Origin of the sequence: Microcystis sp. 49638_E5 (assembly GCF_021300285.1) — a bacterium.
GTDB lineage: Bacteria > Cyanobacteriota > Cyanobacteriia > Cyanobacteriales > Microcystaceae > Microcystis > Microcystis aeruginosa_C.
The window spans coordinates 1-57,671 of record NZ_JAJTDH010000029.1; the positions used below are offsets into that span (position 1 = coordinate 1).

The 57,671-nt window shown below is 43.2% G+C and carries 49 protein-coding genes, 2 tRNA genes and 1 CRISPR repeat array (1 of these 52 running past the window's edge); of the genes, 16 read left to right on the plus strand and 35 right to left on the minus strand.

Going from position 1 to position 57,671, the window contains the following annotated elements:
- Positions 1-108: 108 nt before the first annotated feature.
- The 3 genes from LW728_RS09970 to LW728_RS09980 form a co-directional block, all read right to left on the minus strand.
- Positions 109-483 (minus strand): hypothetical protein, encoded by a 375-nt coding sequence (locus tag LW728_RS09970; RefSeq protein ID WP_110578215.1) that lies wholly within the window; start codon positions 481-483, stop codon positions 109-111.
- Between the two features lie 42 nt (positions 484-525).
- A complete protein-coding gene (locus tag LW728_RS09975; protein WP_004268196.1) occupies positions 526-1,413 on the minus strand; it encodes an alpha/beta fold hydrolase in 888 nt (295 codons plus the stop codon).
- Between the two features lie 79 nt (positions 1,414-1,492).
- Positions 1,493-2,200, minus strand: coding sequence for an SIMPL domain-containing protein (locus tag LW728_RS09980; protein WP_004268195.1), 708 nt, complete (start codon positions 2,198-2,200; stop codon positions 1,493-1,495).
- A gap of 439 nt (positions 2,201-2,639) precedes the next feature.
- Here LW728_RS09980 and LW728_RS09985 point away from each other — a divergent pair, with 439 nt between their 5' ends.
- The gene (locus LW728_RS09985) at positions 2,640-3,587 is read left to right on the plus strand and encodes an RpnC/YadD family protein (protein WP_004268193.1); all 948 of its coding nucleotides are present in this window, start codon (positions 2,640-2,642) and stop codon (positions 3,585-3,587) included.
- Positions 3,588-3,803: 216 nt separating this feature from the next.
- On the opposite strand, the gene LW728_RS09990 is transcribed toward LW728_RS09985, so the two are convergent.
- The gene (locus LW728_RS09990) at positions 3,804-4,451 is read right to left on the minus strand and encodes a PEP-CTERM sorting domain-containing protein (RefSeq protein ID WP_045356323.1); all 648 of its coding nucleotides are present in this window, start codon (positions 4,449-4,451) and stop codon (positions 3,804-3,806) included.
- 250 nt (positions 4,452-4,701) lie between these two features.
- Here LW728_RS09990 and LW728_RS09995 point away from each other — a divergent pair, with 250 nt between their 5' ends.
- Entirely contained in the window at positions 4,702-5,304 is a 603-nt protein-coding gene (locus tag LW728_RS09995; protein ID WP_287766534.1) for a Uma2 family endonuclease, read from the plus strand.
- 122 nt (positions 5,305-5,426) lie between these two features.
- Here LW728_RS09995 and murA read toward each other — a convergent pair whose 3' ends face one another.
- On the minus strand, positions 5,427-6,740 hold the full coding sequence (murA, locus tag LW728_RS10000) for a UDP-N-acetylglucosamine 1-carboxyvinyltransferase (protein ID WP_287766536.1): 1,314 nt from the start codon (positions 6,738-6,740) through the stop codon (positions 5,427-5,429).
- A gap of 191 nt (positions 6,741-6,931) precedes the next feature.
- On the opposite strand from murA, the gene LW728_RS10005 reads away from it, so the two are divergent.
- Positions 6,932-7,015 (plus strand) — tRNA-Leu (locus tag LW728_RS10005).
- Positions 7,016-7,077: 62 nt separating this feature from the next.
- On the plus strand, positions 7,078-7,869 hold the full coding sequence (locus LW728_RS10010) for a TrmH family RNA methyltransferase (RefSeq protein ID WP_287766538.1): 792 nt from the start codon (positions 7,078-7,080) through the stop codon (positions 7,867-7,869).
- 75 nt (positions 7,870-7,944) lie between these two features.
- Here LW728_RS10010 and LW728_RS10015 read toward each other — a convergent pair whose 3' ends face one another.
- From LW728_RS10015 to LW728_RS10025, 3 genes are all read right to left on the minus strand, one after another.
- A complete protein-coding gene (locus tag LW728_RS10015; RefSeq protein ID WP_287766540.1) occupies positions 7,945-8,715 on the minus strand; it encodes a hypothetical protein in 771 nt (256 codons plus the stop codon).
- A 153-nt stretch (positions 8,716-8,868) separates the two neighbouring features.
- A complete protein-coding gene (locus tag LW728_RS10020) occupies positions 8,869-9,054 on the minus strand; it encodes a hypothetical protein (protein ID WP_002737595.1) in 186 nt (61 codons plus the stop codon).
- Positions 9,055-9,343: 289 nt separating this feature from the next.
- On the minus strand, positions 9,344-10,036 hold the full coding sequence (locus tag LW728_RS10025; protein WP_287766542.1) for a Crp/Fnr family transcriptional regulator: 693 nt from the start codon (positions 10,034-10,036) through the stop codon (positions 9,344-9,346).
- Positions 10,037-10,510: 474 nt separating this feature from the next.
- Between LW728_RS10025 and LW728_RS10030 the strand changes: the two genes are divergently transcribed.
- Together LW728_RS10030 and LW728_RS10035 are read left to right on the plus strand one after the other, a co-directional pair.
- On the plus strand, positions 10,511-10,699 hold the full coding sequence (locus LW728_RS10030; RefSeq protein ID WP_002737442.1) for a hypothetical protein: 189 nt from the start codon (positions 10,511-10,513) through the stop codon (positions 10,697-10,699).
- The gene (locus LW728_RS10035; RefSeq protein WP_002737690.1) at positions 10,684-10,980 is read left to right on the plus strand and encodes a type II toxin-antitoxin system RelE/ParE family toxin; all 297 of its coding nucleotides are present in this window, start codon (positions 10,684-10,686) and stop codon (positions 10,978-10,980) included. Before LW728_RS10030 ends, LW728_RS10035 begins: the two co-directional genes overlap by 16 nt.
- 154 nt (positions 10,981-11,134) lie before the next feature.
- On the opposite strand, the gene LW728_RS10040 is transcribed toward LW728_RS10035, so the two are convergent.
- Complete coding sequence (locus LW728_RS10040; protein WP_287766544.1) at positions 11,135-12,571, minus strand: GTP-binding protein; 1,437 nt, start codon at positions 12,569-12,571, stop codon at positions 11,135-11,137.
- Between the two features lie 162 nt (positions 12,572-12,733).
- Here LW728_RS10040 and LW728_RS10045 point away from each other — a divergent pair, with 162 nt between their 5' ends.
- The gene (locus LW728_RS10045) at positions 12,734-13,642 is read left to right on the plus strand and encodes a transglutaminase family protein (RefSeq protein WP_287766546.1); all 909 of its coding nucleotides are present in this window, start codon (positions 12,734-12,736) and stop codon (positions 13,640-13,642) included.
- Between the two features lie 244 nt (positions 13,643-13,886).
- Here LW728_RS10045 and LW728_RS10050 read toward each other — a convergent pair whose 3' ends face one another.
- The 11 genes from LW728_RS10050 to LW728_RS10100 form a co-directional block, all read right to left on the minus strand.
- Positions 13,887-15,515, minus strand: coding sequence for an RAMP superfamily protein (locus tag LW728_RS10050; RefSeq protein ID WP_287766548.1), 1,629 nt, complete (start codon positions 15,513-15,515; stop codon positions 13,887-13,889).
- Positions 15,516-15,520: 5 nt separating this feature from the next.
- Positions 15,521-15,928: a hypothetical protein gene (locus LW728_RS10055; RefSeq protein ID WP_287665550.1), complete on the minus strand. Its 408-nt coding sequence runs from the start codon at positions 15,926-15,928 to the stop codon at positions 15,521-15,523.
- 19 nt (positions 15,929-15,947) lie between these two features.
- Complete coding sequence (locus LW728_RS10060) at positions 15,948-16,775, minus strand: RAMP superfamily CRISPR-associated protein (RefSeq protein ID WP_069474141.1); 828 nt, start codon at positions 16,773-16,775, stop codon at positions 15,948-15,950.
- Positions 16,776-16,917: 142 nt separating this feature from the next.
- On the minus strand, positions 16,918-17,136 hold the full coding sequence (locus LW728_RS10065; RefSeq protein ID WP_287766550.1) for an AbrB/MazE/SpoVT family DNA-binding domain-containing protein: 219 nt from the start codon (positions 17,134-17,136) through the stop codon (positions 16,918-16,920).
- A gap of 188 nt (positions 17,137-17,324) precedes the next feature.
- Positions 17,325-18,308: a type III-B CRISPR module-associated Cmr3 family protein gene (locus LW728_RS10070; RefSeq protein WP_004268164.1), complete on the minus strand. Its 984-nt coding sequence runs from the start codon at positions 18,306-18,308 to the stop codon at positions 17,325-17,327.
- A gap of 10 nt (positions 18,309-18,318) precedes the next feature.
- Entirely contained in the window at positions 18,319-19,743 is a 1,425-nt protein-coding gene (locus tag LW728_RS10075) for a Cas10/Cmr2 second palm domain-containing protein (protein ID WP_287766553.1), read from the minus strand.
- Positions 19,744-19,750: 7 nt separating this feature from the next.
- Positions 19,751-20,782, minus strand: a complete 1,032-nt coding sequence (locus tag LW728_RS10080) for an SAVED domain-containing protein (RefSeq protein WP_287766555.1) — start codon at positions 20,780-20,782, stop codon at positions 19,751-19,753.
- 15 nt (positions 20,783-20,797) lie between these two features.
- Positions 20,798-21,400, minus strand: a complete 603-nt coding sequence (locus LW728_RS10085; protein WP_287766557.1) for a Uma2 family endonuclease — start codon at positions 21,398-21,400, stop codon at positions 20,798-20,800.
- Positions 21,401-22,049: 649 nt separating this feature from the next.
- Positions 22,050-23,407: direct repeats of the CRISPR family, unit length 36 nt; unit sequence CCTTACCTATTAGGTCAAATAGGATTAGTTGGAAAC.
- 186 nt (positions 23,408-23,593) lie between these two features.
- Positions 23,594-24,184, minus strand: a complete 591-nt coding sequence (gene hpsU / locus LW728_RS10090) for a hormogonium polysaccharide biosynthesis acetyltransferase HpsU (RefSeq protein ID WP_046661380.1) — start codon at positions 24,182-24,184, stop codon at positions 23,594-23,596.
- A 5-nt stretch (positions 24,185-24,189) separates the two neighbouring features.
- Positions 24,190-25,140: a glycosyltransferase family 2 protein gene (locus tag LW728_RS10095; protein WP_004268158.1), complete on the minus strand. Its 951-nt coding sequence runs from the start codon at positions 25,138-25,140 to the stop codon at positions 24,190-24,192.
- Between the two features lie 150 nt (positions 25,141-25,290).
- Positions 25,291-25,956, minus strand: coding sequence for an urease accessory protein UreF (locus LW728_RS10100; protein WP_287665531.1), 666 nt, complete (start codon positions 25,954-25,956; stop codon positions 25,291-25,293).
- Positions 25,957-26,090: 134 nt separating this feature from the next.
- Between LW728_RS10100 and LW728_RS10105 the strand changes: the two genes are divergently transcribed.
- Entirely contained in the window at positions 26,091-26,702 is a 612-nt protein-coding gene (locus tag LW728_RS10105; RefSeq protein ID WP_287766559.1) for a DUF8692 domain-containing protein, read from the plus strand.
- Position 26,703: 1 nt separating this feature from the next.
- On the opposite strand, the gene LW728_RS10110 is transcribed toward LW728_RS10105, so the two are convergent.
- Complete coding sequence (locus LW728_RS10110; RefSeq protein WP_190537793.1) at positions 26,704-27,207, minus strand: MogA/MoaB family molybdenum cofactor biosynthesis protein; 504 nt, start codon at positions 27,205-27,207, stop codon at positions 26,704-26,706.
- Between the two features lie 662 nt (positions 27,208-27,869).
- Here LW728_RS10110 and LW728_RS10115 point away from each other — a divergent pair.
- Positions 27,870-28,733 carry a helix-turn-helix domain-containing protein gene (locus LW728_RS10115; RefSeq protein ID WP_287766561.1) on the plus strand — a complete coding sequence of 288 codons (864 nt, stop codon included), beginning with the start codon at positions 27,870-27,872 and terminating at the stop codon, positions 28,731-28,733.
- Positions 28,734-29,110: 377 nt separating this feature from the next.
- Here the strand turns inward: LW728_RS10115 and LW728_RS10120 are convergent, their stop codons facing one another.
- The 7 genes from LW728_RS10120 to LW728_RS10150 form a co-directional block, all read right to left on the minus strand.
- A complete protein-coding gene (locus LW728_RS10120) occupies positions 29,111-29,623 on the minus strand; it encodes a hypothetical protein (RefSeq protein ID WP_002798477.1) in 513 nt (170 codons plus the stop codon).
- A gap of 88 nt (positions 29,624-29,711) precedes the next feature.
- On the minus strand, positions 29,712-30,929 hold the full coding sequence (locus LW728_RS10125; protein ID WP_004268133.1) for an ATP phosphoribosyltransferase regulatory subunit: 1,218 nt from the start codon (positions 30,927-30,929) through the stop codon (positions 29,712-29,714).
- A gap of 37 nt (positions 30,930-30,966) precedes the next feature.
- Positions 30,967-31,908 (minus strand): J domain-containing protein, encoded by a 942-nt coding sequence (locus LW728_RS10130; protein ID WP_287766563.1) that lies wholly within the window; start codon positions 31,906-31,908, stop codon positions 30,967-30,969.
- Between the two features lie 43 nt (positions 31,909-31,951).
- Entirely contained in the window at positions 31,952-32,782 is an 831-nt protein-coding gene (locus LW728_RS10135; protein ID WP_287766565.1) for an inositol monophosphatase family protein, read from the minus strand.
- A gap of 14 nt (positions 32,783-32,796) precedes the next feature.
- Positions 32,797-33,165 carry a 2Fe-2S iron-sulfur cluster-binding protein gene (locus tag LW728_RS10140; protein ID WP_004268126.1) on the minus strand — a complete coding sequence of 123 codons (369 nt, stop codon included), beginning with the start codon at positions 33,163-33,165 and terminating at the stop codon, positions 32,797-32,799.
- 164 nt (positions 33,166-33,329) lie between these two features.
- Entirely contained in the window at positions 33,330-35,579 is a 2,250-nt protein-coding gene (locus tag LW728_RS10145) for a hypothetical protein (RefSeq protein WP_287766567.1), read from the minus strand.
- The gene (locus tag LW728_RS10150; RefSeq protein WP_004268123.1) at positions 35,576-36,517 is read right to left on the minus strand and encodes a homogentisate phytyltransferase; all 942 of its coding nucleotides are present in this window, start codon (positions 36,515-36,517) and stop codon (positions 35,576-35,578) included. The genes LW728_RS10145 and LW728_RS10150 overlap by 4 nt, the downstream gene beginning before the upstream one ends.
- A 246-nt stretch (positions 36,518-36,763) precedes the next feature.
- On the opposite strand from LW728_RS10150, the gene LW728_RS10155 reads away from it, so the two are divergent.
- Positions 36,764-36,850, plus strand: a tRNA-Ser gene (locus LW728_RS10155).
- A gap of 145 nt (positions 36,851-36,995) precedes the next feature.
- On the opposite strand, the gene LW728_RS10160 is transcribed toward LW728_RS10155, so the two are convergent.
- Entirely contained in the window at positions 36,996-37,658 is a 663-nt protein-coding gene (locus tag LW728_RS10160; RefSeq protein WP_287766570.1) for a class I SAM-dependent methyltransferase, read from the minus strand.
- 106 nt (positions 37,659-37,764) lie between these two features.
- Between LW728_RS10160 and LW728_RS10165 the strand changes: the two genes are divergently transcribed.
- Positions 37,765-40,878, plus strand: a complete 3,114-nt coding sequence (locus tag LW728_RS10165) for a hybrid sensor histidine kinase/response regulator (RefSeq protein WP_287665580.1) — start codon at positions 37,765-37,767, stop codon at positions 40,876-40,878.
- Between the two features lie 303 nt (positions 40,879-41,181).
- On the opposite strand, the gene LW728_RS10170 is transcribed toward LW728_RS10165, so the two are convergent.
- Together LW728_RS10170 and LW728_RS10175 are read right to left on the minus strand one after the other, a co-directional pair.
- Complete coding sequence (locus tag LW728_RS10170) at positions 41,182-41,931, minus strand: class I SAM-dependent methyltransferase (protein WP_287766609.1); 750 nt, start codon at positions 41,929-41,931, stop codon at positions 41,182-41,184.
- Positions 41,932-42,011: 80 nt separating this feature from the next.
- On the minus strand, positions 42,012-42,500 hold the full coding sequence (locus LW728_RS10175) for a hypothetical protein (protein ID WP_193958978.1): 489 nt from the start codon (positions 42,498-42,500) through the stop codon (positions 42,012-42,014).
- 191 nt (positions 42,501-42,691) lie between these two features.
- Between LW728_RS10175 and uvrB the strand changes: the two genes are divergently transcribed.
- Entirely contained in the window at positions 42,692-44,695 is a 2,004-nt protein-coding gene (gene uvrB / locus LW728_RS10180; RefSeq protein WP_287766572.1) for an excinuclease ABC subunit UvrB, read from the plus strand.
- Between the two features lie 4 nt (positions 44,696-44,699).
- Positions 44,700-45,743 (plus strand): flagellar assembly protein H, encoded by a 1,044-nt coding sequence (locus LW728_RS10185; protein WP_287766574.1) that lies wholly within the window; start codon positions 44,700-44,702, stop codon positions 45,741-45,743.
- 228 nt (positions 45,744-45,971) lie between these two features.
- Here the strand turns inward: LW728_RS10185 and LW728_RS10190 are convergent, their stop codons facing one another.
- From LW728_RS10190 to LW728_RS10200, 3 genes are all read right to left on the minus strand, one after another.
- Entirely contained in the window at positions 45,972-48,857 is a 2,886-nt protein-coding gene (locus tag LW728_RS10190) for a UPF0182 family protein (protein WP_287766576.1), read from the minus strand.
- Between the two features lie 265 nt (positions 48,858-49,122).
- The gene (locus tag LW728_RS10195; protein ID WP_287766578.1) at positions 49,123-50,349 is read right to left on the minus strand and encodes a glycoside hydrolase family 10-like protein; all 1,227 of its coding nucleotides are present in this window, start codon (positions 50,347-50,349) and stop codon (positions 49,123-49,125) included.
- Between the two features lie 119 nt (positions 50,350-50,468).
- Positions 50,469-51,596, minus strand: coding sequence for an ABC transporter permease (locus tag LW728_RS10200; protein ID WP_287766579.1), 1,128 nt, complete (start codon positions 51,594-51,596; stop codon positions 50,469-50,471).
- A gap of 84 nt (positions 51,597-51,680) precedes the next feature.
- Between LW728_RS10200 and LW728_RS10205 the strand changes: the two genes are divergently transcribed.
- Positions 51,681-52,610 carry a 2OG-Fe(II) oxygenase gene (locus LW728_RS10205; RefSeq protein WP_287766581.1) on the plus strand — a complete coding sequence of 310 codons (930 nt, stop codon included), beginning with the start codon at positions 51,681-51,683 and terminating at the stop codon, positions 52,608-52,610.
- Between the two features lie 72 nt (positions 52,611-52,682).
- On the opposite strand, the gene LW728_RS10210 is transcribed toward LW728_RS10205, so the two are convergent.
- Complete coding sequence (locus LW728_RS10210; RefSeq protein ID WP_287668891.1) at positions 52,683-54,881, minus strand: phosphoketolase family protein; 2,199 nt, start codon at positions 54,879-54,881, stop codon at positions 52,683-52,685.
- A 130-nt stretch (positions 54,882-55,011) separates the two neighbouring features.
- Between LW728_RS10210 and LW728_RS10215 the strand changes: the two genes are divergently transcribed.
- Both LW728_RS10215 and LW728_RS10220 read left to right on the plus strand, forming a co-directional pair.
- The gene (locus LW728_RS10215; RefSeq protein WP_287766582.1) at positions 55,012-56,511 is read left to right on the plus strand and encodes an SLBB domain-containing protein; all 1,500 of its coding nucleotides are present in this window, start codon (positions 55,012-55,014) and stop codon (positions 56,509-56,511) included.
- A gap of 358 nt (positions 56,512-56,869) precedes the next feature.
- Positions 56,870-57,671, plus strand: the 5' portion of a protein-coding gene (locus LW728_RS10220; RefSeq protein ID WP_004268101.1) for an aldo/keto reductase. Its footprint extends 158 nt past the window's final position; only the first 802 of its 960 coding nucleotides appear in the window; the start codon lies at positions 56,870-56,872; its stop codon lies beyond the right edge, outside the window.

Genomic DNA, 57,671 nt, shown 5'->3' on the forward strand with positions numbered 1-57,671 from the left:
TGTGTAAGACAGTACATGGTTTTTTAACTGTGGTATGCGACGGTGGTGGAAGCAGAAACTTAAATCGTGAGGTTTAGGAATCGCCGCACTTTTAGGGCGGCGAGGATGTCAACTGTTAAGACCGCAGTTTCCCCGCGACCAACCCCATTCTTCCACTCCCACGGAAATTTGCGAACCGGGACGGACATCTCCTTTGGATAAGTCTATCAGAGTGACACTGACTGCGGCGAATAAACTGCCCCGATAAATCGGCTGTCCTTTGTTGTTGGTATTTTTAAAGCTAAGGCTAGAAACTTGGGGAGGTTGACCGGAGCGCGTCCAGCGAATGCGCTCAAAACGTCCATTGATAAATTCTGCTGAATAGGACCAACCGTTATTCATGCGGCCTCGACAAAAAAGCTGTTGTGTGGCTACGGTAGGGGGAATATTGACAGATAAACTCAGAAGGCTGAAGGTAGCGAGAGCGATCGGCAAAAATTTCATAAAAGTTGGCACTATAGGGTCAAATAATCCTATTATAAGTTTTTAGTTCGCAAATTTAACTATCGCGGCCGCGGTAAGTTCCGGTTTTTCGAGATGGGGAACATGACCACAGCGAGGAATCCAAACCAGTTGATTATTGGGTAAGGCCTGCTGAAATATCTTCGCGTCTTTTGTGCCTAAAATTTGATCGTTTTCTCCCCAAATAATCAGCGTTTCTCGGTTTATTTGGCTTAATTTCGGCAAAAATGCCCCATAACCGCCACTTTTGGTAAAGGAGATTAAAGCCTCACTCCAGTGGGGACAATTCAGGTGCAGATTGGCACAGGTGCAAGCATCAACAGTGGCCAAAGTTGCATCAAAATAGGCAGTACGACTGATATTTTGACGCACGCGGGGATTGGCTAAAAAATTAGTTGCCCACTTATCGAGGGGAGAAAACATCAATTTACCCAAAACTGGGGGGTTAGCTAGTCCTGCGCTGTCAATCAGGACTAATTTTGCCACTATTTCCGGGTAGGAGAGGGCAAAATCTAGGGCCACTGCACCCCCCATGGAAGCACCGACTAAAATTATCGGTTCTGCGATCGCAGTTTGCCAGAAATGGTAAAGATGGCTTTTAATAGTTTTCGGAGATACTTGTAAATCTGGGTATCGCTCAGTAAAACCGAAGCCGAGTAGATCTATCGCCCAAGTTTCCCTATTTTGGGCGAGTAAGGGTAGTAAACGCCTAAATTCCAGCAGGGAACTATCAAAACCGTGCAGGAGAAGAAAAGGCGGTTGACCTTGCCCTTGTTGACTATAGGTAGTTAGAATCGATCGAGGATAGATGGGGCTATCGATGGCAATTTGTTGGATATTTTGGAGGAGAGCAAGGGAGGTATCTTCACTCAATCCCTCCCTAACAGTGGGTAAAAAGTTGGGATAATTCACGGATGAGGGCGAAAGTTTGATGAGGCAACAGGCAAGAGGCAGTTAGATATGTGTAGTTAGTTGTCTCTAGCTACAGATGTTAATAGCTAATTTCGAGGGTGACAGCAGCGCGCAGGGTTTGTTCCCCTCCGATAACCGGGCTACTGGCAGCATCGGCACTCCGAAAAACCGCTTCTGAGCGGGCTATTGGCACGGGATTACTGGTATTACCCACTTGGATAGAAACCGTTTCTTTCGGCACTAAACCGAGGGCTTGTAACACGATTGTAGCCTGTTCTCTAGCTTGTTCCGTGGCTTTGATGAGAGCGGTTCTTTGGGCAGCTGCGATCGCTGATTCTCCAGCAGTAAAACTGACCCCATCGATGCGTGTTGCCCCGACTTTGACCGCTTCATCGATTAAAATCCCCGCTTGGGCTATATCAACCTGAAAACTAATCAAATTAGCCCCGATATAACCGATTAAACGTCTTTGGTTGTTGCTGAAGTCGTAATTGGGCTGTAAACTAATGCCAGTGGTTTCCAATTTTTCCACTTGACGGGAACGGAGAAATTTAACCACCGCATCGCTACGATTGGCGGTTTCCCGCTGCACCTTACCCGCTTCTTTGCCTTGAATTTCTACGCCTAAGCGCACTATTGCTTGAGAAGTGGCGATATTTTCTATTCCTTCTCCCGTTACGGTAATTGTCCTCAATTCTCTTTCGTTTGCGTAACTAGGCATAACTAATCCGGTGTTGATGAGGATAAGGGACAGCAAAAAAGCCAAGCAAAATTTTCTGTAATTCATGAAAAATCCGTAGCGATCGATACTATATTTCGATTCTAGCCTTTATTTTGGGCAATTGAGTGGAAGATTATCCCTTTTCTGTCACTTTCGCAATATTGGTGACTAAGCTCTGGGAACTTGAGAAGGGGCATTTAAGCAATGAGTGTGAAGAACCACAGAGACACAAAGAACACAAAGACCGATCGCTATTATATAAGTAGGTAGGCGTTAAAAGTTATCAGACACCCCCCTTATCAAGGGGGGATTAAGAGGGGATCGGCACCCCCCTTATCAAGGGGGGCAGGGGGGATCGAACCTAAAATCCATTTTTAATTTAATTATAACCAGCTACTTAAGTTAAACTTATCACACAGAACCTAGAAGAGCCGATAAATTCTCAAAACTTGCTATGATCTAACAAGATTGTTAATGCACTTTCTCGGATTAATTATCCCCTGCAATGACTCGCCAAATTCACGACCAATTTGCCAAGGAATATTTAGAAGAACTCTTAGCGTCTCTAGGGACGATTAAAAAGAGCAAGAAAGTCAAGAGTGAAGTTCAAGAAATCGATGTCTGGTTTGAACCAGCCAGTTCAGCATCAAGGACTGAATTACCCTTGGGCATACTCGCTAAAATGGCGGCGACTTGCTGCTTATTTGAACCCTTCCGTAATCCTCCCTCCGAGGTAGAGATTCGCAGCTGCATCTCAAAGTTATATGCGGTTCATGGCGAGGTCTTGAGGAAGGCGAAACGGACAAACAAAACTCTAACTGAAGCTGAACTACCAGTTCTCTGGATTTTAACGCCTACTTTTTCGGCGAGAATGATTGAAGAAGTCGTGGGAATCCCCCCTTCATTCCTACCGGAAGAGGGGATGAAAGAGGAGTGGGGAAAAGGAGTTTATTTTTCCCCTAGCCTGTTCAAAACAGGAATCGTCGCCATCCATCAATTACCAGTCAATGAGGAGACTTTATGGTTGAGGGTACTAGGGAAAGGAGGGACGCAAAAACGGGCAGTAGAAGAATTAGTGCAATTACCTGAAGGTAATCCTTTCCAAGAGAATTTACTGGAAATTCTGGCCAACTGGCGCAAGAGTTTGGAATTAAGAGATAATTTAAGTGCCGAAGAACAGGAGGACATTATGAACCTATCACCAGCTTATTTACAACAACGAGAAGAGTGGAAACAAGAAGGAATACAAGAAGGGATACAACGAGGCAGTTTAGAAGGACAACTATCCCTGATAACCAGTCTTCTGGAAGGACGTTTTGGCAGCCTAGATGCAGAATTATCTGGTCTGGTGGAACAGATTGCCCAACTTCCTATCTCGGAACGCACCGGGTTACTTCTTTCTCTGGCTAATTTATCTCGCTCAGAACTGTTAGAAAGATTCAGGGAAAATTAAACTTTCACTCCCCCTAAGCTAGGAAAAACTATTCCCAAGCATTAATGGTAGTATATCTGCTGAATTATGGGCAAATCTCGCTCGCAGAACACATGAGTAGAAAACGGGTTTCTCGGAGAAACCCGTTTTCTGTGCGTTACTCAACGGATTTAGTATGACAACTGATAAAAACCCCTCTAATTAATGAAAGGGAATTGTCGGATTTTATTGATGGTATTAGGAGACTTTTGTGGTTTCTTTTTCTGAGGATTTGGAGGATTTCAATTGGCGCTTGAGGGTTGAAGCTGCGCCGAGAGTGCCGAGGACGAGGAGACTGAGGGTTGAGGTGGGTTCAGGCACTAGCATAGTACCGGTGTTGGTATTGGTAAAAGAGAAGCTCAGGTCATTGTAATTAAATGGACCATTAAACAGATCTTCAAAGCTGACTAAAGTTTTGTTTGGCATCCAGTTTTCTTGCACTCTGGCATGAGTCTTGTTGTCTGGATTTCGGCTAGCGGGTCCGGTAAAAAAGTTATTCCCTGTATTTTGGACAAACAGTCGGAATATCAATTCAGCACCGATAGAAAAAGAACCTAATGATACCGTACTACCCACTGTCGAAGAGAGATTATTGAAGATAAAAAGATCGTTAGAAAAATCTCCATCGTCACCAGGGTTGCCTAATCCATCAAGCATTAAGTACAAACTGTTGCTGAACGAGGCAGAATTGCCCTCATAAGTCGCTATTACTGGAGAAGTATTACTTACCAACACTTTTATCCCTTCAGTGCCTGGGGATGCTATGGGAAAGGAATATGCCGCCATCGGAGCGGAGACAACCGCCCCAAAAACTGCTCCTAGTGAGAAATACCAAACGTGATTCATTATCTTTCTCCTGTGTTAACTTTACAGTGTTAATTTCACGTCCGTATGATACACATTACCCCCCCCCACAAATGTATTCTAAGCTACATTTTTATAAATATTTACATTACTCTCCGTCAGGCTTCTTTGGCAAGGTTAAGAGCGATCGCATTCTATCTTTTGGTAGTTAATAATGCCGTTGACAAGAGCTAAGTTAAGATTGAAGGGCATTCAGTTGTTAATTCGTGTAATTCTTGAGTAGGGCGAAAATATGACGACACTACTTGTACAAGCGACCTCGGCTCCTTTGATGATTGATCTTCCTTGGATTATGCCGATGACGGAGGAGCAATTTTATGAATTTTGTTTAGCCAATCGAGATTTACGCATTGAACGCAGTGCTAGTGGAGAAGTGATCGTTATGCCTGCTGCTTTTTCAGATACGGGTAATCGCAATTTTAATATAGCTCTGCAACTGGGGAACTGGTCAGAACTAGATGGAACGGGGCTTGGGTTTGATTCTAGTGCGGGTTTTACGCTGCCCAATGGTGCGACTCGTTCACCGGATGCTGCTTGGATTAAATTAGAACGCTGGAATGCTTTAACAGAAAAACAAAAAGCCTCTTTTGCCCCCATCTGTCCCGATTTTGTCATTGAATTACGTTCTGCTAGTGATACAGTATCCAGTTTGCAGAAAAAGATGGAGGAATATATTGCCAATGGTACTTTATTGGGTTGGTTAATCGATCGCCAAAATCGCCAAGTCTATATTTATCGCCCCCATCGAGAACCGGAGATTTTAAATGCTCCTGAAACCATTAGTGGTGATCCAGAATTGCCGGGGTTTGTATTAGTAATGGCTAAGATTTGGTAAATGCGATCGCTGATGAAAGGTTCCGTCAATATAGAACAGCCAAGCACGATTAACGCTGTCCTATATTGTTTCTCAAGAGAATCCACTCAACATCGATAGAACAGCGATAACTAATCATCCTGTTAAGATTGGGTCAGGGTAGCTAATTCTGAGGCCAAAGGATCAACCCGGCGTAAATTTGCCCCTAATGCTCCTAATTTACCCTCTAAATTATCGTAACCTCGATCGAGGTGATGGAGTCCCTGCACAATAGTAGTCCCCCGGGCTGCCAATCCTGCCACCACCAAAGCTGCCGAAGCGCGTAGATCCGTGGCCATCACCGGCGCCCCGGAGAGGAAAGGCACACCGCGCACTAAAGCCACATTTCCTTTGACCTTTATATCTGCTCCCAGACGCTTTAATTCGGCCACATGACGCAGACGATTTTCAAAAACCGTCTCATTAACCACACTACTGCCCTCGGCTAAAGTTAACAGAGCCATAAATTGGGCCTGCATATCTGTGGGAAAACCGGGATAGGGCAGGGTTTCGATATCGGTGGCTTTTAAGTCTTTAGGGATAATCCGGAGACGATTAGGACCATCTTCCACCACTTCTGGACCGATTTCGTGCAGTTTGGCAATTACCGAAGCTAAATGGCTGGGAATTACGGGATAAAGACTAATTTCTGAGCGGGTAATCGCCCCGGCTATCAGTAAAGTCCCGGCTTCAATGCGATCGGGAATGATACTGTAATCGGTACTGTGCAGACGGGAAACTCCCTCGATGACAATTGTATTGGTTCCGGCACCGCGAATTTTTGCCCCCATGGAAACACAAAAATTGGCTAAATCAATCACCTCTGGCTCCTGGGCTGCATTGCCGAGAATGGTTTCCCCGTCCGCTAAAGTCGCCGCCATCATTAGGGTTTCCGTCGCTCCCACACTGGGATAATCCAGATAAATATTCGCCCCTTTCAGACGACCATTACCCTTAACGCGGGCGTGTACCATGCCACCATCGATTAATACATCTGCACCCATTGACTGTAGGCCCCTAACGTGCAGATCCACCGGTCTGGCCCCAATGGCGCAGCCGCCGGGGAGGGGAACTTTTGCTTCTCCTAAACGGGCTAAAATCGGTCCAATGGCAAAAAAACTGGCCCGCAACTGGGAGACGAGATCGTAGGGTGCTTGAGCTTGTTTGAGGTCTCTGCCATCAATCTCTAGTCTATCTCCGGTGCGACGGACCTGCACGCCCAAAGCCGAGAGAATTTGACTCATCCGCTCGATATCGGCTAGGGCTGGTACATTACTAATCTGGCACTCGTCGGAGCAGAGTAAAGCTCCCGCCATAATCACGAGAGCGGCATTTTTGGCACCACTGATCTTGACTTCACCCCGGAGAGAGTGACGACCTTGAATTTCTAAATAGGGATGCTCGGTATCGATGGTCATAGGATGATTCATTTATCTTAGTTGGGAGTCTTGGCTAAGGAAAGCTTCGGTAAAATGAGACTGCATCTTATCAGATTTTTGAGGAAATTATTGGTGATTCTACCCCGAAAAGCGATTTTTGTCTTAATTATCTGAACTATCTTGACTTATGGATTGTCCGATAGTATAGTAGGAGATTGTGAAAGAAAAATGCGGAACTGGCGGAATTGGTAGACGCGCTAGATTCAGGTTCTAGTGTCTGCAAAGACTTTCGGGTTCAAGTCCCGAGTTCCGCATTATCTCCCTCAAAACGTAGTTATTTAGGGCAGCCCTAGCGGGGTGAAAAATCCGATTGGCTATGATTAGCAGTGTTCAAAACCCTTTAATCAAGCAAATTCGCAAGCTACACCGCACTAGAGAGCGACAGGAGCAGAATTTGTCCTTAATTGAGGGAACCCACTTACTAGAGACGGCTTTAGCCGTGAATTGTTCCCTAGAGACGGTTTGTTATACTGAAAAGTGGCAGCAAAGACAGGGAGAATTAGCAGAGAAGCTTCAAAATCAAGCGAAACGAGTCGAGATAGTTTCCCCGGAAGTCCTCGCTTCCCTAGCGACAACGGTTAATCCCGATGGTGTGATTGCCACTATTGCCCGTGATCACCTTCATCCAGTCCCCCAAAATCCGCTACAATTGGGCTTAGTTTTGGAAAGATTGCAGGATCCGGGTAATCTCGGCACTATTATCCGCACTGCCGTGGCTACAGAGGTACAGGGTATCTGGTTAAGTCTCGATAGCGTCGAAATCGATAACCCCAAAGTGATCCGCAGTTCCGCCGGGGAATGGTTTCGATCGCCCCTGGTGGTAGAATCGGATTTATCGGCTTTAGTGAAAAAATATCAAGCACAGGGGGTAAAAGCGATCGCGACTTTACCCACAGCCACCAAAAGCCACTGGGAGATTGATTTTACCCGTCCGACTTTAATATTATTAGGCAATGAAGGGGCTGGTTTATCACCCCAATTAGCGACTTTAGCCGATGAAACGGTGAAAATTCCCCTCTTTGGTGGTGTGGAATCTTTAAATGTTGCGATCGCTACTGCTGTCATCCTCTACGAAGCTAGAAGACAATTAAGCTGCCCGCGCATTTGAATTGCTTGTTGAGATGAGGCACTCATGCAAGGGGCAAGAGGCAACAGTAAAGAGATTGGGGGAGATTTAGCCAATCTAAGAAAGTGATAGCAAAGTAGCGATTGCGGGGAGCAGTTTTGCACATGACTCGGCCAGTTTGGCAGCATCGGGCAAACCGGCAATCGTTCCTTTGAGAATTTTCAAAGCAGTTTTTGCCGCTTTTTGGAGTGCATTATCTTCAGGTTTCTGTCCTGCTTCTGCCAAGGTTTTGACCTGTTCCATCGCCTCCGCTTTATCTTCCGGCGTTAGGTGGGATTCATTTTTGATCGCAGATTGAAGCTGTTCGAGCAGTGTGGCCAGTTGAGTTGCTTCAGGGGTATTCGTCGATTGCAGTTGACCGATGCTGTTCGTGACCACACCGCTAATTTGTCCGAGTGCAACCCCGGTCATGGTTTGGTTTTCGCCTGCGGCGGCAATTCCGCTCACGTTTCCCTGTACGCCGCTGATGTTGACGTTTCCTTTATTTTCTGTCATAGTTTCTCCAAAGTTGTAATAGTTTTCCGCGTAAAGCTTTGGGCTGGTGTCGGGTTCAGCAAAGTTAGAATCAACCGCTTCATAAGCTTTTCCTGTTAGAGTGCCCTTGTATTGATTCTGGCTTTTTTGTTGCCATTTAATATAACCATATTCTTCTAATATATCGAACGTTGCGAATGTGAAAGGAGGCCAGCTATCAGAACCCTTGTAATCAACCCAACCATAATCTGTAAGATTCCTAATGTACCAAATACTGTCCTCTTTAAGATTACCAGCCCGTACTTCTTTAACTATCCATTGCAAAAGGTTTTTTTGTTTTTCTGTTAAGGTCATATTTATACCTCGAAAAGTAAAGAACAGTACTATTATACTATTTACTTTTGATTTTCGTAACGGGAATTTGCTAAAACCGACCTTTATATAAATCCCTCGGATAGGTGAAACTGTTTCTATGAATAGTGAAATTTGAGACAGTCAACCAATTTTTTACACTTCCGTTTTTTTGGCAGATTTTGGCGGAATTTGGGCGGCTGTTAAGGTGACGATTTGGCCATCTTTGAAAATGCTGATAGACTCTCCTAAGAGGCGGTGTCTCTCAATTGCTTCTGCGATTGCGACTCTAACACCTGTATCGATTCGTTCCGATAATTTATCAGGAATTGGCTCAGTCATAAGCTATCTCGGTTGTTTGTTGCCAGATAGAGGGGTCATAGATTTCTGGGGTTGCTGATTGGCGATGGGAATCTTCTTGTGTGGGGTTTTTAAAACCTAGAGCCAAACTAACTTTTGGATAGGATGCACAGTTTGGTGACTTTCTCTCACTTATGATGAGCAGCAGAAGTTATTCAAAGAGGGCGAATGCAATTCGCCCCTACAATAAACAATATTATTGCGCCAATGGTAGGGGCGCATCGCGTGCGCCCAAAATGTCCTAGATAGATATTTCTCCAAAGCAGAAAAATTAATTCTGACTCAAAAATAAACTGGGCAATCCGATAAGATTATCCTGCTTAAAAAAGATCGAATTTTGTTGTCGCAATTTACCGATTAATCTTGTTACTGTTACTCTGGTAGTGCCGATGGCGCTGGCAATTTGAGCGTGAGTTAGGGGATAGGGGAGATAATACCCTTCCCCACAGGGTTGACCGTATTCTTCCAATAATAAAACCAAGAACCCCATTAATCGATCGAGGGAGCGTTTTTGACCGAGAATACTCAACCAAAATAACTTACGCTGGTATTGATGGCGAAAAGTTTCCATAACAGCCGATCGCAATTGCGGCCATTTTTCTAGGTCTTCCCAGTATAACCAGACTAACTCGGTTCCGTCTAGATGAGCTTGGGCTTGTAATTGAAAGGGAAATTGAGAAACAATCTCAAAAGGTTGACCTGCACCCACAAAACCGAGAAATACTTCCTCACTATCGGCAATAGGTGGTTGACGGGGGAATTTTTGGTCAATAACGTTAACTTGTGCCTTACCAACAATACGAATCGCCCCAGATTCCACAAAGTATAACAGTCCGGGGCGCGTGGCTACTTTTTCATCTTTGGCAAAGGTATGGTTACGATAATGGGATTTTGCCCAGTTAAAGATTTCTGTTTCTTGACCGATTAAGGGTATAAAATCCGACGAAGGAACCGAAGAAGACATTAAAATTAATAACCCACTGGGGCGTTGAGGGAACTGTAAACTAATGTAACAAAAAATTGCTGCGATTGGGGGGGTCTTGTGGCCGCTAGATGGTTATCGGTCAATAATGCCTAGAAGTCGCGGGGATTGGGCAGATAGGGGAATTATTAAGCATTCTTAACAGAATACCCGCCCCAATGTTACAAAAGCTAGATAATCAGCTTATCTATTCTTAACTTTTTCTCGCTTTTCCGGGGACTATGGCATAAGATAGGATGCGTAACTATTAGTTTTCTATCTATGATATAGCGTTTCTCTTAAAGATGAAGTATAAAGAAATTTGGCATTATCTCTTGGCGACCAGCTACTGTTAACCGTTCTCTGTTCCCTAAAACCAGATACTTCGTACCTCACTATTAAGATAACTGCCCATAGATGATAGTTGATAGATAATTTAAATTTATACTTTTCCTTAAAAACTTCGGTCAAACTTGTATGAATAGCATTAGACAAAAAGTTGAATCCCTCTTGAATCAATTACCAGATGATTGTTCAATTGAAGATATTCAGTATCATTTATACGTTCTGGAGAAGGTGCGTCAAAGTTTGAACGCTGCCTCTCTGGAGAATACAATCCCCCAAGAAGAAGTTGAGGGTCTTTTAAACAAATGGCTGATCGAGTGAATTATCGCCTTGTCTGGTCGCCCAAAGCAATTGAAGACGTGGATGCGATCGCATCTTATATTAGTCGAGATTCCCCGTCCTATGCGGCGGCCGTCGTGCGTCGAATTCTTGATATAAGCTATTCTTTAGAAAATTGTCCCCTAGAAGCGAAAAAATGCGCTGAATTTAGTGATGATACAATCCGAGAAAAGTCTGCCTATGCCTACCGTCTGATCTATCAAATTCAAGGGGCGGTAGTTATTATAGCGGCGATCGTCCATAGTAAGCATTTCTTGGATTGATCGAGTCAGTGATCAGTGATCAACCATTAGGAGTCAGGAGCCAGGAGTCAGGAGTCAGGAGTCAGGAGATTATTTTTATTTATTCTTCCCACTTCCCACTTCCCACTTCCCCACTTCCTAATTCATAATTCATAATTCATAATTCCCACTTCTCCTAACCCCCACCCGCCAATTTTGAGCCTAATTCCCGCTTAATCCGGTTGAGAATCGAGGTTTCATCGAGGGAATCGAGAATACTGGCTACCACTGCCTTCGGGCCATCGGGTCCCCAAGTGGCCCCATTAGCGAGATAGGTTTTCGTCACTTGGCCGATCGCGTAACAGGATACACCGGCAACTCCCGCTTGAGTCAGGGCGATCGAAGTATAGGGAAGGAGAGAAATGCCGCCAGTGGCAGGAATCGAGAGGCCAAGCAGTCCTTTGAGGGAACTTAAGCCCAAAACCGCTAAAAATTCGCTGGCACTAATACCCCCCATATTGAGGGCAATTTTTTGTAAAAGAGCGATCGCCCCCTGACGAGTTAAATCGATGCCGTATAAGCGAGAAAGAGCGAGAATCATGGCCAGATCGATAACTGCTCCCGTAAACAGATCCAACACCGTCACTGGATTAAGAGCGATCGCCGATGCTTTGATCATCACTGCTTTTTGAATCAATTGATTAGCCCCGCGATCGCGGATAGCCATTTTGCGGGCGACAATTTGCTCGTTTACCTCGTCCGCATACAGCATAGAATTGAGTGCTACGAGCGATTTACCCTCTCGCTCTAGAATTTCCAAAATTTTGAGTTTCAGAGCTTCTATCTGGGGTTTTCCCCGAAATCGTTGCGTTTTTAGCCGCCCATCCTGCTCCTTGACGGTATCCGTCAGGAGGGGAGAGGCTGCCACCATAACAATCTCATCGGGGGAGAGTAATTCTTTCACCCGTTCTGAGGCGATTTTCTCATAGATAGCGAGGCGATCGACTTCCGGATACTGATCGATTTTATTAAAGACCAAAATCATCGGTTTTCCCGCTTCGCGTAACTTGGCCAAGGCGGAAAATTCCACTTTGGTCATATCACCGGAGATGATAAAAAGGATTAAATCCACCTGCTGCGCCACCTGACAGGCGAGAATTTCCCTCGTTTGCCCATCTACCTCATCAATACCGGGAGTATCAAGCAATTGCACCTGAGCATTACCCTGGCCGTTCAGGGTCAGACGCGCTAGATTGGGGAAAGTATCATCGCTGCTTAACTGCCAATTTACCCCTTTAATGGTGCGGGTAACTCCGTGTAAAGGACCGGTTGTAAAGATTTCTTGACCGACCAGAGCATTTAAAATCGAGGATTTTCCCCGGCCCACCAGACCAAAAGCGGCAATTTGAATCAGGGAGCGATCAAGTTTTTCCAGCAGGGCCACTAGGTGATCGATCTCCGCTTCTAGACCAATTTTCTCGATCGAGGTAAGATCCAGACGATCGACAAGTTTGCTCAGAGAATTGCGTGCCTGATTGTAGTTGAGTTCTTCTTGAATAGTGCCGACACCTCGAAGTGCTTGTTCTAGGTCTTCGGTATTCCAAGCTCGATCGAGGGACGGGTCAGAGGTCATTTCAGTTATCAGTTATCAGTGATTAAGTAGGTGGGTGTTAAAAATTGTCAGATACCCCCCTTATCAAGGGGGGATTAAGGGGGGATCAAGGGGGGATTAAGGGGGGATCAAGGGGGGATTTATCTTCAATTATAACCAGCTACTTTATTAAGGATAATCAGGATGAGTGTCATCTACGACTTGGAACACATCACCACCTATCATTATCGTAAACCGGTAACTTTTGGGGAACATCGGGCGATTTTTTTGCCTAGTGCCGGTCACGGTGAAAGAATTATCAGTTATTCTGTAGAAGCGAATATTGCCGCCAAAACGCGCTGGACTATGGATACTCTATCTAACAACGTGGTAGAGCTTGAATTTGCTGAACCAGCGTCAGAATTAATCGTTACCTGTCGATTACGGGCGGAACATTTTGGCTTAAAAGCGATCGCTGATTTTCCCCTGGATCAACGGGCGATCGAAATTCCCATCCAGTACACCCCCGATGAATGGTTAGATCTGGTGGTGTTTATGCGTCCCCACGCTGAGGATGCCGACGGCAGCTTGGCAGCTTGGGCCAAAAGTTTTGTAGCGGGGGACCAAGATGATACCCTCGATGCCATGGCAAGAATGATGGCGGCTATCAAAGATAATTTTACTTACCAAGCCCGGGAGAGTGAAGGAACTCAATCCCCCGGAGAAACCCTGCGGCTAAAGTCGGGAACTTGTCGCGATTATGCTTGGTTAATGATCGAAGCTTTGCGAAGATTGGGTTTAGCCTGTCGTTTTGTCAGTGGCTATCTCTACGATGCTGCCCTCGACGGTGGCGAAGTGGGGATGACTGGCTCTGGCGCTACCCATGCTTGGTTACAGGTTTATCTACCCGGGGCCGGTTGGCGTAATTATGATCCGACTAATCAAATTACCGCCGGCTTTGATTTAATTCGAGTGGCGATCGCTCGTCATCCCGGTCAAATCATACCTCTTTCTGGTTCTTGGTTTGGTGATGCTGATGACTTTTTGTCTATGGATGTTAAAGTAACCATTCGCAAGTTGGGGACGCTGCCGGATTTTGATCCCAGGGAATAGGTTGAATTATCGGGTTTTTTCTTGACTGGCGATCGCAGAAAACGGGTTTCTCGGAGAAACCCATTTTCTACTCATGCAATAAAGCGAAGATTGCCGTTGGGTTATAGCATTTTTATCGATTTTTGTCAAGATATATTTGACACAATTTATTATAAAAAGGGTTTCTTTTAGAAACCCTTTTTCTGCTTTCCAACTAATCCTAATTTGTCATTAATTTTGCTTAGGTGCTTAACTATAAACGGGATTATTTCGGCCAAATTTTTTGAAATTTTCCCTCTTGACCATTATTCTCGTCTAGAAAACCTAAAAAATAAGCACAATCATCAGAGTCATCAGGAAAAATTGTTAATAATTCTAGGTATTGATGATTATTTTTGGGATACATTCGATACCAAAGACGACCAACTTGATTGATATTTTTTGTTACTATTCCTGTCACCGAGGTTTTATAGATACTTAAATTATCCAGTTTTTGATAGGCTTTGTGAAGCCATTTTATGGCTAGGGAATCATCTTTATCTTCGGCAATTCTTCCCCAAACTTCGACATTTTTAGGATGCCAACTTTCTCGCCATTTAGCACTATTATCGGGAGTTATGGGGATATTTTCTTGTAAGGACATCCATTGTTTAGCAATAGTGCGAACATCTTTGATAAAGGGATGAACATGAGTTAAATCTCTGACTTTATTATCGTTGATTAAAGAACTTTTATCCCCCCATTGCCAATGACAGCCAATTAAGGGTTTATTGGGATAATAATCCTCATAGAAAATACTATGATCTGCTCGTCGCCATGATTTACCAAATCCTCCTAATAACATGGCAAAACGAGTGAGAAAACAAATTAATTTTTTTAAGCATTCTTGCTGGTTTTCGGGGAGAGATTGGGTGAGAATCCAGCGTAATTCTCCTGTTACTGTGTAGGTGGGTTCCTTGTAACCCTTGGCAAAGGTTCCTAACTCTAGAGATTTGACACAAAAATCGACCGCTAGTAAACCTTGGGTTGCTTCTCCGTCAATTCCTCCAAATAGCTGATTAACTAACTTTTCGGCATTTTTAGCATCAGTTAAACCGCCAAAAATACGCAAGGAATGACCGCGAATTGCTCCTCGAAAAATATTGGGTCGAAATTCCCTTGCACCATCGAGGCTTTTAGGAGCCATTCCTTGGCCTTTCAGAAAACATTTATATAAAGGTTCTTTGGAAGGTTTAATGTCTTTTGGCAAGCCGTAACCGCTACTAACACGGCATCCTAGACCAGATTCTAAAGCTCTTTCCCAGATAGTCCAAATCTCCTCCCAATCGGGTTGTTCTATTGAGGTAGAAATGCCAAATTTTAGGGTAGGTTGATAGAGAGAAATTAAAGCAAAACCACTTTCTCCACTGGGTTTTTGTCGAGTGTTTGGGGTTTTTACTTGCCATCCCTGTTGCGGGTGAACAATATCTAAAAGATTTTCCGTCCAATCATTAACGGGATAACCGCCATGGAAGCGCAAAAGACTAGGGTTATCGCTATCTTTTTCGAGGTGATAACGTTGTTTTTGTTCGGGGGTGCAAGCTTGACAAAAGGCTCCTTTCATGCTGGAACCGGGATAAAATGGTATGCCATAAGCACCCATTACAGGCCGAATTATTCCTTCATCTTGTCCCCCATTAGTGACGAATCGCCACGATATTTGATATTCTTTGGTTTTTACTTCTTGACCAAATTGGGGATGATTTTCATCGACTCGTTCTATCCATTCTTTTACCCATTTTTGGCTATCATTTTCATCTTTTTTAGAGTCAATATATTGTAATTGCGATCGCCCTTTGGTTTGTGCGCGAAACATCAGGGGGATTTTGTCACCAATATCGGGAATATTAACCATATAATTTATCGCTCCTTTGTTCCTTTATATCTTTGAGTCCACCAAACTAAACAATCGCATAGTTGCGTTAAAACAGCGAGGGTAATTCTCTGGTCTTCTAGCTTTAATTCCCAGAGTTTTTCTGCCATTGCTTGAACAGATTCGGTATCATTTATCTGTACGGTATCGTTAGGGATAGGAATCCCCGCTTCTGCCATGGTTTCGACTAATTTATCCCAAGTTTCTTTCCAGTATTGTGCTTTATTGGTTTCCTTGGATTGTAAGCGCAGATGTTCACCCCAGAATCTTTCTAGTCCATAGGAAACGGATTCACGCATTTTAAAAGATTGATTGAGAGAATCTCGATCCCGTAGTTTGGCAGCGAGAACTAATTTCTGAGCAATGCGATCGAGATTGTATTCTTTCCAAGCCATAATATTAGATAAAATGTAATTATTGATTAGCGTAGTTTAAAATAGTAACTTGGCAACGACCAAAACCGATAGATTCTAATCCTCCGAAATATAATTCTTTTTGGTTTACCGATTCTCCAAAAGGTTGCCATCCTGTTTCTTTGCAAGCAATGGGAAAAACTAAAATACTACCCACGGGTAAAGCTTCCACATTGAAAAAAGCTCCTTTTTCTGTATCCACTTTTTTCTGACCTTCTAGTAGTTTAACCCTGCTTTGTCGGTAGAGTGCCATATCGTGCAGCATGGATATATCGTTATCATCAACGACGACTAATTGAGAAGCTTTTAAATCCGCTTGCGGGGGAATCCAGGGGGAAAGCTCCTCTAAGTGTTCAATTTCGAGAAATCCTAAGTTAAAAAATAAAACTTTGCTATTGCGGTTAACTCCCTGCACTACTCGCGCTTGTAAACTAGGGGAAGCAGTATAGGGATTGGGTACTTTTGCAGAGATTCCCGTGATTTGTTTATAGCGTTTTAATAATAGGGGAGAAGTGACCCAAACTATCGGCTGCCCCGGACAAAATACCGGCAACCAAACGAGGGAAGCATATTCAAATTTAACTTTTGCTTCGGTGGTTCCTCCGTCTTCTTGTCCTGGGATTGTTTCGTGTCCGTACCATGTACGTTTTTCATCTATATTGTTCATATCGGCACGAAAACGGCCGCGAATAGAACTACCGGGGATAATTGCTGTTTGGGTGAATTGGTCACGAAAAATGAGGTTAAGATTACCCGTTTCTTCTCCTGCGGTTGCTCCCACATGAAGGGGTGCTAAGGTTTCAAGTATGCCATAACTTTTGTGATACATTTTTGGGTAAAAGTGAGTATTTTAGATGCTTAGGGATTATTCTAAACTAGGTTAACATTAATGTCAGGATTTTCTAAGATTTTGTTAATATTTTATCGTGGTATTTAGGCTATTAGGACAGCACAAAGCTATAGATTTATTCCTAATCAATTGCAACACCCTTTAATAATTCATCGATTTCTTTAGCCATTTCCTCTGTGTAAGGAGTGAGAGAAGAAGGGTTTTTAAAGGCATCTTCTACCAAAAAATCTAAAAACATACGCATCATTTTATTTTTGCTAATTTTTGAGCCTTGATTATTACCACTTTTTCGATAACCTAATAAAGCTTTTCGAGGAAATCTCGTTTTTACTTTTGCCATAGCTATCACTTATACTCGTCTCATTTACCCTACTCAATAATTAGCTGGTTATAATTAAATTAAAAATGGATTTTAGGTTCGATCCCCCCTGCCAACTTGATAAGGTAGGGTTGATTCATGAATCAACCCTACCCTTGATAACGGGGGTGTCTGATAATTTTTAACGCCTACCTACTTAATTATAGGCTTTATTTGGCAATATTTTCTAAGGGTAAGGCTAATCCGCAGCCCCAACGTTTGAGAGAAACCCCTTCGCTGGGGAACCAAGATTCCTGCCAATTTTGCCAAGATGGTAAGGGGTTTTTTAAGCGATAAACTGTTCCTGCGGGAACTGCATAACGTCCCCTAGATAAGCGCTTAACTTTATCTTTTCCTCCGAATCGATAACGATAGGTTATTGGTCTTTCGGTGTTGAGGGTTTCTAATTGCCAATCACTGGGATTGCGAGTTGATAGGCGATTTGTTCCCCAGATTGCGGCAGTAATGAGGGCAAAATATTGACCGACATCTTGATTAAATAAAGTTTGGAGATGGCTGCTTAGTTCAAGTGATTTAACTTCCACTAGATGGGATTCTCCACCAAAGCGATACCAGCCATTTTCTAGGGGTTGATTAGCTAAATAAACTAGACAAGCATCTGGATGTAACTGGACGGCATTTTCGAGGAATAATTCTCCAGTTTTTACCTTTCTTTGCTCCTCTAACAAACGCGGATGGAGATGGGGATGATATTGCCACGGAGAACCATAGGCTTTTTGAGGATTATACCATTGGTTGATAGGAATCCAACTATCTCGATCGAATTTTCCCTCAATTTGTTTACTGTCTTTCTCTTGCCATTTTTCTTGCCATGTTAAGGTGTGTTGAATTTTTCCATTGTCGTTATTTTCTTGGTCTTGAAAATAATTTGCGAGGGGTTTTTTAGCCAGATAAATAAAGGGAGTGGGGACAAAAAAGTTATCTGGTTGTTCACTGTTTGCCCAAAAAGGGCCGGCAATTTGTAAATCGCGAATATTGGTGGGATTGCTGTGAGCAAATAGTCCCGAAACTGTGGCAGCAGTGGGGGGAAAACGATTTCCTGAACGTCCAACTAGATTTTCTGGAGACAGAAACGGACCGGCGCTACCGTAGAGAAATCCCAAAGGTTTAATTATGATCAGATATTGCAACATTTTTCTATGTTTAGGTGAGATGATTGACCACTTTTGAGAGGTTAATTACCCAGTTATTTCTATCTTGGTGAGAGGTGGTATCGATGGGTATATTTTGATTAAAATAAAGGTTAAAAACTGCATTGGCAATATCGTGATTATCATCGGTAAAAGCGCGGCGATTTTCTAAAGTTGCTATATCACTATAGAAATGTGTCCAGTTTTTTCCTTCACTGCGATCGCAATAACTATCGAGGATATCTTTTAAGTTTTCCCAGGGACAAACCCACTCTAAATAGTTACCACTGTTAAAAAGAATTCGCACCGCGAGACGATTTTTACCTTGATTTTTAGCGGATTTTTCTGCTTCTCGACATTGTTGCAATATGTCACGCTGAGGAACTCCTGAAGCTGCCCAAACAAAACCGACGCTAACAGTTATATCCTGAGAATAACCGTGTTTTGGCCAGATTTCCCGATGAAATTGATCAAACCAATATAGACAATCTTGTAGGGTTAATTTTGGTTCTGATTTTTGTGGAAACAAAACCCCTAGAAAGTCATCTCCTCCTCCATAAATAATGCGACCAAAGTTAAGATAATTTTCTAGTTCTTCTCCCCATTGTCGCATTCTTTGACTAAATTCTTTTCTTGAGGATATGGACAGATTTTTTAGGTAATTTCCCATCCCGTCACCGTCCCCTTGAAACCATCCTGTATAGGATTTTTCCTCGTAGCGATTTAGTTCCACAAATTTTTTAGGAAGTTCTAGGTTTAAAGGCTTGCCAATATCATATAATGTAATCATTCTTTTGACTAATTCGGGAATGCTAAGACGTTCGGTTTCATCGAGGATAGCATTAGAAAGTTTTTGACTTAATTGCTGATAAAATTCAGTGATTTGCTGATTTTGTTGGGAAATACTAGAATATAAAGGATGGGTTTGATCCGTCATTCCATACCAAACAATGGCATCGGAACCCGATAAGCTAGAACTTTCTCCTTGCCAATTAATTCCCGTCCAATCTCGTTGATATTTTTTCTGTTGCAGACTTTTAAACGCACAATCGATCGAGTCCTCTTGCGCCCAGAAGAATTCCCAAGTATGATTAATCCATAGGTTCCATTCTCGTCGCCAAGTATAATTGTATTGTGGTAAATTTTGTTCAATCCAAACCCGACACTTATTAACCACTTTTTGCCATGCGTCATTGAAGACTTGTTCGGCTTCTTTTTTGGGAAAATTACCCGCGATTAAGATTTGGTTGGGAGTTCCTCTTTTAACGTCAATTAAAGCGGGAGAAATAAGGCTACATTCAGTATATTTATCCGCTGCCTGACAGATAGCATCGGCAAGATAGGATAATAAAAAAGAACCACCGTATAAGTCCCTTAGTTTACGCGATTTTTCGATGAATCCTTGCACAGGAGCAAAGGTAATTACAGTATAGTTCATTTTATCTTTATTGTCCTCGATAAAGTTTAAATTCCTGAAGATTAATAAGATTTCTGTAGGTAGAATTTTCGTATTGAGTTAGGAGAATTGGCCAGTATTGTTGAACGGCCATTCCGACAAGTATTCCCAAAGTTATAGGCATGGAATAAACTAGCTTAATCTCTTGATAGTTTTTTTGTTGAGCGATATTGATAGTTTTAAAGATTTCTCTAGAATATTGTAGCCAATCTTCATTTTTTTCAATTGTACCACTGCCTTTACTTTTCAGATAAATTAAATCGCCGTAGTTTTCAATACTCTGATCATTAAGATTAATTTTATGGGAAGAAACATCGATGGCTATAGTTACTCTATCTTGACCTTTTTCGGTGACAACACGCTCAAATTTTTCGTATTCCTTAATATCTTCTTTAAGTTTGCGATCGCTAATTTCCACCACAGGATAATAACTATCAGAAGATTTATTATATTGAAAGATTTTTACTCCTTCAGTAGCGAGAATAGTGCCGACCATAATAGCGACGCTAATCGGACCGATATAGGCAAGATAAATAATAGTATTTTGGGGAGTTTTTTTCTTAAGTTTCTCTAGATTATAGCGTAGTATTTGCAGAAAAGCTTTCAGCATTTCTTGATCATAAATATCACAGGAGTAGTTAAAAATTAAATCTGTTTCGCTAATATTGAGATACTGGTCAAGATTATTTTGATGATCTTTGTATTTATTTTCTGTTTCGATGATATTAAAAAGCGATTGCAGAGCCTTATTACTATCGGCAGGATTAGCAATATTAATCACTATCGGTAGAGGAATCGCCTGATGTTTATAGAGGTCGTATTTCTGAGATTCTAGCCAGATACCGATGATAACTAGAGCCAAAGTAATCAGAAAAATTAGATAATATCCCTGGCCAAATTGATCGGCAATTAGTGCCAAAATAGCGGCGATGGCTAATGCTGCATTGGTGAGGGGATTAAAGATAATATTATAGGGATATTGACGCAGATTACTCAGGACATTTTTAAGAGATTTCAGCATAATTTTACTAGAGATTTAGGGCATAATATCGAGAAGACACAGAGACAATTCGGGAAAAACTGCCGAACTAATGCGCTCATAAAGACGATATAATTTTTGTTGATATTCATCACCTTCTAGCTGACAAATAGTCAAAGTAGGCTGTTTGGGTTTACCGATAAAAGAGATGCCACCCAATCCACGAAAATCGACAATCCAATATTCAGCAATACCTAAAGATGAGTATTCTTCAACTTTGCGTGCATAATCATCTTGCCAATTACTACTAACCACTTCTACCACTAATTTAATTGCTTGGGAGCTAGTTAAAATTGCTTGTTTTTCCCAGAGAGATTCGGTGCTAAAGGCCACTTCATCCAAAATGATGACATCGGGACGTAAAGCAGTAGCTTGACCCGATTCTGGACGGAGCAAACAGTTTTTAGGAATTGTCCAGGGTAGATGTAATCGCAAGATTTCTCCCCACAGTCTTCCTGCGATTTTTCCCGCTACGGATTCCTGAGGTCCAGTGGGTTCCAAGTCTCGCAACTCCCCGTCAATTAATTGATAGCGTGGGTCATCTCCATACTGGTTTAAAAAGTCTTCAAAAGTGAATAATTTAGGAGATAGGTAGGTCATGATTTTTATCGGATTAGACCTAAAGCTTGTTGTTGTTATCTATGATACTGATTGCTCGCCAGAATCGGGGGATTTTTGGGGTTAAAAAATCCTTAAAAAAAACTCCCACCCCTGCTACCCTCCTTAATCAGTAGCTAGACAATTAAGTAGGTAGGCGTTAAAAGTTGTCAGATCCCCCCGCCTATCGGCACCCCCCTTATCAAGGGGGGCAGGGGGGATCGAACCTAAAATCCATTTTTAATTTAATTATAACCAGTAAGCAAAATTAATTACACATCGAGAGGCGGAAACTGTACGCTAAAGTAGTAGAAAGGGTCAATCCTCAAGAGGATGATGTGCGCTTCTATGGGATTTCCGAAGAAGCTGTCTCTAGATTGTTGGTGATGGGAGGTTCTCCTCCTCAACCACCCCCAAATCTCTACATCATCTAGCTTGTCCCCCAACTCTTGACTGAAAATCGATGCACCCCCTCCCCGACCTAAAACCCCGATTCTCTGGTTAGATGTGTCGATTGCTCTCCCAGTCAGGGTTCTACCCTTTGGTATCGGGACTTTTACCCCCCCCAGGACCACTTTTTAACCCTCTTTTTGCAGGTGCGTCGATTTGGGGGTCTGTCTTCCCCTCTCGATGAGACTTTCCAAGGGGTACTCCTTACCTATTAGGTCAAATAGGATTAGTTGGAAACTTTTTAAGGAAAGCTTATTCTTCTAAAGAAGAACACCTTACCTATTAGGTCAAATAGGATTAGTTGGAAACTTGTGTCGTCTTTTCTTTTCGACTCCTCTATGGTGTTCCTTACCTATTAGGTCAAATAGGATTAGTTGGAAACTAAGCCCTTTGCGCCCACTGATTATTGGAAACAATCCTTACCTATTAGGTCAAATAGGATTAGTTGGAAACAAGTCGATTTTGATTACTCCTGTAGTTTTGCCAGTTCTGTCAGCCTTACCTATTAGGTCAAATAGGATTAGTTGGAAATTCGTAACAGTAATATTTTGCCGAGCATTCAAATAAATCCTTACCTATTAGGTCAAATAGGATTAGTTGGAAACTTGGTGTTTGCAGGGATCGGTCCTGTCGTGACTTCGCCTTACCTATTAGGTCAAATAGGATTAGTTGGAAACACTACAAAATTAGAGGCTATTGCTATAGAAAGCATAAACCTTACCTATTAGGTCAAATAGGATTAGTTGGAAACCGTTCTTGGGTTACCGTGTCCATGTCCGTTGTGAAAGCCTTACCTATTAGGTCAAATAGGATTAGTTGGAAACTTTGTTGCATAGTCATAAACAAGATAGACGATTTCCCTTACCTATTAGGTCAAATAGGATTAGTTGGAAACGATTTCCTTTTTGATACTACTAGGGCCGCACGCGACCCCTTACCTATTAGGTCAAATAGGATTAGTTGGAAACTTTGCACCCCCAATTCTCGATAGGCATTTTTGACTAAATTAGCCTTACCTATTAGGTCAAATAGGATTAGTTGGAAACTCTTGTTCGTTTGAACTAATCTCAATCCAAGCATCGCACCCTTACCTATTAGGTCAAATAGGATTAGTTGGAAACGTTTCGTACCATTTTAGCTTAAATTCTTGCGGTTCCCTTACCTATTAGGTCAAATAGGATTAGTTGGAAACGTCCAACTCCGAGTGGAGTGTTTGGCTACTATGGACCTTACCTATTAGGTCAAATAGGATTAGTTGGAAACTAGAAAAGTAGGGCTAATTCATGAATTAGCCCTACTCTTACTCCTTACCTATTAGGTTAAATAGGATTAGTTGGAAACGCTAGTGCGAGCGAAATAAATAGGATGATGGCATATCCTTACCTATTAGGTCAAATAGGATTAGTTGGAAACCCCTTTCTAACGAGGGACGCCCGCTTTAGGGATATTTCTATCCTTACCTATTAGGTCAAATAGGATTAGTTGGAAACTGTGCTTCCTCACTTTGCGCTCGAGCAAAGCTTTCCTTACCTATTAGGTCAAATAGGATTAGTTGGAAACTAGAAAAAGGGTTTCTTTATAAACCCTTTTTCTAATAAATTGTGTCAAATAAACAAGATAAAAAATGTTAAATATATCTTGACAAAAATCGATAAAAATGCTAATTAAATTACGAACAGCTTAATATGTCCCGTGGGAAACAGTGGGGCAAAAGCGAGCGGAAGACCGCCAAAAATGCCTCTTAGCTTAACTACTATAAGAATTCATCTTTCTATCGTATTGAGGACGACAGGGACTACCCCAAGCAACCTTTTGAGCGGGAATATCGGCAAATACGCTGCTTCTTGCCCCAATAACAACATTAGAGCCAATTTTTACCCCCGGAGCCAAAAAACAATCGGCCGCGATCCATGTACCATTACCGATGAGGATGGGAGTGGTTTTTAAGCCAAAAGAGCGATCGCCGGGATCGTGACTGCCAGTGCAAAGATAGCATTTTTGAGAAATCACACAATGACTGCCGATGGTAACATTATCTAAACTATAAATCACCACATCATCGCCAATCCAAGTATAATCGCCGATCGCCACTTTCCAGGGATAAGTCACCCTTACCGTCGGGCGAATTTTCACCCCAAGGCCGATTTTAGCCCCAAATAGCCGCAAAACAGCGCAGCGAAAGCTATCCATCTGGTGCAAACTGAGGGGAAAAAGAATTCCCTGTACTAACCACCAAAGTAGGATAATTGGATTAGAACGACCGCGATCGAACCAAGATTGATCGTAGGTACGCAGATCTAGCCACGCTTCCTCATCGGTGCGGATTTCTGGAGACATAGGACCTATTTAATCATTTCTACCGGTTGAGGTTCCGAGGGTTTAATCGGGGGATTAACATGGGTATTAACGTTTAATTTACCGCCAAATCTCCGTAATTCGTACAATTTAACCCCAATTTGGTATTCATACTGACTCAAAAGACGACCGTAGATATAACCAGCTTTGCCATCCAAGAAACCGAGACGGATAACATAAAAGAGAATAAAGCGCAGCAGCGGTTTAAAGGGCAGTTTTACCCAAATTTTCTTTAAAAAACGTTTTCTCTGCACCGCATCACCGAACAAGTTCGCTCCGATCGTGCCACTTTCGTCATTACCCGTGAGAATATTGTAATAAACCCGGGCCTCCCAGTTGGAATAACGATTATGTCTTTCTAACCAATGATAGATATCGCGGAAATCGATGTGCAGCATATCATTTTTCAGATACCCCACCTTGCCATCGAGGATAACGTGTTCGTGAACCTCGTTATCTCCCGTGTTGGGGATATCTTCCGTGTTTAAATTCTCGTATCTGCCCGACTTATGTTTAAATAAGCGCAGATTCCAGTCGGGATACTTGCCACCATAACGAATCCATTGTCCGAGGAAGAAGACGCGACGATTGAGATAATAACCGTTATAGTTGGGATCTTGGATCACGGTGGCGATTTCGTCCCATAGTTCGGGGGTGATTCTCTCATCACAATCGACGATTAATACCCATTCATTGCGAAAAGGCAGGTTATCAAGGGACCAGTTTTTCTTTTTCGGCCAACGACCATTAAAATAAAATTGGACTACATTGGCCCCATAGTTGGTAGATATTTCGATCGAGCGATCGCTACTTTGGGAATCGACGACAAACACTTCATCAGCCCTAGCAACACTCTCTAAACAGGCGGGAAGGTTGGATTCCTCGTTTTTGGCGGGAATCAACACCGAAACGGGAATTTTTTCTGATTGACTAAACATTGGTACACTGTGGCTAGGTAGAGTGTTCGCACCTTTCCTTAAAATCCTTAGTTACTCAGAAAGCGAGAACTAAGACCTAAGATTTTTTTTTAATCTTACTATACCTTATTCGGTTTTTTCCGTCATTCTCCTGCTCTCCTCTCTAAATTTCTAACTGCGAAATAGACGACTATACTGGGTTTCGTGGTTCATACTGGCAAAACTTAGCCCCCAACTCCAACTGGTCAGGTTTTCATCGGCTAAACTGATAATATCTGCTGTTGCTGTTAATAAACTGGGCTGTAAACCGATCAGAAGCGATTGTCCTAGGGTTTGTCCAAGGGGAATTAAACGCAATCCTGCATTAATTAAATTACTTGCCCAACTGTGTAAATAGCCTAAAACCGCTAATTCTTCCCCAATTTGCCAATGACTTGCCCCGATCGCAAAGGCGGTGGCATAATTGGCCTCTTCTGGTAGATTATCTCTGGCCGGTGCTAACTCTCGCAATAGGTTTAACAGCGATCGCCCCATTTGCCAGCTTTGTTGTCTTAATTCGGCCGTTTCCCGCGTTGCCGATAACCAATTATCCCAATAATTAAGTTTTGTAAAATCCTCTTGACAAAAACAACGATATACCCTTAGCAAAACAGCCGTTTCTAAGCGAATCGAGCCTTGACAAAGCGATCGCTCTAACCAATCATTCAAGGTGGCACTATTGGAGATAATCCCCTTTTCGACGAGGGTTTCTAGCCCTTCGGAATAACTATAGGCCCCCACGGGTAAAATGGGACTAGCCAATTGTAATAAACACAAAAGTTCTTTTTGATCGAGCATAGAAAACCGAGAAAATTGTCCCTAACACAATTGAGGAAATGCTTGGCACTTCGGTATGTAGATCGAGCCAGTAGAAAGCGGCACTTTGTGCATTATACCGTGGTTAATAGCCACAATTATAAACTACTATACTTATGTCCTCACGAGAACAGCATTTTCTGAAAATAAATTTTGTCGTTCTCCTCTTGATTTTAGCTTTAATTGCTGGGGTTGATCGGGCAGAATTACCCTCTAGTCTTTTATTTTATCCTCCCGCTACTCCCCCAACTCCGATCGCTGGTTTATTAACCCATTCTTTTCAATTGCTTTGTTGTTTACCACCGATTGTTTGCCTTTTTAGTTATGCTTTATTGTGCCAGGAGGCAAGTTTCAATAATTCTCGCCAGTTTTTACTTTTTTCTGGCATAATAACGGGACTAATTGCCATCAATGAAATCTTCAGAATTCATATCATTCTTCTCTATTTTAATATTCCCAAATTCTTGACTATCTCTGTTTATGCCCTCGCAATTCTGATTTATGGTTTAGTATTTTGGCGGCGAATAAAACAAACTTCTTACCAAATTTTAATCATCGCTTTAGCACTTTTAACTTTTGCGATCGCTATTGATTTTCTCCAGATTAAAAATCAAGGTTTTGCTAGTCTAAGTGAAGGAATTCCCAAACTGTTAAGCGCGGTGAATCTAGCCAGCTATTTTTGGGATGTATGTTTTCAAGAAATTTCAGCCAAGATCAAATCAAAATAAATTACCCATTCATCTGTTTAACCAGATGTAAAATTTCGGGAAGAATCAGTTTTTCTAGGGCTAATTTAACGGCATTAGTGGAACCGGGGAGAGAAAAGACTAATAAGTTTTGATAAACCCCAGCTATCGCCCTCGATGCCATGGCACGGGAGCCAATTTCCTGATAGCTAAGATAACGAAATAATTCGCCAAAACCGGGCAAAGTAATCCTTAATAAAGGTACTAAAGCATCGTAGGTAGTGTCTCTGGGAGCAATACCCGTACCCCCATTGAGAATTAAGACTTTTATCTGATTTTGATTGCTAATTTCTGGTAAAATTGCTTGAATTTGTAAGGGTTCATCGGGGATAATTAAGTATAGGCCGATATCATGACCCGATCGAGTTAGTAACTCTTGAATTATTTGGCCACTCCTATCTGTCTCCGGGGTACGAGTATCGCTCACCGTGACTACGGCACAGGTAAGATTAAGGGGGGCGGTGTCGGGATGGGGAATAAAGGTCATAATTAGGGTTTGCTGAATAAATCTAAAAACCTTGTTGGATAAGGCTTTTAGACTTTTTTTCCCTGAAAAAGTGCCTACCATTGGAGTGATTGGGGGGAAAATTTAGGGATTTTTAATTGACCACCTGAAAATGGGTAAAACCCCACACCCGACACCCCACACCCCACACCCTGCCCCCACGAAAAACTTTTTCAGCAGCCCCTAATTAGGGATAAGCTGAGAGTTCGAGAAAAACAACCATTGAGAACAAATGTATGTATTGGCTGGTGAGTGCAGTTACCCTAGGATAAAAAACTTAACTTTTGCAAGTATTGCCGATTTTTGCTGGTTTTTGCAACCTTTTCGCTGGTAATGATGACAAGGTAAAAGGAGCTTCTAGAGAACAGATTATCCCAAAATAACAAAATCGAGATTATCATCTAAGTTGGTATAGATTAAGTAGCTGGTTATAGTTAAATTAAAAATAGATTTTAGGTTCGATCCCCCCTGCCCCCCTTGATAAGGGGGGTGCCGATCCCCCCTGCCCCCCTTGATAAGGGGGGTGCCGATCCCCCCTTGATCCCCCCTTGATAAGGGGGGTGCCGATCCCCCCTTGATCCCCCCTTGATAAGGGGGGTGCCGATAGGCGGGGGGATCTGATAATTTTTAACGCCTACCTACTTATGACTGGAATTATGAGTCAACTCAGTCCCCTACAAGCCGAACAAATCAAGGAAATCGGGACTTATTTACGTCAAAAACGAGAAGAAAGCTGTCTGAGCATGGACGATATCGCCGCCCTGACGATGATTAGATTACCAATGCTAGAAGCGTTGGAAACGGGGAATTGGGAGAAATTACCAGAATTAATTTATGTCAAGGGATTTATCAAACGCTACGGTGATGCCCTAAAAATTGATGGTAAAGCTTTAGCCGATCGCTTGTCTCCTAGTGCAGAACAATTAGCCCAAGAGGTAACTATCCCGAAAACACTGCCCACAAAAGTTACCCCTATCCCCAAGGCTGAACCCGCTGCCCCAAAAGTGGAACGGGTGAAACCAGAAAAACCAGCCCCAGAAACTGGCCCTCAACCGGCTAAATCAACCTTTTTCGGGATGTATCTCTGGCTAGGCTTGCTGGCGGGTATATTTTGTGGTATTGGCTATCTTTTCCTCCGTCCCCCTCTCTCTAACCCCCCTGCCATTACTCCATCTCCTTCCCCCGTGGGTTCCCCCGCACCGGTAGTCCCTCCCGCACCAGTAGTCTCTCCTTCCCCTTCTCCTCAGCCAAAAGTTCCCCTCTCAGCCGAGGTAACTATTGAACAGGCCGCTTGGGTAAGGGTAATTGCCGATGGCAAAAAAGTCCATGAAGGCACTCTCCAACCCGGTCCCAAACAAACTTGGACAGCCCAAAAGAGTTTAAATATTCGATCGGGCAATGCTGGCGCTGTTAAAATCTCTCTTAACGAAAACCCCGCCCAATTAATGGGTAAAGCTGGCCAAATCGGCGAAATCACCCTAACTGCACCCCCTCTCAGTGATCAGTAAACAGTAATCATACTAAATCCTGTTTAAAAAGTATAGGATAGTGGGGTGTGGGGTGTGGGGTGTGGGGTGTGGGGAGAAACAATTCATAACTTGAGAGTTAATCACACTATTAAAAAGGGATTTGGTATCAGTAATCAGTGAACTAAAAACTCACATCTGAAAACAAGGGCCGAATCTAAGACCTAATTGGTTAAGCTAAAAGCTTTGATGTGCTTAGTTTCTAACCTTCTTTTTAGGTAGGAGAATTGTCAGATTCTGTCTTTTGCCTCTTGCCTGTTGCCCCTTGCCTTCAGAAGCTGAAAACTGAAAACTGAAAACTGATAACTGATAACTGATAACTGATAACTGATCACTGATCACTGATCACTGATAACTGATTAGGCTGCATCATCCCAGATGGGGGTAAGGGTTTGATAATCGTAGCGGGAAGCGTTGGGATGACAGCTGACACAGGTGGTATGACCGAGAGGAGTGGGTAAATTGACCCTAGGATGCAAAACCTTTACATAGCTGGACTGTTCAATTAAGAGGGGAACGAAAGTAGTCTGGGTAAGAGGGCGGGAAGAATAACTGAGATAATCCCAGATAAGACGCTGAGTAATGCCAACAATTGGTTTTAAACGGATACCATAGTGAGAATTAGGATTTTCTAGGATTTTTTTCCAAGTTTGACTGGGTAGGATGCTGGGAGGAATGGCAATATGGCAAGTGGCACAATTTTCTAGATAGGTTTGCTGTCCAATTTGATAACGATTTAGCAATGTATCCGAGGACGGCGATTGGGCGATCGCTGGTTGTTGAAGTAGCGAAGCCAGTAGAATACCCCCTAGAATACTGAGGAGAAAGAGGATAAGAAAAAAAATCGATTTCACTTGACCGCTGGAAGGCATAACTGGGATAACGGGTAATTGAACACAATTATAGATTCCTATAGCAGCGGGCAGAAGGCAGCAGGATTTTCGCTGTTTTTGCCCCTTTTTAGAGAGATTCTTCGCTCACGGAACCATCTTCTTGCACCCAGGCGAGATTTTTAATCATTCGATCGCGGGCATAGGTACGAATTTGTGCCTCGCTGCGACCACCTAAATCGATCGCCACTCTCAGATTCGGATCACTGGTGCGAAGGGAGCGAGCCTTACTAAAAGTCGCTATCTGGGCGTTATTACCCAAAGGGATAAGCAACCAGTCGAGGGGGGGAGCTTGAGTGGGTAAAGTCTGCCCTGATAATAAACTTTCGTGCAGTTCTTCGATATTCAGGGAAAAACCGATACCCGGAGCCGATTGGCCTTGGGGATGAAAAACGCCCAATAATTGATCATAGCGTCCGCCCTGGCCTAAAATACTGAGATTTTGCCGGTGATCACTAACCGCTTTAAAAACGATGCCGGTGTAGTAATCAAAGGTTTGAATCAGACTTAAATCGAGAATTAGGGGAAAAGGCCCAGAGCGATCAGCATTAAGCAGCTCTACTAGGGATTTAAGGTTATTAACGGCTTTTTGGGCCGATTCTTCCTGGGCTAATAGGGCCACTTGTGCGAGGACATCCTCGGGATTACCGCGCAGGTGAAATAATTGTCGGGCTTGCTGCCGGAGGGTTTCGTTGGGATAGGGAAGATTTTCGAGGCTAACGTAGTCGAGGAGGGCTAAACAGCGTTTCACCTGTTCGCGTAAGGGACCCGGAAAAGGAGAAAGTAGCGAACGAGTCAAACCCGCTTCTCCTAAAATAATCTGCCAGTTAGGGACGGCCAAACTATCGAAACAGTCAGCCAGGAGCAGTAAAATCTCGGCATCAGCTAGTAAACCGCCAGAAAAGAGCAGTTCTACCCCCGCTTGATAGAATTCCACTTGACGACCGTGATAACTGGCGCTAGGGCGACGAAAAACGTTAGCCCGATAACAGAGACGTTGGGGATAGGACTCCCCACTCATGCGGGTGACGGCACTACGCGCAATGGAAGCGGTTAATTCAGGGCGTAATCCCGATAGTCCTTGACTATCCCCGTGCAGTTGGATCACGGTGCTGGGATCGATCGTACCGCCTGCGGTGAGGGTATCGAGCCATTCAATGGTGGAGGTGACGATCCTTTGATAGCCCCAACGCTGAAAGACAGACTGAAGGCGATCATTAATCCAGCCTTTTTGGGTAACTTCTAGGGGTAATAAATCCCTTGTCCCCGCCGGGGGTTGATGAATCATGGGAGTTTGCTAATCAAAATCGGTGGCACTGGTAGTCCTATTTATTCTTTTTACCACCAAATCGAGACCAAAAACCGCCCTTGCGCTCTCCTTCCTCTTTTTGTCCTTTCTGGTCTTGCACTTCAATATTAGAATTAACTACTTTATCTAGTTCCCGTTTGCACCTAATCACCGTCGCATCTTGGGGGCTGGCTTTCCAAGCCCGATTGATATGAACCCGGGCCATGGACAGTTGATTTTGTCGCAGGTAGGCTAAACCGATCAGGGCGTGACAGATGCCATTATCCGGTTCTTGCCGCAGGGCATCGCGCAATTCTCGTAAAGCTTGGGCGGGGTTATTTTCGTCAAGAGAGGCTTGGGCGCGGCGAATATAGGCTTCTAGGGGCGATTCGTTGCTTTTAGTCTGGACTGCCGTGGTGAAAGCTGGTCTAACTAACTCGGACTGGTTAGTATTGCCCTGGGAGATAAAGACTTTCGGGGTGGTTTTCCTGTTGCCCTGACCTTCGGTTAAGATCAGATAAACCAGATTGAGTTCACTGAGTTGGCCGATTTTCTGATAGGTATTTTCCAGGGCAGTATATTGATCGATCGCCAAAGATTGCAGGATTTTTTGATAGGCTAATTCATAGTTAGCGCTAGATTGGGCTAGTTTTCTAGCTGGTTCGCTACTGATGGTGATTTTGCTCAAATCTCTCCCCATTGCCTTGCCCATTTGTGCTAAAACCAGCCGAAATTCTTCGCGAGATAGGTCGCGGCCCAGATGTTCGTAGGCGGGGTTAACTAATTTTGAAAGTAACTGATGAGCCTGTTCCTTTTCATCGGGGGTGTGAGTGCGACAGGTATCAGGATGGAGTTTATAGGCAATTTTTAAGTAACGCTCGCGAATCTCCTCCTGTTCGGCATCGATCGAGACTCCTAAAATAGCGAAGTGATCCATTAAATCATATTGAAATAATCCTTGGTAAATTGGAAAAGTCATAGAAAGTATCCTGCTCTAATTAAAATAATAATCGCAGTAAATATTAAAAGGATTCAAACTGAAACCTCCAAGAGGCCGCTTTTTGCAGAGCTTGGCTTAAGGGGGTGTGAATCTGTCCGTTAGTAGCCAGGATTCGCCCCGTTTCTATCAGAAAAGGACTCTCATCGTAGGCGCTAATTTTACCCCCAGCTTCTTCGATCAGAATAACTCCTGCGGCCAGATCCCAGGGATTAATCCCTCGTTCCCAATAACCATCTAAGCGCCCACAGGCCACATCGGTTAAGTCTTTGGCAGCGGAACCGCTGCGGCGTACCCCTTGGGTCAGATGGGTCAGATAACAGAATTCGGCATAATTATTATCGGGGGTTTGACAGCGATCGTAGGCAAAGCCCGTCACCAGTAAACTTTTTTCTAGTTCACTCGTCCGGGAGACATGGATGGGACGACGGTTCAGGGTGGCCCCCAAACCCTTGGCTGCCCGAAATAGTTCCTTTCTAAAGGGGTTATAGATGACTCCCACTGCTGCTTTCCCTGCGATCAGTAGTCCGATGGAGACGACGGATACGGGATAACCGTGAGCATAGTTGGTGGTTCCATCGAGGGGATCGATCGCCCAGAGATACTCGCTGTCCCTCCCTGGCAGTTTTCCCGATTCTTCCGCTAAAATCCCATGTTCGGGAAAGTGACGGCTAATAATTTTGAGAATTTCTGTTTCTGCTCGACGATCTATTTCCGTCACTAAATCGCCCGATCGCCCTTTCTCTTCTATTTTCTCGATTTTACCCCAATTATCGAGGATAATTGTTCCTGCCGCTAGGGCGGCTTCACTGGCAATGTCTAGGTATTTTTCTAATTGGCTGCTGGTATCTGGCACGATTAATCCCGAATCTATTCTTCATCTAAGGGTAAACCAAAACGCACTTTCCCACGGGCAAAAAAGCGACCGAATTGCAGTTCATAGACTTCATCTTCGTCTTGGGTGGCTACTTCCATATCGCCACGGGCATAACTGACACAAAGTAAAGCATATCCTCTGGCTTTTAATTCCGGCGATAGTCCGATCGCCTCTGGTTGGTAGATATCTCCTGATAATACCCTGACCGCGCAGCTAGTACAAGCTCCATTGCGACAGGAAAAGGGTAATTGATAGCCCTGTTTTTCCAGACTGTGCAGTATATAGTTATCCCCCGGAACGGTGGTGACAAATTTTTCGCCGGTCTGACGATTGTGAACGGTGATTTGATAATATTTAGTCATAGTTTAGTTAGCCAGAAATTATAGATGCAATTCTAGATAGTTCTGAATTTAGTGGCTATTTTGATCAGCTATCTTGATTATATCATCAATAATTGCTCAAATAGTCATCATCTTTAGAATTATCCTTGATAAATGTTAACTTTTCTTGGGTCACTTGCCAATTTTTATGGCTCTTGAAACTTCATCTCTTTTAATCTAACTGCACCGTCGATAATTGATATTTCCTGGGAGCCAATTTGCACGATCGCATCTAATCCCTTGCCGATAATTTTAACTGCCGGGGGACGACTTTTCTGCACGGTCATCACCAGAAAAAACTCCTCGCTACCCGTGGCTAAAATGCGCTCACCTGTATTAGTTTTCTCGACTTTTAAAGTCACGGGAGTGATAAAAGTTCCCTGCATATTTGCACCATTTTGAGTGATAGTAAAACTATTTTTTCCGAGAGTGACATTTCCCTGGGTATTCATCACCCAAGTTTTATTAATAAATTCTGGTTCATCGACTTTACCTAATAATTTATCCATCAAGACGAATAATCCGGGAGAACCAGAGGATAGACTGTAATCGACGGCGAAAGAACGAACTAGAGCCACTCCTGCTGGTGGATTAGCCCCTCTAACCATGATTTTATCAGTTTTTAACGTAATTACTCCCGAACCATCGGGACTGGATTGAAAAGTCATCGGTTTTGCTTGGATCCAAGGCGTGGTTTTCGGGAAAATAACCGTATTTTCCGAGTTCCAGTCGCCTTCTGACCCCTCAAAACTTGCCCATTGTCCTCCTAATCCCCAAATTCTCACACTAGCGACATCGGGAAAAGACCATCCTCCCACAAAAGGTTGCTGTTTAAGATAGATACTAGCGACAAAATCCTCTTCATTTTGCCAGCGATTACGAAAAGTATAAAATCCCTTTTGTTGATCAACTAAAACCCTGGAAAGTTGGCGATCAGGATTTTCTGGAGTAAGATTAGATGGATAACCAGCGAGAAGAAAAGGGGCAATATGGGGATAATGGGGGTGAAAAAGTTGTTTTTCTTGACCTTGTAATCGCCATTTTATTGCTGGTAGCCATGATTTATCGGTAATTCCCAATCCGATAGTTAATAAAGATACCCCTACGAACATCTGATGTCTGCCATAAGCAGGAATCAATAATTGACCATTTTTAGGGACAATTCTGGTTAAATAATGGGGGATTAATTGGGCTGCTGGGGAACCGGTTACTAAGTCTAATCCGAGACTATTTCGATACCCTTGCAAAAAAGGAAAAACAGCGAGAACCATGGGTTCGGTGCTGTATAAATCTCCTTCCGTGCCAAATCCTTGATCGCCGATAGCTGTGATAAAATAGCGTTCGATGTGACGTTTGGCCATTTCCACCTGTGCAGAGGGAGAATAGAGAGAATCGGGCGGTAAATCTTCTTTGAGAATCGCTAAACTGGCTAATCCTGCCGCACCTCTGGCCCGCGCATTCCAGTTACTAACTGTGTCTCCATTCCAGCCATTTTTGGGTGAATCACCTTTGAGAAGTTTTTTACTTTCACTGAATAACCAGCCAGTAATTTCCCGTTGGCGCTTTTCTCCCCAAAAATCATAACAAAGATCGTAGGCGAGAGCGACTCCGGCGACAATTGGAGATTGTTCTAAGACTCTCCTGCCTCGATTTTTACGGGTTTTTTCGAGAATTTCCCAGGCGGTTTCTGCTGATTTTCTATCTTGATTTAAAATTGCTAAAAAACAATGACCTGTGGCATGATAACCACCGTTAGGCACATAACCATCGTAATAAATTTTTTGCTGTAAACTGTTGTTTAATTGAGCGATAATAGTTTGACCGATGGGAGTTTTCGCTTTTTCTCTGAGATTAGTTAATTCTGACTTGCGAAAGATTAAACGGGGATGTTCTCGCGGTTGCAGGGGTTGGTGATTAGGGACAGGATTAGGCCATAAAGGGGAAATTGTGCCATTAACTTTGTTTTGTAGTCTTCTTCCCCCTAAAGTGCCTTGATAACTGCCGATGAGTTGGTCTTGGTGGGGGACAATTTCGATATTATAGATAGCTTCCCTGACTTCCGCTTGCCAAGGGTGAGTTTGAATGTTCATTTTCACCTGTAATCGCCAAGCATTGTCTAATTTAATCGTTTTTACCGTACCTTGGTGATCCACTTCTTTATTGAATTTCGGTGCGTATCCCCACACCGACGGCTGACAAACAGATCGATCGCAGCTTAAATCTAGGGTAATATCTTGATAAACGGGTTGATCTTGCCACAGTTTCCAAACACCATGTTTCAGGTTTAAATGAAGGTTGCCGGTTAATAATTGCGGCTCGATGGTTTCCTGACTAGGTGCGCTTGTACCACCTAGCCAAAGTAAGGGAATCGCCGCTAAAAAAGGAGATATTTTCATAGTAAACAAGCGAGGGGAAATATAAGGTATTCTAGGAAGAATAATTTCCAAATAAATTGGTAAAATCGGCTGATTTCGCTTTTATCTTCTAAATTTACTCCGCGACTACGCCACCAAAGAAGAAGAAGTAGGAGCAGATGGGCGAAAATGGCCAGAGGAGAATTAATTCCCCTTATCCCCAAGAGACCGACGGCAATCATACCAGCATAACACAGAGAAATTGTCAATAAGGAAATTGTTAAGATTTTTTCTGGCCCGAGAAGGAGGGTAAAAGTGGTAATTTGGTAAATGCGATCGCCGTCTAGGTCTGGAACATCCTTGAAAATAGCGATCGCAACGGTGAAAACAAGAACAAAAGCTGTTAAAACCCAGATCGAGGGATAGATAGACTGATTTTGATTAATAACTGTGTTGTAGTGGCTAAAAAGACCTAAATTGACGATGACACCCCGGACGGTAAAAATACAGAAGGCGGACCAGAGGGGAAAGCGTTTTAAACGCACTGGTGGCAAGGAATAAGCAGTGCCGATAAGTAAACTAATCCCCACGGTGATTAAAAGCCAAAAACCACCGATAAAAGCCATTATAATTGCTAAAATACCGGTAAAACCCACGATCAACCGTCCTGTTAACGGAGAAAATTCGCCCTTGGCTAGGGGAAGCTGGGGTTTATTGATTTTATCGATGTCGATGTCTTCCAACTGATTTAAACCGACGATATAGACATTACCCGCAAGACAAGCGACCCAAGTGAGCAATAAAACTGGCCAATGGCTAAAAAAATCGTTAATATTGCCTAAAGCAATTAAATACAGACTTAAAACACTGAAAGAAGTGCCGATAATCGTATGGGGACGGGAAAATTTCCAGAGACTCCCTAACCGGTCGAGAAAGTTAGGCTGGGGATGGTTAACTGGAAGAAAAGGAGCTTGATTCATCAGACCTCTTGTAAAAATCAAAAATTGTCGTGGTTGGTGAGGAGTCGGTCGTCAGTAGTCGGTAGTCAGGAGAATTGGGAATGAATAATAATCAATTAAATGGTCTATTTACCGATTTTATGCCGCTTAATCCTTATTTTTGACGTTTTTAAGCCCTCAAAAATCAATTATGCCAGAGGTCGATCAAAAAAAATCAATCCTAGGGCAAGTAATCTGTTAAAATGATAATCCAGACTCAAACCCTGTGGAGAGGTGGCAGAGTGGTTGAATGCGGCAGACTCGAAATCTGCTTTAGGGTCACACCTAACGTGGGTTCAAATCCCACCCTCTCCGTTGAACTGATAACTTAGTGCTGTCGTTAACGGTCTTAAGAGATATAGCGTTACTGTGGGTGGTTTCCGACTGGTGACTAGATTTAGACAACAAAAATCGACACTGATTGTGAAGAGCAAAAGCTTTTCTAATCTCCTTAACTTCTTCACTTTTTCATGGCCAGGGTCAAACCATCACCAATAGGAATAATACTGATATTTACCCGTTCATCCTGCTGAATTTTGGCATTAAGTGAACGGATAATTTTGGTGCGATTATCGGTGCTATCGGCCGCCGCCACTCGTCCCGACCAAAAAACATTATCGATAGCGATAATTCCGCCCCTTCTGACCAATTGTAACGCCCGTTCGTAGTAGGGATCATAATTACTTTTATCGGCATCGATAAAGACAAAATCAAAACTATTACTTTCTCCCCCGGCGATTAATTGATCTAAAGTCTCCAGGGCCGGGGCAATTCTTAAATCGATTTTATCGGCGACACCGGCCCGCTGCCAATAACGGCGGGCTATACTGGTATATTCTTCGCTTAGATCACAGGCGATCAGCTGGCCTTGGGGGGGTAAAGCTAAGGCCACCACTAGCGCACTATAACCGGTAAAAACCCCTATTTCTAGGGTTTTTTTCGCCCCGATCACCTGTACTAAAAAAGCCATGAACTGACCTTGTTCGGGGGCAATCTGCATGACTGCTAGGGGTTGAGAGGCAGTTTCTTGACGTAACTGAGCTAAAATCGGGGGTTCTCGCAGACAGATAGATTGATAATAGGAATAAAATTGTCGATCGAGTCCAAGAGTTTGATTAGCCATAAAAAAATTCCTAGTGAATGGATTTATCAGGTAAAATTCTGGGTAATCTGAAGCTAGAGAGAGCGCATTGGTTGACCAAAAAGGAAGACTTGGCAGGAAGCAAATCATGATGAAACCGGACTCGGAGCATTTCTTTAACGAAGAGCTCGAACAGTTGTTAGAGAGTTTAGAAGACAAAGACACCGACGGTGACGAGACCCTAGACGAACTCAGCTTTTTATTTGAGCAGATTTCCCCTCCTGCGGCGAGGTATGGGGCTTCTCTTGACCAAACCCTGTCTTTCTTGCCCTTAGAACAGGAATTAGAGGAACTTTTTGGCGATAGCATCAATTGGGAAGAAGCCGCCACTAATGATCTTTATTCTACCCGTGGGACTGCTGCCAAGTCAGAAGCCGAAGATTGGGATGATCTGGAATCGCTGCTGCTAGAAAATGCAGCGGTTCGGGACTCAGAAGCAATTATAACCATCAGCAACCCGAATTTTTACGACAGCCTCGAAGACTTAGAAGCTTTTCTGGAAAAACCCACTCCACCGGCGCAATCGCCACTGCCAGACATCTTGGAATCCCTAGAGGTCTTCCTCTGGGAATCCACAGCAGCGGCTCCAGTGGCCGCGACAGAACCTCTCCAACGGTTAGAATCACTGGAAATTGCCCCAGAAAGCTCCCCAGAGGATGAATTCAAAGATTTAGAAAAACTCCTCGAAGAAACCAATCAGGTGATGGCAGCAAATCCGGCGGCCAGTTTCAGTCCACCGGTCGGGTTAAATAACCTGCGTCCCCTTGTCGGTAAAGCTTTTGAACAGACGACGCGGGTGCCGATCAAACAATTGGACAACCTCAGCAATCTGATCGGGGAACTGGTGGTTAAACGCAATCGTCTGGAAGAGGAACAGGATCGGCTGCGTCTCTTTTTAGACAATTTGCTAACCTGCGTCCAACATCTGAGCGATGTGGGCAGTCGGATGCAGTATCTCTATGAAAGAACCCTCCTAGAAGGGGCTTTACTGTCTAGTGGCAATTCTGGCGGTGCCATCGGTTACGGTAGAGTTAAGGGAGAAAATCAGGGCAATTCGGCTATGACCGGGCAACTAGATGCCCTAGAGATCGACCGTTTTACCGATTTCCACTTATTATCCCAAGAGATGATCGAATTGATCGTGCGAGTGCGAGAATCGGCCTCTGATATTCAATTTGTCGTCGATGAAACCGATCAGGTGACGCGCAGTCTGCGACAGGCTACCACCCAACTACAAGAAGGGATGACCAAATCGCGCATGGTTCCCTTTAGTCAAACTGCCGATCATCTACCCCGGGCAATTCACGATATTTCCCTGAAACTGCACAAACAAGCCAAATTAAAAGTGGAAGGGGGGGGTGTTCTCATCGATCAGATGATCCTTGAACATCTCAATAGTCCCATGATCCATCTGGTCAACAATGCGATCACCCACGGCATTGAATCACCCCAAGAACGCATGGCCAAAGGCAAACCCGCCCTCGGTAAGATCTCTGTCCGGGCATTCCTACAGGGAAATCAAACCGTGATCACCGTTAGTGATGATGGGGCTGGTATTGATACTAATCGGGTTAAACTTAAGGCGATCGAGAAAGGTCTGATCAGCGAGAGGGAAGCTCAAAACCTCAGTCCCCAAGAAGTCTATGAAATTCTTTTTCATCCCGGTTTTACTACCAAAGATCAGGCCGATGATTTTTCTGGTCGTGGGGTGGGTTTAGATGTGGTGCGGACCAGTTTAATCGATGTGCGCGGGACTGTTACTATTGACTCGGTACTGGGCAAAGGAAGCACTTTTACGATCCGTTTACCGCTAACCCTGAGTATCTGTAAGGCCCTCTGTTGTGTTAGTAATCATGCGCGCATCGGTTTCTCCATGGACGGAGTGGAAGATATGAAGGATTTTCGGGCCAGCGATATCCAAATAGATGGAGAGGGACGGCCCTGCGTTTTCTGGCAAAATACTTTACTACCTTTCCAACCCCTGAGCGAGTTGCTTTCCTACAATCGACAACTTAGTCGCGGTAGTTTTTACACTGGCAAGCCGGAGGAAGACTCTTTTTCGATCGTGATCCTGCGCGGTGGTAATCATCTCCTCGCGGTACAGGTGGATAAAGTGATTGGTGAACTGGAAATCGTCATCAAACAGATCGAAGGACCGATTCCGAAAACGGCTGGGATTGCTGGGGCGACGGTTTTAGGGGATGGTACGGTGATGCCCGTCGGCGATGTGTTAGAGTTAATCGACATCGCCAGGGGTCGTCTGCGTATCGATAACGGTGGTCTTTGGCGCCAATCTGCCTCCCCTGTAGAGGTGGAAACTAGCCAAAAATCCGAGGCTATGGTTCTGATTGTCGATGATTCGATTACGGTTCGGGAATTGCTCTCTTTAAGCTTTATTAAAGCTGGTTATCGTGTGGAACAGGCCCGGGATGGTCAAGAAGCTTGGGAAAAATTACGCGGCGGTTTGCCCTGTGATATCGTTTTCTGCGATATCGAGATGCCCCGCATGAATGGCCTGGAATTACTGTCTAATTTGCAAAAAGACCCCCGATTAGCGGCGATTCCCGTGGCTTTGTTGACTTCCCGCGGATCTGAACGTCATCGTCAGGTGGCGGCGAAATTAGGGGCTAGTGGTTATTTTACCAAGCCCTACACGGAAAGAGATTTACTCTGGGCAGCTGAAAGAATGATTGCAGGAGAAGTATTACTAGCTAATAGTATTAAAGCGACTCCTAATCAGCTTTCATCCTCCGATACAACGATTATTGATAGTAATCCCGCTCATTTGTTGGCACAATCGAGTCCTCTCGTCTTGATTGTTGATGATTCGTTAATAGTGCGGGAAATGTTAATGATTTCTTTGGTTAAAGCTGGTTATCGCATTGAACAGGCCCAGGACGGTTTAGAAGCATGGGAAAAATTACAGGCCGGATTAGCTTGTGATCTGATTCTCTGCGATATCCAAATGCCTCGCCTGAATGGGTTAGAATTGCTCTCTCGTCTGCAAGAGGATGAACAACTTCAGGGGATACCAGTGGCGATGATTACCTCGCGCGGGACGAAAAAAATGCAGCATCTCGTCGCTGCTAAAGGAGCAAAAGGTTATTTTGTCAAGCCCTGGATTGAGGATGTTTTACTGTCAGCAGCCCAACGTTTAATCGCTGGTGAGGTATTAATCCAGAAAGAAAGTCCCGCGGATTAGCTGAGGTTAAGTAGCTGGTTATAATTAAATTAAAAATGGATTTTAGGTTCGATCCCCCCTGCCCCCCTTGATAAGGGGGGTGCCGATCCCCCCTTAGTCCCCCCTTAATAAGGGGGTTGCCGATCCCCCCTTAGTCCCCCCTTAATAAGGGGGTTGCCGATCCCCCCTTAGTCCCCCCTTAATAAGGGGGGTGCCGATCCCCCCTTAGTCCCCCCTTAATAAGGGGGTTGCCGATCCCCCCTTAGTCCCCCCTTAATAAGGGGGGCATCTGATAGTTTTTAATGCCTACCTACTTAGGGCTTGCTAATTTGAACTTGTTTTCTGGAAAATCATTAAATGTTGTTGGGGCAAAGTCTCGATAATTTCTGCTGGCACTAAACCGACAGCGGCCATTTCTTTTTCTACCTGTCTGCGGGTCATTTTATGAAGGGCCTTGATGGCAATCAGAGGGTTTTCACGACGGTATTCTACTAATACCACCCTACCAGCGGGTTTTAAAGATTTGACCAGATTTTCCATCATCTCGCGGGGACAGGAAAACTCGTGATAAGCATCCACCATTAAAGCTAAATCGATCGCATTTATAGGCAATTTGGGATCGGTTTCTGTGGCGAGAATTGTGGTGACATTCTTAACTTGATTTTCCTCGGCTAAAAAATCAATTGCCCCTAACATTTCCGGTTGCACATCGACGGCAAAAACTTGTTCTACTAAATTCGCCAGAGGAAAACTAAAATAACCTGTCCCCGCTCCGATATCTGCCACTAGATCTGTGGGTTTTAGATGTAGTGCGGTGATCAGATCATCGGGTTTTTCTGTGAAACGGCGACTAGGACGTTCTAACCATAACATTTCTTGGTGTCCCATGACTTTAGCGATTTCCCGTCCTAGATAAAATTTACCGATACCATCGCGACTATGAAGCGATCGAATCTGATAATATTCCTCTGGTGCTAAAACTGAAGCATCGTAGGTAAGATTTAATAATCCGAAACCACAAAAAACTACTATTAGAAACGAGACAATTAAGAAAAATTTTTGCTTAAACAGCATCGGGATTAAAAACGGTGGGCTAGAAAAAATAAATTCCCCGTCCGGGACAGGGAAAACATCTATCTTGATCAACAAAACAATTAATCCAAAAATCCCATTAAAGTTTCGGGATCATCGATTTCATTGGAAGCAACGGGACGATTACCCATGACTGTATAAGTTTCGCTAATGTGCAGATGACTGAGAGCGATCGGACGATTGCCAGAGATCGCCAGAGTGCTGCTAACTTCCATACCACTAGAGCCGACAGGACGCAATCCACCGACGGAAGAATAGGTACTAACCACTTTCAGATGGCTAACTTCCACGGGACGGCCCCCTGGTAACATTTCATCTTCCGTGAAGTGAAGATGGCTAGTACCAACAGGACGATTTTCGGGTAAGCGATGTTCAGGTTGATAGAATTTTAAGGCTTTGGAAGCCGATTCAGCGTTGTTTTTCACCGAAAGGGCGACCACTTCTTTATCCTTGGCGGTTTTAGCTGTACTAGCTTTACCGCGTGTGCTGGTCTTTTCTTCTGTGGTTGCTGGGGTTTGAGTCCCGTTCGTTTCTAGATTTTCCACCGTCATAACCTGATACTCCTTTCCGTTAATAGCTTCGGGGAAACGATAAGATTTAAGTTTAGGGTATTCTCGAAGACTTTTAATCTTTTTTTAAAATCCTCTCTAATATTAAGATACATCTTTCTTTCCCAAAACCCTATAAGTGTTGGTAATTTGATTGATAATTTATTTTGCCTGTTCTCTACACCCAGCCGCTAATGACCGCTTTTCAACTACAAGCACCCTTTCAACCCACTGGGGATCAACCGGCAGCGATCGATAAATTAGTAGATTCCCTGCAAAACCGGCAGCGTTTCCAAACCCTCTTGGGGGCAACCGGCACCGGCAAAACCTTCACCATTGCCGCTGTGATCGAGAAAATCGGCAGGCCTACCCTCGTCCTGGCCCATAATAAGACCCTGGCGGCCCAATTATGCAACGAATTGCGGCAATTTTTCCCCAATAACGCCGTGGAATACTTTATCAGCTATTACGACTACTATCAACCAGAGGCTTACATTCCCGTCAGCGATACCTACATCGAAAAGAGTTCTTCGATTAATGATGAGATCGATATGCTGCGCCATTCGGCCACGCGATCGCTGTTTGAACGCAGGGATGTGATCGTCGTCGCTTCCATTAGTTGTATTTATGGTTTGGGAATGCCGGCGGAATACCTGAAAGCGGCGATTTCCCTGACAGTTGGTCAAGAGTTCGACCAAAGGCAATTATTACGGGCCTTGGTGTCAGTGCAGTACAATCGCAATGATTTAGAGTTAACTCGCGGTCGTTTTCGTCTGAAGGGCGATATTTTGGAAATTGTTCCCGCTTACGAGGATCGGGTGATTAAAATTGATTTTTTTGGCGATGAGATTGAAAGTATTCGTTATCTGGATCCCTTGACGGGGGAAGTTTTGCAAAAATTAGAGCGAATTAGTATTTATCCGGCCCGTCACTTTGTTACCCCGGAGGAGCGTTTAGAGGTAGCCTGTCGGGATATTAAAACCGAGTTAGATAACCGTTTATTGGAGTTAGAAAAAGCGGGCAAATTACTGGAAGCGCAACGTTTGGATCAGCGGACTCGTTATGATTTAGAAATGTTGCAGGAAGTGGGTTATTGTAATGGCGTGGAAAATTATTCGCGGCATTTAGCGGGTAGATTAGCGGGGGAACCGCCGGAATGTTTGGTGGATTATTTTCCACAAGATTGGTTATTAGTTGTGGATGAATCTCATGTTAGTGTGCCGCAAATTCGCGGGATGTATAATGGCGATCAATCACGAAAAAAAGTTTTGATCGATCACGGGTTTCGTTTACCCAGTGCGGCGGATAATCGTCCTTTGAAGTCGGAAGAATTCTGGCAGAAAGTTAATCAATGTATTTTTGTTTCGGCTACTCCGGGAGATTGGGAATTAGAACAGTCAGAAAATCGCATTGTTGAACAAATTATCCGACCGACGGGAGTTTTAGACCCGGAGATTTTTGTGCGACCAACCGAGGGACAAGTGGATGATTTATTAGGGGAAATTAAGGAGCGAGTGCAGTTAAATGAACGGGTTTTGATTACCACTTTAACTAAACGCATGGCGGAAGATTTAACCGAATACTTACAAGAAAGGGGAATTAAAGTTAGATATCTACATTCGGAAATTCAATCAATTCAACGGATTGAAATTATCCAAGACCTGCGAGAAGGGGTCTTTGACGTGCTGATCGGGGTGAATTTGCTTCGCGAGGGGTTAGACCTGCCGGAAGTGTCTTTAGTGGCGATTTTAGACGCAGATAAGGAAGGATTTTTAAGGGCTACCCGCTCTTTAATTCAAACTATCGGCCGGGCTGCTCGTCATATTCGCGGTCAGGCAATTCTTTACGGAGATAATCTCACTGATAGTATGATTAATGCGATCGAAGAAACCAAGAGACGGCGAGCTATTCAAGAGGAATATAACCAAAAACATGGGATTATTCCGCAATCGATTGTTAAAAGGTCGAGTAATTCAATTTTGGCTTTTCTGGATATTTCCCGTCGCCTAAATTCTCAACAATTAGAGCAGGTTTGTGAGAATATAGAAGAGCTTTCTTTAGAACAAATTCCCGAGTTAATTCAACAACTAGAAGCGCAAATGAAAGAAGCGGCTAAAAATCTAGAATTCGAGTCAGCAGCTAAATATCGTGATCGGATTAAGCAATTACGAGATAAGTTATTAAATCATCTTAGATAAACCTATGACTAGATTTATTCATGACCAGTTTGCTAAAGATTATCTCGAAGAATTATTATCTTCTCTGGGAGAGGTAAAATCGGCACGGGTTGTACGCGGAGAAGTACGAGAAATCGATGTCTGGTTTTCACCGAATATTCTCGATAATAATCCTAGAGAGCTGCTGGGATTACTGGGAAAAATGGCGATTAATCCCTGTTTATTTGAACCCTTTCGCAATCCTGTCACCGCTACAGAAATTAGGACTTGTCTGTTAAAATTGTTGCAAGTGGAAGGGGAAATTAATCGTCAAGCAAATCGTCAGAAAACGAATGTTAACGATGCAGAAATACCCCGTCTCTGGATTTTGACTCCCACCGCTTCCGCGCAACTGTTAGGAGGATTCGGAGCTAAATTAGATGAGGAGAATTGGGGGGAGGGTATCTATTTTTTAGCTCCCTCTTTACGCACGGCAATCACCGTTATCCATCAATTACCCCCAACAGAAGCAACTCTCTGGTTAAGAATTTTAGGCCGGGGAAAAGTACAAGCAAGGGCGATCGATGAGCTAGAATCGTTACCAGAGGATCATCCTTTTCGGGTAAATGCTCTAGAATTATTATTAAACTTGAGAACCTCTTTAACTAACGATCAAGAGCTTGAACAGGAGGACAGAGAGTTAATTATGAGATTATCACCTTTATACACTTCCCGTCTTCAGGAAGAACTGGATGCTGGCCGTCAACAGGGTCTTCAACAGGGTCTTCAACAGGGTCTTCAACAGGGTCTTCAACAGGGTCTTCAACAGGGTCTTCAACAAGGTCTTCAACAAGGTCTTCAACAGGGTCTTCAACAGGGTCTTCAACAGGGTCTTCAACAGGGTCTTCAACAGGGTCTTCAACAAGGAGAACGTCTGGTGATAGAAAATTTATTGAAAGCTCGTTTTGGTAGTTTAGACCCAGATTTATCCGTAATTATTGATCGCATTTTATTATTACCGGTGGAGGAGTTTACCCCTTTAATAATTAATTCATCTCGCACAGAATTAATTGCCCACTTTTCTAATTAAAAGAATAACTCAATCCTTTGATGATAGTGGATTTGAAAATTGGCTGATTAACCAGAGCAGGCAATTTTCTGGGCGAATTTGGGGATATTGAGGATTGTTCTGGAATCAGCATCAGCTTTCTTGCTAATTTGTGGCCAATTAGCGACAATTTAAGTAGGTAGGCTTTAAAAATTATCAGACACCCCCCTTATCAAGGGTAGGGTTGATTCATGAATCAACCCTACCTTATCAAGGGAGGCAGGGGGGATCGAACCTAAAATCCATTTTTAATTTAATTAAGGTTGGTTCCATGACAATTTTATTTTGATAAGCAACTGTTACTCTAGCGATTGTAGGGACACTATTTTGGTCTGCCACTAGATACAAAGGTTCTACATAAAGCAGCGATTGTTCAATGGGAATAATTAATAGGTGTCCTTGCAAAACTTTAGAACCGTCCCGATTCCAAAGGGAAATCTGTTGAGAAATATCTGGATCTTGGTTAATTAAAGCCTCAATTTGATTCGGTCCGTACACTAACCTTTGTTTAGGAAATTGATAGAGTAATAACTTACCATACTCTCTATCGTCTGAACGCGCTGCCAACCAAGCGATTAAATTTTGCCGACTAGAGGGAGTATAGGGATGGAGGAGAATAAATTCTTCTTTGTCGGAATCGGGCAGTTTCATGATTAAATAATAGGGTGATACAGCCTGGGGTTCCGTGCCGTAAATTTCTAGGGGAATTTCCCATTGATCCTCCCGATTATAAAATACTTGTGGATCGGTCATGTGATAGGTTAATAATCTTTCCGCTTGGGTACTAAATAAATCTTCGGGGTAACGGATATGACTGCGGAGAGTTTTCGGCATTTCTGCTAAAGATTTAAAGAGATGGGGAAAGATTTTACTCCACGTCTGAATAATTGGATCATTTTCATCGGCAACATAGAAATTCACCGTTCCATGATAGGCATCCACTACCACTTTGACCGAATTGCGAATATAGTTAAATTTATCTTTTCCTGGGTCAGAATAGGGATAGCGATCACTAATAGTATAAGCATCAATAATCCAATGTAATTTACTACTACTATCGCCCACATCTGCCGCTACTAAATAGGGGTTGCGATCATAATTTAAAAAAGGTGCGATAGTTTGCACGCGATTTTGGATATCACGACGCATTAATAGCCGAGTTTCGGGAGTAAAATCTTGACTAAATAACATTTGCCAATCCCGCAGATAAAGGGCAAATAGCCAACGTCTCCACCCCGTACCCACTAGGATTCCTCCCTTGCCATCGTAGGTATTATAGACATTTCCATCCCCGCTAGGAAAATCCAATTCTTCTGCAGTGGTGGGAGTCATCACATAATTATTAGTTAATTCCCCGTAGTAAATGCGGGGTTTACCAATGGGAATACTATAATCAATTAATTTGCTAGAGGTTTGTAGGGCCCCTTCGTCTTTATTTGTGCCGATATCTTTGACAAAATAGTAGGGTAAACCCCCGGCAGCTACTAAATTAACCGGGGAAAGAGTGAACCCGTAACCGTGGGTATAAACGAGATGTTTATTCACCCAAGTATTAGCAGTAGTGGGAACCGCACTATAATCTAATTCTCTAGCGGCAATAATGGTCTGTTGTTTTTCAGATATTTGACGTTCCTCGATTTTTTCAGGCACTCCCACTCGCACTCGATAGCGATCAATATCAGCATCGGGGAATTTATAATATAAGCGAATTTGCTGTAATTGTCGGTTAGTTTCTAGCAGTGGTTTGGTGTCCCAAAGACGAATATTATCGATAGTCAGATGATTTTTCTCTAAAACTTCGGCATTTAATTCGGCCTGTGGATCGAAAACTTGGGCATCAATTCTATCTAAGGAAAAAGCCGCTCTTGTGGATTGAATACTTCTTTCGATATAGGGTCTTTCTCTCACTAATTCATTCGGTTGTACGATTATTCTTTGTAATCCTCCACTGATAATTATGCCACTTATCCAAACAATTAAATAGAGAAATACAGGAACTAAGTAGGGGAAAAATACCAACTTTTTCTTGGCGGTTTTGTGTAATTTGCGACGGTATTTTTTACCAAATAATGCTTTTTCTCCTAACCATATACAGGTTATTCCTGCAATAATTCCCAGAATAATTTCAATAAATTGACCAACATGAGCATCGATATAACCCGCACCATAAACTACTCCTTCGGGAGAATAAAGTAGCAGGTAACGCTGAATAATATGGTGTAATACTAGCAGCCCCATTAACCCACTCCACAGGGCATATAAATGACGCAGTTGCGGACGGGAAAACCCTGGAAATTTTCCCTGAGAAAGACTATCACCTGAAAAAAGATAGGTTAAACTAACAGCAAAAAGAGTATATATTCCCACACCACTGAGCCATAATTCTAGTAACTGCCACAGGGGTAATTGAAAGATATAAAAACCTAAATCATTCCCGTATTGGGGATCGTTAATATTGAAAGGAACACCATAAAAATATTTTAAAAAATTCGCCCACTGCCCAGCAATTATAAAAGATAGCATTACAGTAAATACTATAGATATTATTTGCAAAAAATACTCGGTTTTAATTAATAATCCCAAGACTAAAAAAGCGATAATTACCCCTTGCCAAAGATTACTGGAAATATCGGTTAATACTTGCCTAATCCAAACTATTTGCAGAGGAGAACTTAGGGAAGAACTAAGGTTAGGGAGATTAAAATCTGGTGTCCAGAGACTGAGGGCTAGTTTACTGTAATACAATAACATTGACCCGATCCAAGCTCCAATTCCCGTTGCGATAATCAAAAGACCGAGTAAATTAATACTAGGAGATTGAGGACTAAGAGGATAACTATCTTCCTGGGGTTTTTGCCAACGAAAACGCTGGGCTAAACGTAAATTAGTAAAAATAAAGAGTAGAGAAAGAATCGCACTTCCCCAACCTAATCCTAGTTGCCAAGATAATTGTTTCAGGAAAGTGTTTAAATAACCCATCTCGGTAAACCAGAGGCTATTGGCTACCACTAATACCCCCAACTGCCCGATCACAAGGCAGCCAAGAAACAGTAAAATAGGTTTAGCGATCGAGCTTCGGTTATGTCTGATCAGCATAAATAAAGTGATAAGGGAGAGTCTTTTTTCATTCTAGCGATTTTAGTTTCTCCCTGCTGCTTTTTCTTAAGTAGGTGGGTAGAATTAAATATAAGATGAACGTAGGTTGGGTTGAAGCATGAAACCCAACGCCTGCATGGTTTACGCTACTGCTAACCCATCCTACAAATAATTGTGCCTCCCTACTTAATTTAAAGATAAACTTAAGAAACTATAGCCAGGTTAGGGCGATAACTTTGCTTAAAGTCAGCAATTTTACCTAATTTTAGCGAGGATTAGCAGACTGGAGTATTTCCCGAAAAATCCTGCGTCGATAGGAAGGAGATTCATTACTCATATTCCATAAAGTTTCGTAGAAAAAGAAAGAAACACCAAAATTTTGTTGTCTCGATTTTTTCACTTGTTGAGTAATATTAACCATCGGAATCGGACGACCTTTTAAACCAGATAAAATCCCAATAGCTACGGGGATAGATTGCCTAGCTTGCTGTAATTCTGGTTGTGATAATTCCCAGTCAAAGGCGTTCATATCAGTTCGATACACTTGTATTATTAACTCATCAATCAAGTTTTTTTCTTGCCATTTTTGCCAATCTAAAAGATAGGATTGTAGGGAGAAAGTGTAGGGATTAGGAGATAGGGAAATAATCGCTCTAGGTTGCTGCTTTTTAATCGTCTGGGCTAAACTATTCATATAATCAGTAATTTTATCGGCCCGCCATTGAATCCATGCTTTATCTTGATAATCTTGCGGTGGTAATTGTCCAGAATGTTCCCTTTGATAGAGTTTAATTGTGGTTTCATCATAGCCAAAATCGGCGGGATAACCAAAATGGTCATCAAACTGAATTCCTTCTATATCGTAGTTAGTAATAATCTCGCTGACTAAATCCGTAATAAAGTTTTGTACTTGCGGATGTAAGGGATTTAACCACACCCGTTGATGCACTTTTCCTTCCCACCAAATTACGCTTTTATCCTGTCTTTGGGTTAACCAATCGGGATGCCGTTTGGCTAATTCTGAATCCGCAGGAGCCATAAAACCAAATTCAAACCAGGGAATAATTCTTAATTTTTTCCGATGACCTTGGCTAATTATTTCCTTTAAAAAGTCGCGATTTTTTAAAGATTCATGGGGATCGAGCGCTCGTCCCGTCACTTTTTCTGCTACCTTAGAAGGATAGAGTGTATAACCCCAATTCCAGACCGTGGGATAAATAGTATTAAAGTTTAAATCGGCCAACCTATCAAGGGCATCTTTTAGGATTTCCGGTTTAAATAATACCTCACTATCGATATTAGTTAACCAAACTCCACGAATTTCGGGTTTTTCTTGGGTTTTATTGGTCGATTGTGCGGGAAAATTAAAGGTTATCGTCATGATACAAGCAAAGATAATTAAAAATATTAACCAGCTTATTTTCCCGTATCTTTGACTATAAATCACCAAACTATCGGCGAAATTATTAAAAGTTTTACTGATTCTATTCATAATGGGAAGTGGGAATTATAAATTATAAATTATGAATTATGAATTGGGGAGAAGGGAGAAGGGAGAATAAATAAAAATAATCTCCTGCCGACCGCCTCCTGACTGCTAAAATAACTAAATTATCTCTCTAAATTGCGAGGATCTAGAGCATCGCGTAAACCATCACCGAGTAAATTAAAAGCTAAAACGGTGAGAATAATTAACAAAGCAGGCGGCCAAATTAACCAGGGTTGTAGAACAATAATTGAGGCATTGGTAGCCAAAGAAAGCATATTTCCCCAACTAGGATCTGGTTGTTGAATTCCCAAACCAATTAAACTTAAAACCGATTCGGCCACGATAAACCCCGGCACGGCTAACGTAGCAGAAATAATGATATAACTGGCAGTTTGGGGCAGCACATGACGCAGAATAATATAAAGTGGTTTTGCTCCCATAGCTTTAGCGGCCTGGATAAATTCCTGTTCTTTCAGGGATAAAACTTGACCGCGAATTACCCGCGCTAATCCCGACCAACTGATAAAAGAAGTAATCAGGACGATTAATAAAAAGCGTTGGGTGCTGGTTAATCCTGCGGGTAAAACGGCCGCTAGGGCCACGAGTAAATATATGCCGGGGATAGTCATTAAAACTTCCACAAAACGCATTAAAATCGCATCTAACCAACCGCCAAAATAGCCAGAAACGCCACCGACAAATAAACCGATAGGGAAAGAAATTAAAATCCCGACCAAACCGATAAATAAACTAATTCTGCCTCCGAAAATCAGGCGACTAAAACTATCGCGTCCCGATTCGTCAGTTCCCAATATATTGATTCTACCATCGCCGATCACCCCGAACAGATGGATATCAAGAGGGATACCGGGGAATAAAGTTACTTCCTGCCATTTTGGCGGCAAAGGTAGGCGAATTTGACCTAAATTATAGGTTTCACCCTGAACAAAGAGACTCAGCGGCAAGGGTTTGTTAAAATCTCTCATTAGCTTCCGCTCACCAGTTTCTATATTAATAGCACTTTGAGTGGTGGGATAGACGTGGGGGCCAATCCACTCACCCTTGTTACTTCCCGACTGCGAGCGCCAAAAGATTTGGGTGGGGGGTAGGAGAGACTGACCGGGTTGGGAGGAGTAGGGAGAGTAGGGAGCGACAAAATCCGCCGCCATTACGCTTAAATAGAAGATTAACAGTAAAACTGCTCCCCAACGAGCGAGAGGATTATCTTTGAGTTTGTGCCACCAGTCCATAGGCGATGAGGTCAATAGGAGAGTTAATCTTTATTTTGTCAGTTTGATTGCTACAATTCATCATACCAACAAAAAAGCTGTCTAATGTTTATCAACCCCCTTGTTTATGAGAAATCTCCTGTCTATCGTCAAGATTTTGAGACAGCGCAACCGTTTAAGCATTTGGTCATCGATAATTTTTTAGTTGGGGAGCAAGCGCAAATTTTGCTAGAAAATTTTCCCAGTTTTAATCCGCAAAAAGCCATTAGTGAGTTAGGAAAAGTTGGCGGGAAGGCAGTTAATGAGGATTTAATCGGTTTAGGGGGTGTTTATCAACAGTTTGGCCGCTACGTTCAAGCTCAAGAGTTTTTAGAGTTAATTTCCCAGTTAACCGGTATCGATAATTTAATTCCAGACCCTAGTTTTTATGGGGGTGGAACCCACGAAAATTTACACGGTCAAGAATTAGACCCTCACATTGATTTTAACCTCGATGAGCGTCATTGGTATCATCGCCGCTTGAATTTATTAATCTATTTAAATCCCCAATGGCAAGCAGATTGGGGAGGTAATCTAGAGTTACATTCCAATCCACGTCAACCAGAAGAAAATAAGATTAAATCTTTTGTACCTATCTTTAATCGTTGTCTTATTTTTGAAACCAATGAACATTCATGGCATGGATTTTCTCAGATTAATTTACCAGAAAATCAACGGCATTTATCCCGGAAATCTCTTTCTATCTATCTCTATACCAAAGAACGTCCGAACCAGGAATTATCACCATCTCATACAACTTTTTACATCCCGCGCCCGCTGCCAGAAAATATTCAACCCCATCAAGTTTTAAGCTCAGAAGATTACCAACAAATTAAAATTTTACTGAAAAGACGGGATGATTTAATTCGTTTTTATCAAGATAGAGAACTGAAAGAATCTCAGGATTTAGTTAGTTTAAAATCCCATATTAAGCGCTATCTATCTCTCCAATACCCTCACCTATGGAAAATTATTAAAAGTTTGCCCCGTTGGTAAAAGTGACCTGAAAAAAATCCCTACTTTCCAATCAAAGAAAGTAGGGAATAATCAAAAAAACTAACTGGGAACTTAACCTAATAACTGGGTAGCACGCGCAGTTAAAGCATTGGCAGTTAAGCCATTATAGGCCATAATTTCCCCAGCACTAGCGGTGGTTTCTCCCCGTTTCCAAGCGAAAACATCCCGACGCGCATTACTGCGTAACATAATTGGTTCTAACATGGCGCTTGTACCACCAGTTACTCCGATTAAAGCATCACCGGCAAAGAGACTGTCAAAACCAGCATCATCAAGGAAATTATTATCAGCTGCCGAGCTAGTTTCACTCATCACATCGCTAGGACGGTAGAGACGACGGGGATTAATTACCGAGACGATTTTTACCCCGATTCCCGCCGCTTCTAACTGTTGTGCAGACTCAAAGACGGGTAATAAAGTCATATCGCCAATGACGGCAAAAACAACTTTTTTACTGCCTTCCGATTCGTGGAGAATTATGCCGCCTTTTTCTAAAGCTTGACGGGTTTGCTCAAAGGTGGTTCGCACCGGTAAAGGCGATTTACTAGCGGTGATTGTAATGCCTTTATTGCTAGTTCCCAAGGCCCATTCATAACAGACTTGAATACTGTTAGCATCGCAGGGAAAGAGAGGGAAAATATTGCCATTTCGCATCATAGCGGCGAAATAATTTTCAATCTCTGGGCGTTGGTGTGTCCAACCATTACGCCCTTGCTCTAAGGCTCCGGCGGTGAATAAAGTAATAGTAGAAGGGGTGGGACGACGTAACTCGGCCATCGCTTGGGTTACAGTCTGCCAAATCGGTAAACCATTGATAGCAAAAGACTCGTAGGAACACCATAAAGTCCGCCCTCCCAAGAGAGATAAACCGACGGCTAACCCGGCACAGGCATCCTCGCTTAAAGGCTCATAAACTTGACCGTTAGGTGCTTGGAAATAGGCATCATCGGTGGTGGGGTGAATAATCTTTAAACCGACGTTAATATTATTAATTCCCGAAGCGGCATTACCATCAGCATTAGTGACGACAAAATTGGAGTCAGCTTTACCCACAGCTACCACTAATTCCCCCATGGCAGTGGTGGCCACTTTTTTATCACCACCTACAGTATATTCGGTCATCGGTAAGGTTCCTAAATCCGGCAGCGGCAAGACTTTTTCCGTTACCACTGTTTCTGCTGCCGGACCCCCTCCAGAGCGCTCGAAATTAGTACGAACAATTGCCCAAGCTTCAGGGGGTAAAGCGCGTTCCTGTAAGGCACTAACTATATAATCTTTTTCTAAAGAATCGCCTGGATAAAGATTATGGGAAGCCGCTCCCCGTTTGTGAACTCCCGCCCCTTTAAGTTGTTTAATAATGATCACCGTTAGTTTACCACCTAGGGCTAATTGGGCGGCTTTATCCGTGGCCATTAACACCGCTTTCATGAACTCCAGACGCTGGTTAAAAGAGAATTTGGTGCTATCTACATATTCCCCATTTTGATTAGCATCATCGAAGTCTTTAGCATTAATGAGAATCACTTCCTCGAAACCATTACCGCGCCAATAGGCTTCCATTTCGGCGTTAGTTTTCAGGGACACCATGCTATGGTGTTCTTGGGAATAGCCATTCCAAACTAAAATTGGCAGAAAATTGGTAATTTCTGGGTAAGCAGTGTGAAAATGACCAAAACTACTCATAATGTAGGGTTCTCCTAAACCACCATCCCCGATAGTCACAGGGAAAAGGGTATTAGGGTGTAATTTGGCCGCCGCCATGGCAAAATGTTGGCCTTGGCCCAAAGGACCGGCCGGCCCGAGCAGTCCGGGGATTTGTCCGGAAAGATGCCCTAAAAGTCCGTGTTTTTCCCGAAAACGTTCTCCCAATTCCCTGACGTTGCTGATGCCCATGGCTTCCAGAGAGCGATCGAGAAAGACGTTACTATAAAAACCGGGGGCATGATGGCCCACTTCGGTGAAAATATTTTTCTGGCCTAACATCATCAAAGAGGCAATCACGTCGGCAGCGCTGGCAAAACCGCCGGGGTGTCCCGATTCTTTGGTAGCGGTGATTTGTAGGGTGAGGTAACGCAAAGCATCGGCGGCTAGGAGGGTTTGATAGATAGCATTCGGGTCATTAGCGGCAATAATAGCGGTTTTTCCCTCAGCGATAGCGGCTTTTCCTGCATATTTATCAAATTCGGGTAAGGAAGCCCCAAAATATTTTATCCCTTGACAAAAATCGGGAATTGTGCTAGTAGCTGTCATAAAATTAATATACCCCTTTACATACAGGCAATCGTTAAAACTATCTTACAGTTAGCGGTAACTCTCGATAGATGCGATATTAGAGGGGGTTTCCATAGGCGATCGACTATTTGTGCTACACTGATCGCCAATGTCAACGATAAAATTAATCCTATTGATCATGTTAAATAGCAGCCAATTACAGGATTTAATCAGCAAATCACTGCGTTATCTATTAATTATCGGCACTATTGCCCCTCTCACTTCCTTAGAGGCTCGCTCAGTCCAAGCCACTCCTCCTAGTAGTGCTGCACCCGCTAAAGAGGCGACCGCGCCTATCCCCGCCCAAAGCAAAGAGTACACCCTAGGAGAAGGGGATAAAGTGCGCGTCACCATCTACCAAGTGGCGGATTTAAGCGGCGATTTCCTCGTTTTAGCCGATGGAACCCTGACTTTACCTCTGATTGGCAGCGTCAAAGTGGAAGGAATGACCGTCACCGAAGCCGGCCAAACCCTTGCCAAACGTTACACCACCTATCTCAAACGTCCCGTGGTTACTGTTAGCATTCTCACCCCCCGGCCTCTGCAAATCGCCATCGCGGGGGAAGTCAATCGTCCGGGTACTTATACAATTAACCCCGAACAAAGCCAAAAAACGCCCCTATTGACCGAAATAATCCGGCAAGCGGGGGGAGTGACTACGGTGGCCGATATTGGTCAAGTTCAAATCCGACGCAACCTCAAGGGACAAGAACAGCTAATTCAAGCGAATCTCTGGCAATTAATCCAAAAAGGCGATACAACCCAAGATATTAGCCTCAGGGATGGTGATAGCATCGTTATTCCCACTAAAACGACCCTTAGCGTCGGGGAAGTCAACCAATTAGCTGATGCCAATTTTGGACTAGATAGCGATCGAGAAATTAATGTTACTGTGGTGGGAGAAGTTTATCGTCCGGGGTCCCATCGTATTGTCCCCACTGCCAACAATAACAATAACAATAATAATGACCTAGATCGCGGTGGCACCAGGAAACCGGCCCGACTAACCCAAGCTATCCAACAAGCGGGAGGCATCAAACCTCTGGCCGATATCCGACAGGTGCAAGTGCTGCGTTATACTCGTGACGGTTCCCAGCAGAAAATCCCCGTAGATCTGTGGAGTTTGCTCGAAAAAGGTGATATGACCGGCGATATCTTTCTTCAAGAAGGGGATACGGTGATTATCCCCACCGCTACTGAAATCTCGGCCAAGGAATCGGAAACCCTAGCATCGGCTAGTTTTGCCCCCAAAACTATTAACGTGAAAGTGGTCGGGGAAGTGGTCAAACCGGGGACAATTGAAGTTCCTCCCAATACCCCTCTCAATCAGGCAATTTTAACCGCAGGAGACTTTGATAAGCGTCGGGCCGATCAGTCCACAGTGGAATTAATTCGTCTCAATCCTAACGGAACCGTCACCAAAACCTCAATTAACGTCGATTTTTCCCAGGGTATCAACGAGAAAACTAACCCGATTCTCCGCAATAATGATGTGGTGGTGGTTCATCGTAGCAATCTGGCCTCTGCCACCGACACCCTCGGCGCGGTTTTAAGTCCCTTTACCGGTCTGACAGGCTTTTTCAACGGATTTTTTAATCTTTTCCGTTAAAAAAGTTTACTTTACCACGATGTCATTAGCTAAGTAATCGAGCTAATAATAGATATAGAAACGGCGAAAAGTCGTGAGCGGTCACGGCTTTTCTGCTCAATAGACTCAGGAAAGAAAACTATGATTTTTCTCCTTACTCTAGCCCTAATCTCCCTGTCGATTAGCTACAATGTTCACGGCGAAATAATTAGCCTCAGTACCTGCTTATTGGGTCTTTTTTGTGGCTTGTTAAGTTTGTTCTTTACACCCCTACCGGTAAAAGTTTTTATTCTTGTCACCTTAGTCCTCTTCCACTGGGATTTTCAGCCCTAAACCCGACTAAAACCCTAAGCAGACTTAACCCATCAAAAAAACTGTTATGCAAAAACGCTATCTCGGTCAGACTAATATAGAAATTACTCCCCTTCTCCTGGGTACTTGGCAAGCAGGAAAAAAGATGTGGGCAGGTATTGAAGATAAGGAAAGTATTAGGGCTATTCGTGCCGCTTTTGAGACAGGAATTACCACTGTAGATACAGCCGAAATCTACGGGGAAGGTCACTCAGAATCCATTGTTGCTCAAGCTTTAGCCGATGTGCGAGAACAGGTAATTTATGCCACAAAAGTTTTTGCTAATCACCTCAAATACGAGGAAGTTATCGCCGCTTGTCATCGCTCTTTAAAAAACCTGCAAACTGATTATATCGATCTTTACCAAATTCATTGGCCTAGTGGCTCATGGAACACGGAAATAGTGCCTATTTCTGAAACTATGGCCGCTCTTAATTATCTGAAAGCACAGGGAACAATTCGCGCTATCGGGGTTTCCAATTTCTCCCGCTCTCAACTGGAAGAAGCTGGTCAATACGGCAGAATTGAGAGTATTCAACCTCCCTATTCTCTGTTTTGGCGCTCGGTAGAAAAGGAAATTATGCCCTATTGTATAGACAATAATATTTCTATTCTGGCCTATTCTCCCCTTGCCCAAGGTTTATTAACAGGAAAATTTAGAAACGGTTATCAGTTGGCAGCGGAAGACCATAGAATTAAAAATAAACTCTTTCATGGCGAAAACTTTCAGAGAGTACAAGCGGCTTTAACTCAATTAGAACCGATTGCTAACCGCTATAGTTGTTCCCTAGCTCAATTATCTCTGGCTTGGTTAATTAAGCAACCCCAAA

Excerpts from the sequence above, each read along its gene's own strand:
- LW728_RS09970 (WP_110578215.1), bottom strand. The coding sequence starts at position 483 with ATGAAATTTTTGCCGATCGCTCTCGCTACCTTCAGCCTTCTGAGTTTA.
- LW728_RS09980 (WP_004268195.1), bottom strand. The coding sequence starts at position 2,200 with ATGAATTACAGAAAATTTTGCTTGGCTTTTTTGCTGTCCCTTATCCTC.
- LW728_RS09985 (WP_004268193.1), top strand. The coding sequence starts at position 2,640 with ATGACTCGCCAAATTCACGACCAATTTGCCAAGGAATATTTAGAAGAA.
- LW728_RS09990 (WP_045356323.1), bottom strand. The coding sequence starts at position 4,451 with ATGAATCACGTTTGGTATTTCTCACTAGGAGCAGTTTTTGGGGCGGTT.
- LW728_RS09995 (WP_287766534.1), top strand. The coding sequence starts at position 4,702 with ATGACGACACTACTTGTACAAGCGACCTCGGCTCCTTTGATGATTGAT.
- murA (WP_287766536.1), bottom strand. The coding sequence starts at position 6,740 with ATGACCATCGATACCGAGCATCCCTATTTAGAAATTCAAGGTCGTCAC.
- LW728_RS10010 (WP_287766538.1), top strand. The coding sequence starts at position 7,078 with ATGATTAGCAGTGTTCAAAACCCTTTAATCAAGCAAATTCGCAAGCTA.
- LW728_RS10015 (WP_287766540.1), bottom strand. The coding sequence starts at position 8,715 with ATGACCTTAACAGAAAAACAAAAAAACCTTTTGCAATGGATAGTTAAA.
- LW728_RS10020 (WP_002737595.1), bottom strand. The coding sequence starts at position 9,054 with ATGACTGAGCCAATTCCTGATAAATTATCGGAACGAATCGATACAGGT.
- LW728_RS10025 (WP_287766542.1), bottom strand. The coding sequence starts at position 10,036 with ATGTCTTCTTCGGTTCCTTCGTCGGATTTTATACCCTTAATCGGTCAA.
- LW728_RS10030 (WP_002737442.1), top strand. The coding sequence starts at position 10,511 with ATGAATAGCATTAGACAAAAAGTTGAATCCCTCTTGAATCAATTACCA.
- LW728_RS10035 (WP_002737690.1), top strand. The coding sequence starts at position 10,684 with ATGGCTGATCGAGTGAATTATCGCCTTGTCTGGTCGCCCAAAGCAATT.
- LW728_RS10040 (WP_287766544.1), bottom strand. The coding sequence starts at position 12,571 with ATGACCTCTGACCCGTCCCTCGATCGAGCTTGGAATACCGAAGACCTA.
- LW728_RS10045 (WP_287766546.1), top strand. The coding sequence starts at position 12,734 with ATGAGTGTCATCTACGACTTGGAACACATCACCACCTATCATTATCGT.
- LW728_RS10050 (WP_287766548.1), bottom strand. The coding sequence starts at position 15,515 with ATGGTTAATATTCCCGATATTGGTGACAAAATCCCCCTGATGTTTCGC.
- LW728_RS10055 (WP_287665550.1), bottom strand. The coding sequence starts at position 15,928 with ATGGCTTGGAAAGAATACAATCTCGATCGCATTGCTCAGAAATTAGTT.
- LW728_RS10060 (WP_069474141.1), bottom strand. The coding sequence starts at position 16,775 with ATGTATCACAAAAGTTATGGCATACTTGAAACCTTAGCACCCCTTCAT.
- LW728_RS10065 (WP_287766550.1), bottom strand. The coding sequence starts at position 17,136 with ATGGCAAAAGTAAAAACGAGATTTCCTCGAAAAGCTTTATTAGGTTAT.
- LW728_RS10070 (WP_004268164.1), bottom strand. The coding sequence starts at position 18,308 with ATGTTGCAATATCTGATCATAATTAAACCTTTGGGATTTCTCTACGGT.
- LW728_RS10075 (WP_287766553.1), bottom strand. The coding sequence starts at position 19,743 with ATGAACTATACTGTAATTACCTTTGCTCCTGTGCAAGGATTCATCGAA.
- LW728_RS10080 (WP_287766555.1), bottom strand. The coding sequence starts at position 20,782 with ATGCTGAAATCTCTTAAAAATGTCCTGAGTAATCTGCGTCAATATCCC.
- LW728_RS10085 (WP_287766557.1), bottom strand. The coding sequence starts at position 21,400 with ATGACCTACCTATCTCCTAAATTATTCACTTTTGAAGACTTTTTAAAC.
- hpsU (WP_046661380.1), bottom strand. The coding sequence starts at position 24,184 with ATGTCTCCAGAAATCCGCACCGATGAGGAAGCGTGGCTAGATCTGCGT.
- LW728_RS10095 (WP_004268158.1), bottom strand. The coding sequence starts at position 25,140 with ATGTTTAGTCAATCAGAAAAAATTCCCGTTTCGGTGTTGATTCCCGCC.
- LW728_RS10100 (WP_287665531.1), bottom strand. The coding sequence starts at position 25,956 with ATGCTCGATCAAAAAGAACTTTTGTGTTTATTACAATTGGCTAGTCCC.
- LW728_RS10105 (WP_287766559.1), top strand. The coding sequence starts at position 26,091 with ATGTCCTCACGAGAACAGCATTTTCTGAAAATAAATTTTGTCGTTCTC.
- LW728_RS10110 (WP_190537793.1), bottom strand. The coding sequence starts at position 27,207 with ATGACCTTTATTCCCCATCCCGACACCGCCCCCCTTAATCTTACCTGT.
- LW728_RS10115 (WP_287766561.1), top strand. The coding sequence starts at position 27,870 with ATGACTGGAATTATGAGTCAACTCAGTCCCCTACAAGCCGAACAAATC.
- LW728_RS10120 (WP_002798477.1), bottom strand. The coding sequence starts at position 29,623 with ATGCCTTCCAGCGGTCAAGTGAAATCGATTTTTTTTCTTATCCTCTTT.
- LW728_RS10125 (WP_004268133.1), bottom strand. The coding sequence starts at position 30,929 with ATGATTCATCAACCCCCGGCGGGGACAAGGGATTTATTACCCCTAGAA.
- LW728_RS10130 (WP_287766563.1), bottom strand. The coding sequence starts at position 31,908 with ATGACTTTTCCAATTTACCAAGGATTATTTCAATATGATTTAATGGAT.
- LW728_RS10140 (WP_004268126.1), bottom strand. The coding sequence starts at position 33,165 with ATGACTAAATATTATCAAATCACCGTTCACAATCGTCAGACCGGCGAA.
- LW728_RS10145 (WP_287766567.1), bottom strand. The coding sequence starts at position 35,579 with ATGAAAATATCTCCTTTTTTAGCGGCGATTCCCTTACTTTGGCTAGGT.
- LW728_RS10150 (WP_004268123.1), bottom strand. The coding sequence starts at position 36,517 with ATGAATCAAGCTCCTTTTCTTCCAGTTAACCATCCCCAGCCTAACTTT.
- LW728_RS10160 (WP_287766570.1), bottom strand. The coding sequence starts at position 37,658 with ATGGCTAATCAAACTCTTGGACTCGATCGACAATTTTATTCCTATTAT.
- LW728_RS10165 (WP_287665580.1), top strand. The coding sequence starts at position 37,765 with ATGATGAAACCGGACTCGGAGCATTTCTTTAACGAAGAGCTCGAACAG.
- LW728_RS10170 (WP_287766609.1), bottom strand. The coding sequence starts at position 41,931 with ATGCTGTTTAAGCAAAAATTTTTCTTAATTGTCTCGTTTCTAATAGTA.
- LW728_RS10175 (WP_193958978.1), bottom strand. The coding sequence starts at position 42,500 with ATGACGGTGGAAAATCTAGAAACGAACGGGACTCAAACCCCAGCAACC.
- uvrB (WP_287766572.1), top strand. The coding sequence starts at position 42,692 with ATGACCGCTTTTCAACTACAAGCACCCTTTCAACCCACTGGGGATCAA.
- LW728_RS10185 (WP_287766574.1), top strand. The coding sequence starts at position 44,700 with ATGACTAGATTTATTCATGACCAGTTTGCTAAAGATTATCTCGAAGAA.
- LW728_RS10190 (WP_287766576.1), bottom strand. The coding sequence starts at position 48,857 with ATGCTGATCAGACATAACCGAAGCTCGATCGCTAAACCTATTTTACTG.
- LW728_RS10195 (WP_287766578.1), bottom strand. The coding sequence starts at position 50,349 with ATGAATAGAATCAGTAAAACTTTTAATAATTTCGCCGATAGTTTGGTG.
- LW728_RS10200 (WP_287766579.1), bottom strand. The coding sequence starts at position 51,596 with ATGGACTGGTGGCACAAACTCAAAGATAATCCTCTCGCTCGTTGGGGA.
- LW728_RS10205 (WP_287766581.1), top strand. The coding sequence starts at position 51,681 with ATGTTTATCAACCCCCTTGTTTATGAGAAATCTCCTGTCTATCGTCAA.
- LW728_RS10210 (WP_287668891.1), bottom strand. The coding sequence starts at position 54,881 with ATGACAGCTACTAGCACAATTCCCGATTTTTGTCAAGGGATAAAATAT.
- LW728_RS10215 (WP_287766582.1), top strand. The coding sequence starts at position 55,012 with ATGTCAACGATAAAATTAATCCTATTGATCATGTTAAATAGCAGCCAA.